Origin of the sequence: Streptomyces sp. CB02414 (assembly GCF_001905385.1) — a bacterium.
Taxonomy (GTDB): Bacteria; Actinomycetota; Actinomycetes; order Streptomycetales; family Streptomycetaceae; genus Streptomyces.
Genome location: NZ_LIPF01000006.1, coordinates 171,742 through 228,408, shown reverse-complemented (window position 1 = coordinate 228,408; position 56,667 = coordinate 171,742). Strand labels below are relative to the sequence as shown.

Annotated in this window: 51 protein-coding genes and 1 tRNA gene (2 of these 52 cut by a window edge); 31 read left to right on the top strand and 21 right to left on the bottom strand. The window is 72.4% G+C overall.

Annotated elements, in window-relative coordinates:
* Positions 1 to 1,137: the 5' portion of a M6 family metalloprotease domain-containing protein gene (locus AMK11_RS20875; protein WP_073729803.1), read on the bottom strand. The gene continues 162 nt to the left of window position 1, outside the view; the window shows 1,137 of its 1,299 coding nt (coding positions 1-1,137); it begins with the start codon at positions 1,135 to 1,137; its stop codon lies beyond the left edge, outside the window.
* A 290-nt stretch (positions 1,138 to 1,427) separates the two neighbouring features.
* Between AMK11_RS20875 and AMK11_RS20870 the strand changes: the two genes are divergently transcribed.
* Together AMK11_RS20870 and AMK11_RS20865 are read left to right on the top strand one after the other, a co-directional pair.
* Positions 1,428 to 2,081 (top strand): TetR/AcrR family transcriptional regulator, encoded by a 654-nt coding sequence (locus AMK11_RS20870; RefSeq protein WP_198941422.1) that lies wholly within the window; start codon positions 1,428 to 1,430, stop codon positions 2,079 to 2,081.
* Positions 2,082 to 2,236: 155 nt separating this feature from the next.
* Entirely contained in the window at positions 2,237 to 3,781 is a 1,545-nt protein-coding gene (locus tag AMK11_RS20865; RefSeq protein WP_073729428.1) for an MFS transporter, read from the top strand.
* A 103-nt stretch (positions 3,782 to 3,884) separates the two neighbouring features.
* Here AMK11_RS20865 and AMK11_RS20860 read toward each other — a convergent pair whose 3' ends face one another.
* Positions 3,885 to 4,400 (bottom strand): MarR family winged helix-turn-helix transcriptional regulator, encoded by a 516-nt coding sequence (locus AMK11_RS20860; protein ID WP_073729426.1) that lies wholly within the window; start codon positions 4,398 to 4,400, stop codon positions 3,885 to 3,887.
* A gap of 144 nt (positions 4,401 to 4,544) precedes the next feature.
* On the opposite strand from AMK11_RS20860, the gene AMK11_RS20855 reads away from it, so the two are divergent.
* The gene (locus AMK11_RS20855) at positions 4,545 to 5,306 is read left to right on the top strand and encodes a dioxygenase family protein (protein ID WP_073729802.1); all 762 of its coding nucleotides are present in this window, start codon (positions 4,545 to 4,547) and stop codon (positions 5,304 to 5,306) included.
* An 18-nt stretch (positions 5,307 to 5,324) separates the two neighbouring features.
* Here AMK11_RS20855 and AMK11_RS20850 read toward each other — a convergent pair whose 3' ends face one another.
* Positions 5,325 to 5,843 (bottom strand): GNAT family N-acetyltransferase, encoded by a 519-nt coding sequence (locus AMK11_RS20850; RefSeq protein ID WP_073729424.1) that lies wholly within the window; start codon positions 5,841 to 5,843, stop codon positions 5,325 to 5,327.
* 219 nt (positions 5,844 to 6,062) lie between these two features.
* On the opposite strand from AMK11_RS20850, the gene AMK11_RS20845 reads away from it, so the two are divergent.
* Both AMK11_RS20845 and AMK11_RS20840 read left to right on the top strand, forming a co-directional pair.
* Positions 6,063 to 7,061, top strand: coding sequence for a sigma-70 family RNA polymerase sigma factor (locus AMK11_RS20845; protein WP_073729422.1), 999 nt, complete (start codon positions 6,063 to 6,065; stop codon positions 7,059 to 7,061).
* A 411-nt stretch (positions 7,062 to 7,472) separates the two neighbouring features.
* Entirely contained in the window at positions 7,473 to 8,186 is a 714-nt protein-coding gene (locus tag AMK11_RS20840; RefSeq protein WP_073729420.1) for a TetR/AcrR family transcriptional regulator, read from the top strand.
* 36 nt (positions 8,187 to 8,222) lie between these two features.
* On the opposite strand, the gene AMK11_RS20835 is transcribed toward AMK11_RS20840, so the two are convergent.
* Entirely contained in the window at positions 8,223 to 9,191 is a 969-nt protein-coding gene (locus AMK11_RS20835; RefSeq protein WP_073729801.1) for a helix-turn-helix transcriptional regulator, read from the bottom strand.
* A gap of 63 nt (positions 9,192 to 9,254) precedes the next feature.
* Here AMK11_RS20835 and AMK11_RS20830 point away from each other — a divergent pair, with 63 nt between their 5' ends.
* The 5 genes from AMK11_RS20830 to AMK11_RS20810 all read left to right on the top strand — a co-directional run bounded on the left by AMK11_RS20830 (position 9,255) and on the right by AMK11_RS20810 (position 14,962).
* Complete coding sequence (locus tag AMK11_RS20830; protein WP_073729419.1) at positions 9,255 to 10,793, top strand: MFS transporter; 1,539 nt, start codon at positions 9,255 to 9,257, stop codon at positions 10,791 to 10,793.
* A gap of 155 nt (positions 10,794 to 10,948) precedes the next feature.
* The gene (locus tag AMK11_RS20825; protein ID WP_073729417.1) at positions 10,949 to 11,710 is read left to right on the top strand and encodes a DeoR/GlpR family DNA-binding transcription regulator; all 762 of its coding nucleotides are present in this window, start codon (positions 10,949 to 10,951) and stop codon (positions 11,708 to 11,710) included.
* Complete coding sequence (pfkB, locus tag AMK11_RS20820) at positions 11,707 to 12,654, top strand: 1-phosphofructokinase (RefSeq protein WP_073729415.1); 948 nt, start codon at positions 11,707 to 11,709, stop codon at positions 12,652 to 12,654. Before AMK11_RS20825 ends, pfkB begins: the two co-directional genes overlap by 4 nt.
* Positions 12,651 to 12,938, top strand: a complete 288-nt coding sequence (locus tag AMK11_RS20815) for a hypothetical protein (protein ID WP_073729413.1) — start codon at positions 12,651 to 12,653, stop codon at positions 12,936 to 12,938. Before pfkB ends, AMK11_RS20815 begins: the two co-directional genes overlap by 4 nt.
* The gene (locus AMK11_RS20810; protein WP_073729411.1) at positions 12,935 to 14,962 is read left to right on the top strand and encodes a PTS fructose transporter subunit IIABC; all 2,028 of its coding nucleotides are present in this window, start codon (positions 12,935 to 12,937) and stop codon (positions 14,960 to 14,962) included. The genes AMK11_RS20815 and AMK11_RS20810 overlap by 4 nt, the downstream gene beginning before the upstream one ends.
* Before the next feature lie 86 nt (positions 14,963 to 15,048).
* Here AMK11_RS20810 and AMK11_RS20805 read toward each other — a convergent pair whose 3' ends face one another.
* From AMK11_RS20805 to AMK11_RS20790, 4 genes are all read right to left on the bottom strand, one after another.
* Positions 15,049 to 15,795: a DUF6227 family protein gene (locus AMK11_RS20805; RefSeq protein WP_073729409.1), complete on the bottom strand. Its 747-nt coding sequence runs from the start codon at positions 15,793 to 15,795 to the stop codon at positions 15,049 to 15,051.
* 177 nt (positions 15,796 to 15,972) lie between these two features.
* Complete coding sequence (locus AMK11_RS20800; RefSeq protein WP_073729407.1) at positions 15,973 to 17,193, bottom strand: L,D-transpeptidase; 1,221 nt, start codon at positions 17,191 to 17,193, stop codon at positions 15,973 to 15,975.
* Positions 17,194 to 17,342: 149 nt separating this feature from the next.
* Positions 17,343 to 18,386, bottom strand: a complete 1,044-nt coding sequence (locus AMK11_RS20795) for a P1 family peptidase (RefSeq protein WP_073729405.1) — start codon at positions 18,384 to 18,386, stop codon at positions 17,343 to 17,345.
* 73 nt (positions 18,387 to 18,459) lie between these two features.
* Complete coding sequence (locus AMK11_RS20790; protein ID WP_073729403.1) at positions 18,460 to 19,692, bottom strand: low temperature requirement protein A; 1,233 nt, start codon at positions 19,690 to 19,692, stop codon at positions 18,460 to 18,462.
* 110 nt (positions 19,693 to 19,802) lie between these two features.
* On the opposite strand from AMK11_RS20790, the gene AMK11_RS20785 reads away from it, so the two are divergent.
* Positions 19,803 to 19,988, top strand: coding sequence for a hypothetical protein (locus AMK11_RS20785; RefSeq protein WP_073729401.1), 186 nt, complete (start codon positions 19,803 to 19,805; stop codon positions 19,986 to 19,988).
* A 21-nt stretch (positions 19,989 to 20,009) separates the two neighbouring features.
* On the opposite strand, the gene mscL is transcribed toward AMK11_RS20785, so the two are convergent.
* The 6 genes from mscL to AMK11_RS20755 all read right to left on the bottom strand — a co-directional run bounded on the left by mscL (position 20,010) and on the right by AMK11_RS20755 (position 25,782).
* On the bottom strand, positions 20,010 to 20,480 hold the full coding sequence (gene mscL, locus AMK11_RS20780; protein ID WP_073729399.1) for a large conductance mechanosensitive channel protein MscL: 471 nt from the start codon (positions 20,478 to 20,480) through the stop codon (positions 20,010 to 20,012).
* Between the two features lie 111 nt (positions 20,481 to 20,591).
* Entirely contained in the window at positions 20,592 to 21,164 is a 573-nt protein-coding gene (locus tag AMK11_RS20775; RefSeq protein ID WP_241847023.1) for a hypothetical protein, read from the bottom strand.
* 165 nt (positions 21,165 to 21,329) lie between these two features.
* Positions 21,330 to 22,172, bottom strand: a complete 843-nt coding sequence (locus AMK11_RS20770; protein WP_073729397.1) for an S-methyl-5'-thioadenosine phosphorylase — start codon at positions 22,170 to 22,172, stop codon at positions 21,330 to 21,332.
* A gap of 82 nt (positions 22,173 to 22,254) precedes the next feature.
* The gene (locus tag AMK11_RS20765) at positions 22,255 to 22,587 is read right to left on the bottom strand and encodes an FmdB family zinc ribbon protein (protein WP_073729395.1); all 333 of its coding nucleotides are present in this window, start codon (positions 22,585 to 22,587) and stop codon (positions 22,255 to 22,257) included.
* A gap of 68 nt (positions 22,588 to 22,655) precedes the next feature.
* A complete protein-coding gene (locus tag AMK11_RS20760) occupies positions 22,656 to 23,969 on the bottom strand; it encodes an MFS transporter (protein WP_073729393.1) in 1,314 nt (437 codons plus the stop codon).
* Between the two features lie 289 nt (positions 23,970 to 24,258).
* Entirely contained in the window at positions 24,259 to 25,782 is a 1,524-nt protein-coding gene (locus tag AMK11_RS20755; protein ID WP_383582025.1) for a potassium/proton antiporter, read from the bottom strand.
* Positions 25,783 to 26,057: 275 nt separating this feature from the next.
* On the opposite strand from AMK11_RS20755, the gene AMK11_RS20750 reads away from it, so the two are divergent.
* Positions 26,058 to 28,850 carry a penicillin acylase family protein gene (locus AMK11_RS20750; RefSeq protein ID WP_073729391.1) on the top strand — a complete coding sequence of 931 codons (2,793 nt, stop codon included), beginning with the start codon at positions 26,058 to 26,060 and terminating at the stop codon, positions 28,848 to 28,850.
* A gap of 81 nt (positions 28,851 to 28,931) precedes the next feature.
* Here the strand turns inward: AMK11_RS20750 and AMK11_RS20745 are convergent, their stop codons facing one another.
* A complete protein-coding gene (locus tag AMK11_RS20745) occupies positions 28,932 to 29,549 on the bottom strand; it encodes a 5-formyltetrahydrofolate cyclo-ligase (protein WP_073729390.1) in 618 nt (205 codons plus the stop codon).
* A 92-nt stretch (positions 29,550 to 29,641) separates the two neighbouring features.
* On the opposite strand from AMK11_RS20745, the gene galU reads away from it, so the two are divergent.
* The 8 genes from galU to AMK11_RS20705 all read left to right on the top strand — a co-directional run bounded on the left by galU (position 29,642) and on the right by AMK11_RS20705 (position 37,200).
* Positions 29,642 to 30,544 (top strand): UTP--glucose-1-phosphate uridylyltransferase GalU, encoded by a 903-nt coding sequence (gene galU / locus AMK11_RS20740; RefSeq protein ID WP_073729798.1) that lies wholly within the window; start codon positions 29,642 to 29,644, stop codon positions 30,542 to 30,544.
* A gap of 5 nt (positions 30,545 to 30,549) precedes the next feature.
* Positions 30,550 to 31,899, top strand: coding sequence for a molybdotransferase-like divisome protein Glp (gene glp / locus AMK11_RS20735; protein WP_073729388.1), 1,350 nt, complete (start codon positions 30,550 to 30,552; stop codon positions 31,897 to 31,899).
* A gap of 86 nt (positions 31,900 to 31,985) precedes the next feature.
* Positions 31,986 to 32,525, top strand: a complete 540-nt coding sequence (moaC, locus tag AMK11_RS20730; RefSeq protein ID WP_073729386.1) for a cyclic pyranopterin monophosphate synthase MoaC — start codon at positions 31,986 to 31,988, stop codon at positions 32,523 to 32,525.
* Positions 32,522 to 33,061, top strand: a complete 540-nt coding sequence (locus AMK11_RS20725; RefSeq protein WP_073729384.1) for a MogA/MoaB family molybdenum cofactor biosynthesis protein — start codon at positions 32,522 to 32,524, stop codon at positions 33,059 to 33,061. Before moaC ends, AMK11_RS20725 begins: the two co-directional genes overlap by 4 nt.
* Positions 33,062 to 33,087: 26 nt before the next feature.
* Positions 33,088 to 33,693, top strand: coding sequence for a GNAT family N-acetyltransferase (locus tag AMK11_RS20720; protein ID WP_107429722.1), 606 nt, complete (start codon positions 33,088 to 33,090; stop codon positions 33,691 to 33,693).
* Between the two features lie 185 nt (positions 33,694 to 33,878).
* Entirely contained in the window at positions 33,879 to 35,072 is a 1,194-nt protein-coding gene (gene sepX / locus AMK11_RS20715; protein WP_073729380.1) for a divisome protein SepX/GlpR, read from the top strand.
* 86 nt (positions 35,073 to 35,158) lie between these two features.
* A tRNA-Ala gene (locus AMK11_RS20710) sits at positions 35,159 to 35,232 on the top strand.
* A gap of 219 nt (positions 35,233 to 35,451) precedes the next feature.
* Positions 35,452 to 37,200 (top strand): hypothetical protein, encoded by a 1,749-nt coding sequence (locus tag AMK11_RS20705; protein WP_073729378.1) that lies wholly within the window; start codon positions 35,452 to 35,454, stop codon positions 37,198 to 37,200.
* Positions 37,201 to 37,216: 16 nt separating this feature from the next.
* Here the strand turns inward: AMK11_RS20705 and AMK11_RS20700 are convergent, their stop codons facing one another.
* Entirely contained in the window at positions 37,217 to 37,708 is a 492-nt protein-coding gene (locus tag AMK11_RS20700; protein WP_073729376.1) for a GNAT family N-acetyltransferase, read from the bottom strand.
* A 69-nt stretch (positions 37,709 to 37,777) separates the two neighbouring features.
* Between AMK11_RS20700 and AMK11_RS20695 the strand changes: the two genes are divergently transcribed.
* Positions 37,778 to 38,581, top strand: coding sequence for an exodeoxyribonuclease III (locus tag AMK11_RS20695; protein WP_073729374.1), 804 nt, complete (start codon positions 37,778 to 37,780; stop codon positions 38,579 to 38,581).
* Here the strand turns inward: AMK11_RS20695 and AMK11_RS20690 are convergent.
* Positions 38,578 to 39,246, bottom strand: coding sequence for a MerR family transcriptional regulator (locus AMK11_RS20690; RefSeq protein ID WP_073729372.1), 669 nt, complete (start codon positions 39,244 to 39,246; stop codon positions 38,578 to 38,580). The two genes, AMK11_RS20695 and AMK11_RS20690, sit on opposite strands and share 4 nt — an antisense overlap.
* A gap of 133 nt (positions 39,247 to 39,379) precedes the next feature.
* Here AMK11_RS20690 and AMK11_RS20685 point away from each other — a divergent pair, with 133 nt between their 5' ends.
* The 4 genes from AMK11_RS20685 to AMK11_RS20670 all read left to right on the top strand — a co-directional run bounded on the left by AMK11_RS20685 (position 39,380) and on the right by AMK11_RS20670 (position 43,032).
* Positions 39,380 to 40,912 carry a flavin-containing monooxygenase gene (locus AMK11_RS20685; protein ID WP_073729370.1) on the top strand — a complete coding sequence of 511 codons (1,533 nt, stop codon included), beginning with the start codon at positions 39,380 to 39,382 and terminating at the stop codon, positions 40,910 to 40,912.
* On the top strand, positions 40,909 to 41,853 hold the full coding sequence (locus AMK11_RS20680; RefSeq protein WP_073729368.1) for an alpha/beta fold hydrolase: 945 nt from the start codon (positions 40,909 to 40,911) through the stop codon (positions 41,851 to 41,853). The genes AMK11_RS20685 and AMK11_RS20680 overlap by 4 nt, the downstream gene beginning before the upstream one ends.
* Positions 41,850 to 42,743: an SDR family oxidoreductase gene (locus AMK11_RS20675; RefSeq protein ID WP_073729366.1), complete on the top strand. Its 894-nt coding sequence runs from the start codon at positions 41,850 to 41,852 to the stop codon at positions 42,741 to 42,743. Before AMK11_RS20680 ends, AMK11_RS20675 begins: the two co-directional genes overlap by 4 nt.
* A gap of 88 nt (positions 42,744 to 42,831) precedes the next feature.
* Positions 42,832 to 43,032: a hypothetical protein gene (locus tag AMK11_RS20670; RefSeq protein WP_073729364.1), complete on the top strand. Its 201-nt coding sequence runs from the start codon at positions 42,832 to 42,834 to the stop codon at positions 43,030 to 43,032.
* Between the two features lie 73 nt (positions 43,033 to 43,105).
* Here the strand turns inward: AMK11_RS20670 and AMK11_RS20665 are convergent, their stop codons facing one another.
* Positions 43,106 to 46,462, bottom strand: coding sequence for a S41 family peptidase (locus tag AMK11_RS20665; RefSeq protein WP_073729362.1), 3,357 nt, complete (start codon positions 46,460 to 46,462; stop codon positions 43,106 to 43,108).
* Positions 46,463 to 46,637: 175 nt separating this feature from the next.
* On the opposite strand from AMK11_RS20665, the gene AMK11_RS20660 reads away from it, so the two are divergent.
* From AMK11_RS20660 to AMK11_RS20640, 5 genes are all read left to right on the top strand, one after another.
* Positions 46,638 to 47,240, top strand: coding sequence for a TetR/AcrR family transcriptional regulator (locus AMK11_RS20660; RefSeq protein WP_073729797.1), 603 nt, complete (start codon positions 46,638 to 46,640; stop codon positions 47,238 to 47,240).
* A 113-nt stretch (positions 47,241 to 47,353) separates the two neighbouring features.
* Positions 47,354 to 49,594, top strand: coding sequence for an MMPL family transporter (locus AMK11_RS20655; protein WP_073729360.1), 2,241 nt, complete (start codon positions 47,354 to 47,356; stop codon positions 49,592 to 49,594).
* 158 nt (positions 49,595 to 49,752) lie between these two features.
* On the top strand, positions 49,753 to 50,265 hold the full coding sequence (locus AMK11_RS20650; protein ID WP_073729358.1) for a YbaK/EbsC family protein: 513 nt from the start codon (positions 49,753 to 49,755) through the stop codon (positions 50,263 to 50,265).
* The gene (locus AMK11_RS20645) at positions 50,262 to 51,107 is read left to right on the top strand and encodes a DMT family transporter (RefSeq protein WP_073729356.1); all 846 of its coding nucleotides are present in this window, start codon (positions 50,262 to 50,264) and stop codon (positions 51,105 to 51,107) included. The genes AMK11_RS20650 and AMK11_RS20645 overlap by 4 nt, the downstream gene beginning before the upstream one ends.
* A 68-nt stretch (positions 51,108 to 51,175) precedes the next feature.
* Complete coding sequence (locus AMK11_RS20640; protein WP_073729796.1) at positions 51,176 to 51,451, top strand: DUF1876 domain-containing protein; 276 nt, start codon at positions 51,176 to 51,178, stop codon at positions 51,449 to 51,451.
* 33 nt (positions 51,452 to 51,484) lie between these two features.
* Here the strand turns inward: AMK11_RS20640 and AMK11_RS20635 are convergent, their stop codons facing one another.
* Complete coding sequence (locus tag AMK11_RS20635) at positions 51,485 to 52,678, bottom strand: serine hydrolase domain-containing protein (RefSeq protein WP_073729795.1); 1,194 nt, start codon at positions 52,676 to 52,678, stop codon at positions 51,485 to 51,487.
* Between the two features lie 202 nt (positions 52,679 to 52,880).
* On the opposite strand from AMK11_RS20635, the gene AMK11_RS20630 reads away from it, so the two are divergent.
* A complete protein-coding gene (locus AMK11_RS20630; protein WP_073729354.1) occupies positions 52,881 to 53,258 on the top strand; it encodes an SsgA family sporulation/cell division regulator in 378 nt (125 codons plus the stop codon).
* A 33-nt stretch (positions 53,259 to 53,291) separates the two neighbouring features.
* Here the strand turns inward: AMK11_RS20630 and AMK11_RS20625 are convergent, their stop codons facing one another.
* Complete coding sequence (locus AMK11_RS20625) at positions 53,292 to 54,917, bottom strand: penicillin-binding transpeptidase domain-containing protein (RefSeq protein ID WP_073729352.1); 1,626 nt, start codon at positions 54,915 to 54,917, stop codon at positions 53,292 to 53,294.
* Between the two features lie 169 nt (positions 54,918 to 55,086).
* Positions 55,087 to 56,667: the 3' portion of a penicillin-binding transpeptidase domain-containing protein gene (locus tag AMK11_RS20620; RefSeq protein ID WP_073729350.1), read on the bottom strand. Its footprint extends 51 nt past the window's final position; the window shows 1,581 of its 1,632 coding nt (coding positions 52-1,632); the start codon falls outside the window, past its right edge; its stop codon occupies positions 55,087 to 55,089.

Sequence of the window (56,667 nt, the reverse complement as noted above, 5' to 3'; positions counted from 1 at the left end):
CTGCCGGGAGTCGTAGACGGTCACCGGGCCCATGCCCGTGTCCACGTCCGCGTCGACCTTGTAGATCAGGATGCCTGGCCGGCAGACCACCTCGTCGTTGCCTGCGCGGGTGCGCAGTTCGACCGCGTACCCGGACTCCGAGTCCAGTGGCACGACCACCAGTTTGTCGCCGCCCTTGCGGGCCAGCGGGGTCAGTGTGTACTCCGTCGTCCCCGGTGCCGACGCGCAGTGCACCTGGGTGCGGTCGAGCCAGCCCAGCTTCCACTTGTGCCAGCCGAGGAGGTCGTTGTTGGCGCCCCAGTCCTCGCTCATGATGTCCCAGTGCCCGACGGCACCGCCGCCCTCCTGGGTGTAGAGGTCGGGGAGGCCGAAGACGTGGCCGTTCTCGTGAGGCAGGACGCGGTAGCCGGTCTCGTCGTAGGAGCCGGAGCCGTCGTCCTGGCGGGAGTAGACGAAGGAGGCGTTGGCGACGGGGACGCCGTCGGCGACCGGTGCCTCCGCGTTGCCGGCGAAGGTGACGGACAGGACCGTGTCCAGGGCGGACGGGCCCGCGTTCGGGGTGACCAGGACGTTCACGAGGTCGTACGCGCGGAAGTCGACCTTCGCGTCGGCCTCCGCCACCATGTCCTCGACCAGTTCCCGGTAGCCGGGCTCGAACGGGGCGCCGCGCTCTATGCCGTACTCGGCGAACGACTTCGGCATGCGCAGCCAGTCCCGGATCGGGGTCTCGGGGCGGTAGTCGAGGCGGCCGTAGGAACTGGTGCGGAACCATTCCTCGGTCTGCGGGAAGAACTCCGCGTAGCGGTCCATCGCCTTGCCCTCGCCGGGGGCGTCGGAGAAGTCGATCATCAGGTTGAGGGCCCGGACGGTGCCCGTGGAGCGGGCGTAGCCGGCGGAGGTGGGGACGCCCTCGGACATCTGGATCTCGGGACCACCGCTGATCATGCAGGGGCCGTGCGCGGAGGAGCGGGAGAGGGCTGCCGGGCCGGGGCCCGCCGCCGTGGTGCCGGGGGCGAGCCGGCCGGTGCCGGCCGAGGTGCTGACCGCGAAGGTCACGGCGGTGACGGTCGCGATCGCGGCGAGCCTGCGCGGGCGTATCCGGCGGCTCGGCGGCTGCGCCGGCGGCTGCGGCTGCATGCGGACCTCCCGGACCACGGCAGCCGCCCGACTCCGGCTGCACCCTTGCGCTCACCCTGTGCCGAGGGGTGGGCGGGCGCGCGCTGGAGGAGCCGATCGTGGGTTTCTCGCCGGTAGCCGCCGACCGGGGGAGGGCGGGGCGAGTATCGGCTCCTGCGTGTGACTCAGGTCACGGGATGTTTCTCCGGGGGTGGGAAATAAGCGGGGATCGTTTCCCCGTTTAGCCATGTGTCCGAGCGAAACGGGGACTCCCTCCCCGGATCGCCCACCCGATGTCCGAGGAGTACGCCGTGCAGACCGCAGCCCCCGAGCGCCAGAAGGTGACCCGGCCCCGCGCCGACGCCCTGCGCAACCGGGAGCGGATCGTCACCGCCGCCCGGGAGATGTTCGTGGAGCACGGGCCCGACGTGCCGCTCGACGACGTCGCCCGCCGCGCCGGCGTCGGCAACGCCACGGTGTACCGCAACTTCCCCGACCGCGACGCCCTCGTCCGCGAGGTCGTCTGCTCGGTCATGGACCGTACGGCACGGGCGGCGGAGCTCGCGCTCGCGGAGACCGGGGACGCGTTCGAGGCGCTGGAGCGCTTCGTGCACGTCGCCGCCGACGAGCGGATCAGCGCCCTGTGCCCCATGGTGTCCAGCACGTTCGACCAGCACCACCCCGATCTGGAAGCGGCGCGTGAACGGGGCGAGCGGCTCGTCGCCGAGGTCATGGACCGGGCCAAGGCGGCCGGGCAGCTCCGTACCGATGTGGGCGTGGGGGATCTGATGATCGCCGCGGCCCAGCTCAGCCGGCCCCCGGCCGGTACGGGGTGCCTGAGCGCCGACCGGTTCGTCCACCGGCACCTGCAACTGTTCCTGGACGGGCTGCGGGCCCCGGCCCGCTCCGCCCTGCCGGGCGCGGTCGTGACCATGGAGGACCTGCGCCAGCCCTGCGACCAGTAGTTCCGCGCCACCAGTTCCGCGACCGCCGGGTCCGCGTCCAGTAGTTCCGCGTCCAGTAGTTCCGCGAAGGCCTCGCCGAGCTCACGTCCGGCCGCGTCTCAGCCGTCCCTTTACTCACCTTTTTTCCGTCACGAAGTCCCGAAGTGGGTATCCCCATGTCTCAAACAGCCGTCAAGGCCTCCGGCGTCACCGACGCCCCGGACGCCGGACGCTGGAAAGCGCTCGTCTTCATCGCGCTCGCCCAGCTGATGGTGGTCCTCGACGCCACCATCGTGAACATCGCCCTGCCCTCCGCGCAGCAGGACCTCGGCATCTCCGACGGCAACCGGCAGTGGGTCGTCACGGCCTACGCCCTCGCCTTCGGCGGCCTGCTGCTGTTCGGCGGCCGGATAGCCGACCTGTGGGGCCGCAAGCGCACCTTCGTCGTGGGCCTGGCCGGCTTCGCCGTCGCCTCGGCGCTCGGCGGTGCGGCCACCAACGAGGCCATGATGTTCGGCTCCCGCGCCCTCCAGGGCGTCTTCGGCGCCCTGCTCGCGCCCGCCGCGCTCTCCCTGCTCGCCGTGATGTTCACGGACGCCAAGGAGCGCGCCAAGGCGTTCGGCATCTACGGTGCGATCGCCGGTGGCGGCGGTGCCGTGGGTCTGATCCTCGGCGGTTTCCTCACCGAGTACCTGAACTGGCGCTGGACGTTCTTCGTCAACATCCCGTTCGCCGTGGTCGCCGCGGCCGGTGCGTACCTGGTCATCCGTGAGCCGAAGGGCGGCCGCAACCGCTCGCCGCTCGACGTCCCCGGCGTGATCCTGTCCACCCTGGGCCTGGTCGCGCTCGTCTACGGCTTCACCCGCGCCGAGTCCGACGGCTGGAGCGACGCGGTGACGGTCGGCATGTTCGTCGGCTCGGCCGTGCTGCTGCTGGCCTTCGTGATCGTCGAGTCCCGGGTCAAGGCCCCGCTGCTGCCGCTGCGCGTGATCACCGAGCGCAACCGGGGCGGGATCTACCTCTCGCTGGGCCTGGCGATCATCGCGATGTTCGGCCTGTTCCTCTTCCTGACCTACTACCTGCAGATCGTGAAGGGCTACTCGCCGGTCAAGACCGGCTTCGCCTTCCTGCCGATGATCGCGGGCATGATCACGGGCTCCACGCAGATCGGCACCCGCCTGATGACCCGGGTCGCCCCCCGGCTGCTGATGGGCCCCGGCTTCCTGGTCGCCGCCGTCGGCATGCTGCTGCTGACCCAGCTGGAGCTCGACACCTCGTACGCCGCGGTGCTGCTGCCCGGCATGCTGCTGCTCGGCCTCGGCATGGGTACGGCGTTCATGCCGGCGATGTCCATGGCCACCCAGGGCGTCGAGCCGCGGGACGCCGGTGTCGCCTCGGCGATGGTCAACACCTCGCAGCAGGTGGGCGGCGCGATCGGTACGGCGCTGCTGAACACCATCGCCGCCTCGGCCACCACGTCCTACATCGCCGACCACATCGGCGGTGCGGCCTCCCGGTCCCAGCAGCAGCTGGTCCAGCTGGAGGGTCAGGTGCAGGGCTACACCAGCGCGATCTGGTTCGCCGTCGGCATCCTGGTCGCGGCGGCCGTGATCGCCCTGACCTTCATCAACGCCGGTCGTCCGGGCGGTTCCGCCGTCACCGGGTCCGGTGCGGGCGACGCGGCCGAGGAGGAGCTGCCGGTGCCGGTCGTCGCCCACTGACGACGCCGGACGCGGTACACCCCCTCGGGCCCCCTGTTCCATCCGTGCGCGGGGGGAGGGGACGCCCGTCGCGCACGGTTCCCAGGACCTGCCCCGGCCGCGCTCAGCGCAGCCAGGGCAGGTCCGCACCCGCTTCGCGGGGCTGAAGTCCCTCGGCGACGATCCGCATGATCTCGCCGAGGGACTTCTGCTGTTCCGGCGTGAGACGGTCGAACACGGCCTGGCGCACGGCCTCCACGTGACCCGGCGCGGTCTGCCCCAGCACCGCGTACCCCTCCTCCGTGAGCACGGCGAACTGGCCCCGCTTGTCGGAGGGGCAGTCCTCGCGGCGCACCCAGCCGTTCTTCTCCAGGCGGGCGATCGCGTGCGAGAGGCGGGAACGGGTGATCTTGGCGTACCGGGCCAGCTCCGTCATCCGCAGCCGCCGCCGCGGTGACTCGGCGAGCTTGACCAGCAGTCCGTAGTAGACGTGCGGCATTCCCGCGTCGCGCTGGAGCTGGCGGTCGAGGTGGTCCTCCAGGAGGGTGGCCGCCTCGATGTAGGAACGCCAGACGCGCTGCTCCTCGGCGGTGAGCCAGCGGGGCTCGTCGGCGGAGGGCGGGATGGGTGCCGTGTTCATGTATCCATGGTACGAGTCCTTGAATTTTAAACAAGGAACCCTTAGATTTGCCTGCGAGCAAAAGCTTGAGAGTTCAAGTAGCTGAGTGAACCGAGTGACCTGAGCAACAGGAGCCGCCCCGTGTCCGCCACCGCCCAGGAGCGCATGCCCGCCCTCTACCTGAGCCACGGCGCGCCGCCCCTCGCCGACGACCCGGTCTGGCCCGGCGAGCTGGCCGCCTGGGCCGCCGCACTGCCCCGCCCCAAGGCGATCCTCGTCGTCTCCGCCCACTGGGAGGAGGCCCCGCTCGCCCTCGGCGCCACCCGGACCGTCCCCCTGGTCTACGACTTCTGGGGCTTCCCCGAGCACTACTACCGGGTGCGCTACGAGGCCCCCGGCGCCCCCGCGCTCGCCGAGTCCGTACGCAAGCTGCTGCGCGCCCCCGGTACGCCGGTGCAGGACGTGCCCGACCGCGGACTCGACCACGGCGCGTACGTGCCGCTGGTCGAGATGTACCCCGGCGCCGACATCCCCGTCCTCCAGGTCTCCATGCCGACCCTCGACCCGGAGCGGCTGATGGAGACCGGCCGCAGGCTCGCGCCGCTGCGCGACGAGGGCGTGCTGATCATCGGTTCCGGCTTCTTCACCCACAACCTGGCCGCGCTGCGCCAGGCCGGTGTCCCGTCCTGGTCGGCCGAGTTCGACGACTGGGGCCGGCGCGCGCTGGACGCCGGTGACGTGGACGCGCTGCTCGACTTCACCCGCAAGTCCCCGGCGGGCCTGCTCGCCCACCCGCGCACCGAGCACTTCGCCCCGCTGTTCGTGACCATGGGCGCGGCGGACGCGGCCGGTGAGCCGGCCCTGCGGGAGTCCGTGATCGACGGGTTCTGGATGGGGCTGGCCAAGCGGTCGGTGCAGTTCGGCTGAGCCGCGCGCCCCGAGGGGCTACAGCGGCTTCTCGTACCAGGCCACGTCCCAGTAGCGGCCGAACTTGCGGCCCACCTCGCGGTACGTGCCGACGTACCGGAAGCCGAAGCGCTCGTGCAGCCGGGCGGAGGCCTCGTTCGGCTGGGCGATGCCCGCGTAGGCGCGGTGCAGGTCCTCGCCGGCCAGGGCCTCGAAGAGGGACGTGTAGAGCAGGGTGCCGATGCCCCGGCCGCCGGCGCCAGGGGTGACGTAGACCGTGGTCTCCACCGAGGTGCCGTAGGCGGGCTTGGCGCGGTAAGGGCTCGATGTGGCGTACCCCAGGATTTCCTGTGACTCGGCCTCCGTGGCAACCCTCAGCCGGTGCGGGCCGTCTTCAGGGTGGGAGAGCAGCCAAGGACGGCGCTCTTCCGGGGTGAACGGCTCGGTGTCGAATGTGGTGGGCGTCTCACGTACGTAGTGGTTGTAGAGGTCGGTGAGGGCCTTGAGGTCGTCCTCGGTTCCCGCCCTGACCTGGACCTCCGTACGTCCCGCCGGCATCACGCCTCCTCGTGTGGCGGCACAGGGTACTGCATGATCAGAAAAATCGGGGGGCGGGTTGGGAATTCTGTCCGGATTCCAGTCGTTGTTTCCATCGGATGCAGGGCACCCGAGGAGAGTCCCGGGAGAGGCCGGAGCGCAGTTCCGGGACCGGAGACAACCTCAGACGCCGTACGTCCACCGGACCACCCGCTGAACCACCATCGCAAGGGAGCACGCATGGCAACCCGTGCCGTCGCCCGTCGTAAGTCCGCCACCGGCGAGACGGCCGACGCGGCAACCAGCGTCCGCGCAGGCAGCGGCGAGCTCGCCGACCGCGATCTGGTCGGCATGTACCTCGACGAGATCGCACGGACACCGCTGCTCGACGCCGCCAAGGAGGTCGAGCTGTCCCAGACCATCGAGGCGGGTGTGTTCGCGCGGCAGGTCCTCGAAGGCTACGAGGAGACCGGGGCGGACGCCACCCGGGAGGAGCTCCAGGCCCTGATCGACGAGAGCGAGCGGGCGAAGGACGTCTTCATCCGCTCCAACCTCCGGCTGGTCGTGGCGGTCGCCCGGCGCTACCCGCGCAGCGGCCTGCCGCTCCTCGACCTGATCCAGGAGGGCAACGCGGGCCTGGTCCGCGCGGTCGAGAAGTTCGACTACCGCAAGGGCTTCAAGTTCTCGACGTACGCCACCTGGTGGATCCGTCAGGCCATCACCCGTTCCATCGCGGACCAGTCGCGCACCATCCGGCTCCCCGTCCACCTGGTGGAGGAGCTGGGCCGCATCCGGCGCGTGCAGCGGGAGTTCAACCGGGAGCACGGCCGCGAGCCGGAGCCCGCGGAGATCGCCGCCGAGCTCGGCTCGACGCCGGAGCGCGTCACCGACGTCCTCGACTGGGCCCGCGACCCCGTCTCGCTGAACATGTCGGTGGACGACGAGGGCGAGACCCAGTTCGGCGACCTGCTGGAGGACACCTCCGCCGTGTCGCCCGAGCAGTCGGTGCTGACACTGCTGCGCAGCGAGGAGCTGGACGACCTCATCGGCCGCCTCGACCCGCGCACGGCCTCCATCATCAAGATGCGGTACGGCATCGACGACGGCCGGGAGCGTACGCTGACCGAGGTCGGCAAGGAGCACGGCCTCACCCGTGAGCGCATCCGGCAGATCGAGAAGCACGCGCTGCTGGAGCTGAAGAAGCTGGCCCGCGACACCGGCTTCGAGGCCGCGGCGTAGCGCGGACCCCGAGCGCGGCGTGGCGGGCAGGTGATCCGCCCGCCGTGATGAGGGGGCGTGACGTGACGCGTGGGGCGTACGCCGGTGGCCGAACCCCCGCGCAAACATGGCCGTACAACGCTGCTTTAACCGGCGGGAGCCGGGAACAAGAACACCGGGCCCAGTGGTCCGGCCCCGGGCACCCGCCCCGGACCGGGCCTCGCGCCCCTTCAGGACCACGTCCCGACGCACTCCCCCCGGCGCCGGGACTTTCCCGAGCCGGGCTCGGCGCCTCTCCCCCCGGGGCGCCGCAGCCCGGCTCCCTCCGTTTCCGGATGTTTCCGGACCGTCGCGCAGCGGGGCACCCCGGACCTGAACCCCGGGGTGACCCGCCGAATGGCAGATTCTGTCACAGCGGCATAGCCTGCCGAAGTGAGCAGCGCCATCCCGTCCTCTTCCGTATCCGAACCGTCCGATTCCGGTCTCGGTCCCGGAGGTCCCGGGCCCCTTTCCCTGACCGAGCGGCGCAAGGCCGCGACCCGGATGGAGATCGCCCGCGCGGCGGCCGGCCTCTTCGTGCGCCAGGGCCTGCGGGCGACCCGGGCGGAGGACATCGCCCGGGCCGCGGGAGTCGCCCCGCGCACCTTCTACCGCTACTTCGCGACCAAGGAAGAGGCCGTCGCCCCGCTCTACGCCCTCGGCGCCGAGCGCTGGGCCGCCGCGGTGCGCGCCGCCCCGCCGGAGCTGTCCGTGCCCGACGCCCTGGCACACGCCGTACGGCACACCCTGACGCCCGGCGCCGGGGTGTCGGCGCCGTCCTGGGAGTGGGCCCGCACGCTGATCCGCCTGGCCGAGACGAGCCCGGCGCTGCGGAAGGTGTGGGCGGAGGTGTGCATGATCGCCGAACGCGGGCTGGTGGGAGTGCTGGCGGCGCGGCTGTCCGACGGTGACGACAACGTTGCCGAGCGGCTGGCGGGCTCCCCGGAGCTGCGGTTCGCGGCCGCGGTGGCGGGCGCGGCGGTGCGGGTGGCGGTGGAGCACTGGGCGGACGGCACGGAGGGGGCCGGGAGCCCGGTCGAGCCGGCGCTGCGAAACCTGGCAGGGCTGCGGGCGTTCGCCTGGGAGGGCAGCGGGGCTGCTGGATAGCGGGCGGGGTGGGGCGGCCGGGTGCGTGAAGGGCGGTCACCCGCCCGCCGCGCCGAGCAGCCGCGTCCCCAGCTCCCGTACGCGCTCGACCAGTTCCGCCGGCTCCCGGACGCGGAAGTCGGGGCCCACCATCGCGAGCCGTACCGCCATCCAGTCCACCGGGTCGGAGACGGTCGCCCGCAGTACGCACGACGTGCCGTCGGCCGCCGGCTCCGGCGGCCCGAGCCACTGCGGCAGCCGTGTGGCGACCGCCTCGGGCGGCGCGGCGAAGGTGACCTCGATGTCGTACGAGTCGCCGTGCCGTTGCATCGAGCGCCGCAGGTACTCCGCCGCGCTCCCGGTCGGCAGTTCACGGGGAGCGAACCGTGCCCCGGTCGCGAACGGCTCGCTCACCCGGTCGACCCGGAACGTCCGCCAGTCCTCCCGGTCGAGGTCGTAGGCGACCAGGTACCAGCGGCGTCCCGTGGAGACCAGCCGGTACGGCTCCGTCACGCGCCGCGACTCGGTGCCGTCCGCCGCGCGGTAGGCGAACCGCAGCCGTTCCTGCCCCGCCACCGTGGAGGCCATCACGGTCAGCGTCTCGGTCGCGATACTCGGCCCGTCCCCACTGGTCAGCGGGGTCGTCGCGGCCTGGAGCGTGGCCACCCGGTGCCGCAGCCGCGACGGCAGCACCTGCTCCAGCTTGGCCAGCGCCCGCACCGACGCCTCGTCCACGCCCTCGACCGCGTGCCCGGCGCCGGCGCGCAGGCCGACCGCGATGGCCACCGCCTCCTCGTCGTCGAGCACCAGCGGCGGCATCGCCTTGCCCGCCACCAGTCGGTAACCGCCGTCGGCGCCCATGGTCGCCTGTACGGGATAGCCCAGCTCACGCAGCCGGTCGATGTCCCGCCGGACCGTGCGACGGGAGACGCCGAGCCGATCGGCGAGTTCGCCGCCGGGCCACTCGCGGGGTGTCTGGAGGAGGGAGAGGAGCGTCAGGAGCCGGGCGGGAGTGTCCGTCGTCATGTGTCCGAGCATGGCGCATGTATAGGACGCGACCTGTCCTACTACCGTCATAGCTTCACGGCCATGACCTCAACGCACACCCCGAGCCCCGTGCCGAGCACGCCCCCCGCGGGCGACCGCCGGCGCTGGTACGCCCTCGCGATCGTGATGACCGCGGCTTTCATGGACCTGGTCGACGTCACCATCGTCAACATCGCCATCCCGTCGATCCGGCAGGACGAGGGCGCCTCTTTCAGCCAGATCCAGTGGATCACCGCCGGTTACGCCCTCGCCTTCGCGGCCGGCCTGATCACCGGCGGGCGGCTCGGCGACATCCACGGCCGCAAGCGGGTCTTCCTCGTCGGCGTCGCCGGCTTCACTCTGGCGTCCGCGCTGTGCGGACTCGCCGTGAACCCCGAGATGCTGGTCGCCTCCCGCATCCTCCAGGGGGCGATGGCGGCGTTGATGGTGCCCCAGGTGCTGTCGATCGTGCACGCGACCTTCCCGGCGCACGAACGCGGCAAGGTGTTCGGACTGTTCGGCGCGATCGTCGGTCTGGGCGCGGTCTCCGGGCCGCTGCTGGGCGCCCTGCTCACCGAGTGGAACCTCTTCGGGCTCGAGTGGCGGCCCATCTTCCTCATCAACCTGCCGGTCGGTGTCGCCGCCCTCGTCCTCGGCGGGCGCTTCATCACCGAGTCCAAGGCGCCGCGCGCCCTGCGGCTGGACCTGGTCGGGGTCGCCCTGGTCACCCTCGGTCTGCTGATGCTGGTCTACCCGCTCACCCGGGGACGCGAGCTGGGCTGGCCGCTGTGGGGGCACCTGTCGATGGCCGGCGCGTTCGTCGTGCTCGCGGTGCTGGTGGCGTACGAGAGGCGGAAGAGCGCGCGGGACGGTTCGCCGCTGGTCGAGCTGTCGCTGTTCCGGGTGAAGAGTTTCGCCGCCGGTATCGCCGTGCAGACCGTCTTCGGGCTCGCGCTCGGCATCTTCTTCCTGGTGTGGACCCTGTACATGCAGGTGGGGCTCGGCTGGACGCCGCTGCGGGCCGGGCTGACCGGCGTGCCGTTCTCGGTCGCCGTCTCCGTGGCGGCGGGAGTGTCGGTGCAGAAGCTCGTGCCGCGCTTCGGGCGCAAGGTGCTGCAGGCGGGCGCGCTGGTGATGGCGGCGGGCGTACTGCTCTACCTCTGGGAGGCCGGGCACTACGGGCTCGGCATCACCTCCTGGCAGATGGCGCTGCCGCTCGTCGTCATGGGCGTCGGCATGGGACTGATCGTCGCGCCGCTGACGGACGCGGTGCTGTCCCAGGTGCCGCGCGAGCACGCCGGGTCGGCGTCCGGGCTCATCAACACCGTGCAGCAGATGGGCAACGCGCTCGGGCTCGGGCTGGTCTCCGTGGTCTTCTTCGGCACGATGAGCGACCACGTGGCGCCGTCCCGGATCGGTCCCGCCTACGCGGACGCCTTCCAGAACGCGCTGGGCTGGGTGGCGGCCGTACTCGGCGTCATCTTCCTGCTGATGTTCGCGCTGCCGAAGCGGCCGGCGCAGCACGTGGAAGGGGCTTCGGGGGGCGCTTCGGAGGTCGCTGCGGAGGTCGCTGTGGAGGAGAAGAAGGCCTCGCTGGTCTGAGGCCGTCGGCAGGGGTGCCCGCTCATGCCCACCTGTGCCCGATTGTATTTGAATGCGCCTGGTTACTTGTTTACATTCCGGAAAACCGGGCGTAGCCTCCGAGAGAAACCACAGGTTCGGGCACAGGTTTGGGCACAGGGCGGAGGCGAACGGTCATGTACGCACCGGAGCGGCAGCAGGAGATCCTCCGGCTGGCGCGGGACGGCGGCCGGGTGGACGTGGTGTCGCTGGCCGAGGAGTTCCAGGTGACGGCGGAGACCATCCGCCGCGACCTCAAGGCACTGGACCGCGCCGGTCTGCTGCGCCGGGTGCACGGCGGCGCGATCCCCGCCGGGCGGCTCGACTTCGAGCCGGACCTCGCCGAGCGCGAGTCGACGGCGGCCGACGAGAAGGACCGGATCGCCAAGGCGGCCCTGGCGGAACTGCCGGCCGACGGCACGCTGATCCTCGACGCCGGTTCCACGGTGGCCCTGCTGGCCGCCGCGATCCCGCGCGAGACCTCGCTCACCGTCGTCACCCACAGCCTGCCCATCGCCGCCCGCCTCGCCGACCATCCCGGCATCCAGCTCCACCTGGTCGGCGGGCGCGTGCGGCACCGTACGCGCGCCGCCGTCGACGCCTGGGCGCTGCGGGCGTACGGCGAGATCCGCGCCGACGTGGTGCTGGTCGCCGCCAACGGCTTCTCCGCCGAGCACGGGCTGACCACCCCCGATCTCGCGGAGGCCGCGGTCAAGCGGGCCGCCGTCTCCGCCGCCCGCCGTGTGGTGCTGCTCGCCGACTCCTCCAAGTACGGCCAGGAGCACTTCGCCCGCTTCGGCTCCCTGAGCGACGTGGACCTGCTGATCACCGACAGCGGGCTGAGCCCCGAAGACGCCACCGCCGTCGAGCGCGACGGCACGGAAGTAGTACGCGCATGATCCTCACCGTCACCCCCAACCCGTCCCTGGACCGCACCTACGAGGTGCCCTCCCTCGACCGCGGCGAGGTCGTCCGCGCCACGGGCGAGCGCGTGGACCCGGGCGGCAAGGGCGTGAACGTCTCCCGCGCGGTGACGGCGGCCGGCCGGCGCACCGTGGCGGTGCTGCCGCTCGGCGGTCCCTCCGGCGCCCTCGTCTCCGAACTGCTCGACGCGCAGGGCATCGAGGTCGCGCCCGTGCCGGTCGCCGGGGTCACCCGCGCCAACATCGCCCTCGCCGAGGCCGACGGCGTCCTGACGAAGATCAACGCACCCGGCCCCGAACTGACGGCGGCCGAACGGGAACTGCTGCTGGAGACCGTGAGGCGCCAGTCGCCCGGCGCCGACTGGATCGCCTGCTGCGGCAGCCTGCCCCGCGGACTCGCCCCCTCCTGGTACGCCGACCTGGTGGCCCGCGCGCACGCCGCCGGTGTCCGCATCGCCCTCGACACCTCCGGCCCCGCCCTGCTCCAGGCCCTGCGCGAGCGGCCCGACGTGGTCAAGCCGAACGCCGAGGAACTGGCCGAGGCCGTGGGGCGTCCCCTGCTCACGGTCGGCGACGCGGTGAAGGCCGCCGAGGAACTGCGGGAGCTGGGCGCCCGGTCCGTCCTCGCCAGCCTCGGCGCCGACGGACAGCTCCTCGTGGACGACGCGGGCACCTGGTTCGGCAGCGCCCGTGTGGACGTCGTACGCAGCAACGTCGGCGCCGGTGACGCCTCCCTCGCCGGGTTCCTCGTCGCCGGGGGCGCGGGGCCGGGCGCCCTGGCCTCCGCGGTGGCGCACGGCGCCGCGGCCGTCCGGCTGCCCGGCAGCGTGATGCCGACGCCGGCCGACCTGGACCCGGGCGCGGTGACGGTCACGGCCCAGGTGCCGGCGGACCGCGCACTGAAGGAACCGGCGTCATGACCGCCACCGACCGAGCCACGGGCCCGTTCCCCAGGGGCGGTTGCGGCCGGGACGTCCCCGGCGGGTTCCTGTCGGCCGTGCTCGGTTTCGGCCGTGGTGTCTCCGGTGGCTCCCCGGCCGCCGTCGCCGATCCGGACCGCGACGCCCCCGTCCCCTTCCGCTACGTCCCCGGCCCGCTCGCCGGGGCCGTCCCCGACCCCCACCGCAGTGCCCCCGTCCCCCTCCCCGTTTCCGCCCACCACCCCACGTTCCGGGCGATACGCGAGCTAAGGAGCCCGCGATGAGCGAGATGATCACCGCGGACCTGGTCGACCTCGACCTGTCCGCCGACACCAAGGAAGCGGCGGCGCGCGCCCTCGCCGAGCGGATGGTGGCCCTGGGCCGGGTGACCGACCTGGACGCCTTCCTCGCCGACGTGGCCGCCCGCGAGGCGCAGATGCCGACCGGCCTCGACGGCGGCATCGGCATCCCGCACTGCCGCAGCGCGCACGTCACCGAGCCGACGCTCGCCTTCGGGCGCAGCGCGGCCGGCATCGACTTCGGGGCGGCGGACGGCCCGGCCGACCTGATCTTCCTCATCGCCGCTCCGGCGGGCGCCGACGACGCCCACCTGACGATCCTGTCCTCCCTGGCCCGGCAGCTGATGAACGCCGAGTTCACCGACGCGCTGCGGTCGGCGGGCGACGCGACGGCCGCGGCGGCGCTGATCCGCGGGGAGGAGCCGGACGGCACCCAGGACTCCGTGGCGGTCCCGGCGGCGGCCTCCGCCGGGACCGCCACGGGCAGCCCCGACGAGGATCGCGGCGAACCCGAACGCCCCTTCCGCGTGGTCGCCGTCACCTCCTGCCCCACCGGCATCGCGCACACCTACATGGCGGCCGAGTCGCTGGAGAACGCCGGTCGCGAGGCGGGCGTCGAGGTCGTCGTCGAGACGCAGGGCTCGGCCGGGTTCACCCGGCTCGACCCGGCGGTGATCGAGGCGGCGGACGGCGTGATCTTCGCCCACGACGTGCCCGTACGCGACAAGGAGCGCTTCGCGGGCAAGCCCACCGTCGACACCGGCGTGAAGGCGGCCATCAACCGGCCCGGCGAGCTGATCGGCGAGGTCCGCGAGAAGGCGGCCCGCGGTGAGGTCACGGCGGCCTCGCCCGCCCGTACGACGCCCGTCGAGCGTGGCGGGGGCTCCGGTGAGGGGTACGGGACGAAGCTGCGCGTCTGGCTGATGTCCGGCGTCAGTTACATGGTGCCGTTCGTCGCCGCGGGCGGTCTGCTCATCGCCCTGGGCTTCGCGATCGGCGGCTACGAGATCAACGAGGCACCGTCGGTGATGGACCACTTCGCGTGGTCGCAGGCGGACAGCTGGGCGGCGCTGCTGTTCCAGATCGGCGGCGTGGCCTTCGCCTTCCTCGTCCCGGTGCTGGCCGGTTACATCGCCTACGGCATGGCCGACCGCCCGGGACTCGTCCCCGGATTCGTCGGCGGCTCGATCGCGCTGACCATCAACGCCGGTTTCCTCGGCGGCCTGGCGGCGGGTCTGATCTCCGGTGCCGTAGTGATGGCGATCCAGCGGATACGCATCCCGGCGGCGCTGCGCGGCATCATGCCGGTGGTGGTGATCCCGCTGATCTCCTCGGCGGTCGTCGGATTCCTGATGTTCGTGGTGATCGGCAAGCCCATCGCGTCCGCGCAGAAGGCGATGACCGACTGGCTGAGCGGCCTGTCCGGCGCCAACGCGGTCCTGCTCGGCGCCCTGCTCGGCCTGATGATGTGCTTCGACCTGGGCGGACCGGTCAACAAGGTCGCGTACGCCTTCGCCACGGCAGGCATCGCGGTCGCCGACCCCAGCGACTCGGCGATGAAGATCATGGCGGCGGTCATGGCGGCCGGTATGGTCCCGCCGCTGGCCATGGCCCTGGCCACGACCGTGCGGAGCAAGCTCTTCAACGCGGCCGAACGCGAGAACGGCAAGGCCGCCTGGGTGCTGGGCGCCTCCTTCATCTCCGAGGGCGCGATCCCGTTCGCCGCGGCCGACCCGCTGCGGGTCATCCCGGCGTCGATGGCGGGCGGCGCGGTCACCGGCGCCCTGTCGATGGCCTTCGGCGCCACGCTGCGCGCCCCGCACGGCGGCATCTTCGTGGTGCCGCTGATCGGCAACCCGCTGCTCTACCTGGTCGCCATCGCGGCGGGCGTCTGCGTCACCACGGCCCTGGTGATCGTCCTCAAGGGCGTGCGCAAGCCGGCGCCGGGGGCGGTGGCCGCGGGCCCGTCGGCCCCGTCGTCGGGGGCGAAGCAGCCGGTGGCCGCGTGAGGGGCGGCACGCGCCGGTGATGTCCGGGCCGGGTTCCGTACGGGACCCGGCCCGGACGTCACCGGCTCAGGAACCCGTCGCCGCGCTCAGGAGACCTGTGCCGCCCTGCGCTCCATCGCCCGGCGGGCGGTGTCCTCGCCGGCGTACACCTCGCACATGTGCCGCCCGTCGGGCGTGGCCGTGTGCTCGACCTCCCAGAGGGAGACCTCCGTGCCGTCGCGGAGCAGGAACGCGTGCTCGTAGAGCGAGAAGCCGATCCGGGCGCGGCGCGCGCGGCCGGGGCCGCCGAAGGCCTGGGTGATCTGGTGCGCGGACGCCGTCGCCAGCCGGGCGGCGAGCTCGGCGCCGGGCCGGTCCGGGTTCTCCGCGCGGCGCAGCAGCCGGCGGGCGTGGTCCGCCGAGGCGTCGGGGGCGTAGCTGTGCCGGGGGGTGGGGACCGGGGACAGCTGCACCTGCACCGGCAGTTCGAAGTCGGGGGTGTCCGGCGGCAGCGCCAGCCGGGCGGTGGCGGCGCGCAGCTCCTCCTCGTCGACGTACACCTCGTGCTGCGGTTCGCCGCCCGGGGTGGTGTTGTGGACGAGCTCCCAGAGCGTGACCGCCGCGCCGTCGGCGAGCAGCCAGGTGTGCCGGTACGTCTCGCGGTGCAGCCCAGCGCTGTGGTGCGCGGAGTGCAGCGAACCGTCGTGCGCCAGCGCGCAGTCCAGCTGCCGTAACGTCTCGTCGGGCAGCTCGAACGAGTTCAGTGCCCGACCGAGCAGTCGCATGAGGTGCTCCTCCGGAGACTCGGGCGACTCGGGTGGTTCGTACGCTGCCGTCTCGTACGGAACGCTCAAGGTTTCTCCCGGCGTTGCTGCATGTCACCTTGTGGGTGCATACCGTAGCCCCTCGGTCGGACATCATGTCCGGGAACCGGGAAAACGTACGCACGAAAAACGCGCGGGCCGCGCGAGAAGTTCCCGCGCGACCCGACGAACCGTCAAAGAACGCTGGTCAAGAGGCTGGTCGCCCGGTCAGGTGGCGCTCCCGGCGACCCACTCGCTCCACGCCATGTTCCAGCCGTTGAGGCCGTTGTCCGGCGCGATCGTGCCGTCCGGGGAGTTCTTGACGACCACGACGTCCCCGACGAGCGAGTTGTCGAAGAACCACTTGCCGTCCGTGGCACCCTGCCCGCCCTGCACGTCCCGCAGCCCGACACAGCCGTGACTGGTCCCCTGCGCACCGAAGGGCGGATTGCCCTTGTTGTACCAGTAGTTGCCGTGGAGGAAGGTGCCGGACCGGCTCAGCCGCATCGCGTGCGGCACGTCCGGGATGTCGTACGTGAACCCGACCGTGGAGCCGTCCATGCGCATCTCCTCCGACTTCGACGAGATCACCATCTGCCCGTTGTACGTCGGGTTCTCGGCGCTGCCCGCCGAGATGGGGACCGACTTGAGCGTCTCACCGTCCCGCACGACGGTCATGGTCTGGGTGTTCGCGTCGACCGTGGAGACCTGGGCGCGGCCCACGGTGAAGGTGACGGTCTTCTTCTGCACGCCGTGGACGCCGTTCGCGCCCTCCACGCCGTCCAGGTCGATCTTCATCGTGACCTTCGAGCCGGCCTTCCAGTACTCCTCGGGCCGGAAGTCGAGCCGCTGGTCGCCGAACCAGTGTCCGACCACCTCCTGCCCGCTGCTGGAGGTGACCGAGATGTGCGACTGCACGCTCTTCTTCTCGCTGATCGCCTTGTCGAACTTGAACGACACCGGCATCCCCACGCCCACCGTGGTGCCGCCGTCCGGGGTGTAGGTGCCGATGAAGCTGTTGGCCGCGGAGACCGTGGTGAAGGCCGAGTCGGCGGCCGACGTACGGCCGTCGGCGTCCTTCGCGGTCGCGTGGATCCGGTACTTGGTACCCCGCTCCAGCTGCTCCTTCGGCTTCCAGCTGCCGCCGTCGGCGGAGAGCGCGCCCGGCACGGCCGCCCCCGTCTCCGCGACGGTCATCCGCACCTCGGTCAGCCGCCCGTCGCTGACCTTCACGCCGGTCGTGTTGATCGAGGCACCGGTCGAACCGTCCTCGGCCGAGATCACGACCTTCGGGGCCGAGGCCTTCGCGGAGTCCGCGCCACCGCCCCCGCCGTCCTTCTTGTCGTCGGCGCTGGCACTGCCGCCGCAGGCGGTGAGGGTGAGGGCGCCGACCACCAGGGCGGCACAGGCCCCCAGTACGCGCCGCGATGCTATGACCGGCCTTGTCACGGGCTGCTCCAGGATGAGGTGTTGTGCGGTGTTACCTTCAATCCTGTAGAGGCGGGCGGGGCCGACCGGGTTCCCGCCGGCCGCCCGTGACGCCCACGCGTGACAGAACCGGGACAATCGCCCGCACCCGCGGCTCAACCGCCCCCGGCTCAACCGGCCTCCGGCTCACGCCCGTACAGCTCCGCGTACGACGGCCACGCGCCGTCCGGCCCGTCCACCGGACCGGCGGCCCGTACGGCGCGCACGATCGCCCGCGTCACCACATCCGCGCCCGCCGCCAGCACCTCGTTCAGCGCGAGCGGCTGCCCCGCGTCGAGCGGACGCGCCCCCGTCGCCAGGGCGAACACCGTGTCCCCGTCGCTCAGCAGATGCACCGGCCGTACGGCACGCGCGATGCCGTCGTGCGCCGTGCCGGCCAGCTTCTGCGCCTGGGCCTTGGACAGATCCGCGTCGGTGGCGACCACGGCGAGGGTGGTGTTCAGCGGTGGCGGCGCGTTCCTCGCCGCGACCTCGGCGAGCCGGCGCCCGGCCGCCTCGTGCACCTCCGGCGCCGGGTACCGCACCCGTCCGCCCCGCAACAACTCCCCGTACAGCACCCCCGTCTCCGGGTCGGTCACCGACCCCGCCGCGTTCGCCACCACCAGCGCCGCCACCGTGATCCCCGAGTCCAGCACGGTGCTCGCGGTGCCCACCCCGCCCTTCAGCGTGCCGACCACCGCTCCGGTGCCGGCCCCGACACATCCCTCGGCCACCTCCCCGCCCGGCGTGCTCGCATGCGCCGCCTCCACCGCCGCCCGGCCGGTGCCCGCGTCCGGCCTGGCCCGGAAGTCACCGCCGCGCCCCAGGTCGAAGACGCAGGCGGCGGGCACCACCGGCACAACATGAGCGGGGTCCGGGCCGACCCGCACCCCACGGCCCTGCTCCTCCAGCCAGGCCATCACCCCCGAAGCCGCGTCGAGCCCGTACGCGCTGCCGCCGGTCAGCACCAGCGCCTGGACCCGCTGCACCAGGTTGCGCGGATCGAGCGCGTCGGTCTCCTTGGTGCCGGGCCCGCCGCCCCGCACGTCCACGGCGGCGACCGCCCCGGCCTCCGGTGCGAGGACCACCGTCGTGCCCGTGAGCCACCCGTCGCCCCTGCGGGTCGCGTGCCCCACCAGCAGGCCGGCGACATCGGTCAATGCGTCAACTGTCATGCCGTCAGTCTGGTCCAGGCACGGACCCTCCCGGAGGAACGCGGTGCCGGTGGGGGAGTGCGGGACCGGACTGTCAGCCGGTGGGCGCCGCCGGGCCGCGTTCCGGCACGCCCCGCCGCGCGGTCAGGATCACCCCGGTCGCCACGGCCGCCGCGAGGACGAGCCCCGCCGCGAGCACCGCCAGGCCGCCGGCGAAGGTGGAGCAGAGGACCAGCAGCGCGGCCGTCGGCAGCACCGACTGCTCGGCGACGCCCACCTTGAAGTGCCGTGCGTGCAGTGCCCACACCGTGAGCAGGAACAGCGCCGTCGGCAGGGTCACCGCGGCGGACGCCGCGAGCGTCGAGATGTGCGCCTCGCCCACCGCCTGCTCCACGGCCACCTCCAGACCCGCCCCGATCGCCGCCGCCGACGCGAACACCACATAGTGGCCGTAGCCCCACAGGAACGACTGCCTGTTGGACCGCAGGTGGCCGTGGACCGGCACCATGAAGTAGACCCACCACGCGGCGAAGACGATCAGCAGTCCGCCCGCCGCGATCGGCAGCAACTCGCCCAGCGCGTCGTTCTCGTCGATGCCCGACTTCACCGCGACCGTGGCCGCCGCGATGGTCTCCCCGAGCACGATGATCGTGAGCAGCCCGTACCGCTCGGCGATGTGGTGGGGGTGCCAGGACGACTGGTGCTTCCGCTCGGCGAACGCCGGCACGCTCAGCTCCAGCACCACCATGACCAGGAACAGCCAGCCGCGGCCGCTCTCCGGCAGCAGCAACAGCCCCAGCCAGCCGACCTGGCAGACCAGCACGCCACCGGCGTACCTCAGGGCCATGGCGCGTTCCGCGGGCGCGGCGGAACGGGCCGCTCTGAGCCACTGCGCCGACATGGCCACACGCATGATCACGTAGCCGATGACGACGGCCGTCCAGTCGTGGTCCTCGAAGGCCCGGGAGACGCCGGCCGCGAGGACCAGCACACCGGCGATCTGCACCAGGGTGACGATCCGGTACAGCGCGTCGTCGTTGTCGTAGGCCGAGGCGAACCAGGAGAAGTTCATCCAGGCCCACCAGATGGCGAAAAAAACCATCGCGTAGTTGAGGACGCCCTCGCCGGCATGGCTCTCGGCGACGGAGTGCACCAGCTGGACGCCCGCCTGGGCGATGGCCACTACGAAGCACAGGTCGAAGAAGAGCTCCAGCGGAGTGGCCGCACGATGCGACTCGTGCCGGCCGCGGGCCGTCAGCCTGCGCAGTGGCGGCTGGACGCCGGGCGGACCGGAGGACGCTGCTGCGGGCGTCGGGCTGGACGTCATGGCTCCCAGCACAGCAGAGGCGGCGCTGGACCGCCTGCGGACGACCCCGCCCGCCGGGCCGGGCCGGTCGGACGGAGTACCGCCCGCCGGGCGGGCCGTACTCTGGAGGAATGAGCAGCGCTCCCGAACCCTCCGCCCCCGAGCCCCGCGCGCCCAGGCCCGCGCTGGTCTTCGACGACCCGCTGGACCAGCAGAGCTCGGACGACACCGACCGCGGCTGGGGCGGGCGGCCCGAGGGCGACAGCGCGGCCGACCTGAAGCGCTTCCTCGACGAGAAGCCGCCCCACCACCTGTGAGCCGCGGGGGGCGCGGAGCCCCTACGGGCGGTCGTGCCCCGAGCCGCGCTGGGCGACCAGCGCGTCGCGGATCTCCTTGAGCACCTCCAGCTCGGAGACCTCGATGACCTCCTCCGCGCCTTCCTTCGCCTTGCGGCGGGCCTCCTGCCGGGCCAGGTACTTCGACATGGGCAGGACCATCAGGAAGTAGACGACGGCCGCAGTGATCAGGAACGTGAGCGTGGCGCCCAGCACCGAGCCCCAGAGGATGCGCACGCCCGTCGCACTGTCGCCGGTACCGGTGCACGGGCCCTTGAGGCAGGAGCTGTAGCTGTCCAGGCTCTTGGTGCCGAACGCGCCGACCAGGGGGTTGATGACCCCCTTCACCACCGAATTGACGATGTTGGTGAAGGCGGCGCCGATGACGACCGCCACCGCCAGGTCGATGACGTTGCCGCGCATCAGGAAGGCCTTGAAGCCCTCGAAGACGCTCGGCTCCTTCTTCTCGCTCACCTCGGGGGCACTCCTTGACTGAACCGGGTGTGGAACAAAACGCTCCGCAACCTACGTCAGCGTTGGGCCACCCTGTCCAATCCGGTCCCTCGAACGAGGGACTTGACGGGCTCAGCACAGCGTCACCGCCAGCCGTTCCGTGGCCGCCGCGCCGGCCAGCCGGTGGGCGGTCGCGCGTGGCACCGACACCACGACCAGTGCACCACCCGCAGCCGTCCCGTCCACAGCGGCCCCGCCCCCAGCCGTTCCGTCCAGAGGCTCCGGCACCTTCGTCACCCGCGCCCCGCGCGCGAGTACGGTCGCGTCGCCCGCGCCGTCGTCCCCGGCCGCGATGACGTCGACCCGGTCGCCGGGCCTGAGCAGGCGCACCGTGGCGGCGTCGGCGATCCGCACCGGCGCCGACACCGGCTGCGCGCCGCGCCGCTCACGCACCGGCTCGGTCACCGGGTGTCCGCGGGCCCGCTGGGCGTCCGGGGCGCCGGCTCCCGGATGCGGGCCCGCCGCCACCAGCGCCGCGGCGGTGACCGCGAGCCCGGCGGCGACGGCGCGGCGCCGGTGGCGCAGGAGCCGGTGCAGCTGGTGCCGACCGCCGCCGACCCGCACCGGGGCGAAGTGCGGCACCTCGCACGTGGGAGGGGCGTCGGTGCCGAGCGGCAGCGGGGAGGCCAGTACGGAAGGGGACATGGGGACGGGCACGGTCACCACCACCTGTGACGAGGGATCGGGCTTGCGTGACCACGATGAGGCTTTTCGCCGATGCCCGCCGGAGCCCGTGGGCTACCGGCCGGTTGTGGACAACTCCGCCACCCGAACGTGCCGTTCCGCCCAGCAGACACACGGTCCGGGGCTCTACGGCAGCGCGATCCCCGGATCCATCCCGCCCAGTGCCGTCGCGCACAGGCAGTCCCGGTCGCCGGTCACCGGCAGGGCGGCCACCGCGTCGAACAGGACCCCCCGCAGCCGGTCCACGTTCGCCGCGAAGACCCGCAGGACCTCCTCGTGGGACACGCCCTCACCGCTCTCCGCGCCGGCGTCGAGATCCGTGACGAGGGTCAGCGAGGTGTAGCAGAGCTCCAGTTCACGAGCGAGCGCGGCCTCGGGGTGGCCGGTCATGCCCACCACCGACCAGCCCTGTGCCCGGTGCCACAGGGACTCCGCCCGGGTGCCGAAACGGGGTCCCTCGACCACGACCAGCGTGCCGCCGTCCACCGGCTCCCAGTCCCGCCCCCGGGCCGCCTTCAGCGCGGCCGCCCGCCCGGTGGGGCAGTACGGGTCGGCCAGCGAGACGTGCACCACGTTGGGCACCGTGCCGTCGGGCGTCGGCAGTCCGTCGAAGTAGGTCGAGGGCCGGGACCGCGTGCGGTCGACGAACTGGTCCGGCACCAGCAGCGTGCCCGGCCCGTACTCGGGGCGCAGGCCGCCGACCGCGCACGGGCCGAGGACCTGGCGGACACCGGCCGAGCGCAGCGCCCACAGGTTGGCCCGGTAGTTGATCCGGTGCGGCGGCAGATGGTGGCCGCGCCCGTGCCGGGGGAGGAAGACGACCCGCCGGCCGGCGACCTCGCCGAAGAAGAGGGAGTCGCTGGGCGGCCCGTAGGGGGTGTCCACCTCGACCTCGGTCACGTCGTCGAGGAACGAGTAGAAACCGGAGCCGCCGATCACGCCGATCTCGGCATTCACCTTGTTCGCCATGCCCGCACCCTAGCCGTCCGGCCTACGCCGAAGACCCTGCCGTCGGACGACGACAGGGTCCCGTAAGCAGTTGCCGGGCGCCTTACGCGGCGGTGGTGCTGGAGGAGCTGTCGGAGCTCGACGACGAGCCCGAGCCCGACGACGAAGAGCCCGACGACGAGGACGATCCCGAGTCCGAGGAGGACGCCGAAGACGACGACTTGGACGACGACGCCGCCGGCGAGCTGCTGGACGAGCTGCCGCGGCTGTCGTTGCGGTAGAACCCGGAGCCCTTGAAGACAATGCCGACCGCCGAGAACACCTTCTTCAGGCGACCCTGGCAGTTGGGGCACTCGGTCAGGGCGTCGTCGGTGAACTTCTGCACCGCCTCGAGGCCCTCGCCGCACTCGGTGCACTGGTACTGGTACGTCGGCACTTGTCTTCCTCCTGGCACTCTCACTCGATGAGTGCTAACGACGGTCCATAGTGACGCATTCCCCGGGATCAGTCCACTGCGGCGTGCTCGCGGTGACCGACGCCACGTGCGACCGTACGTCCCCGGGGCGGGGCCGTCAGGTGTGAACGCAGCGCCAGCAGCGTCGCCAGCGCGAGCACCGTGCCGGCCATCGGCATCAGGAACCCGGCGCCGTCCCAGAACCGGTCCTCGAGCTGGCCGGAGACGGTGACGGCCGCCGCCTGGCCGAGCGCCACCGCGCCGGTCAGCCAGGTGAACGCCTCGGTGCGGGCGCCCGCCGGGACCAGGTCCTCGACCAGCGTGTAGCCGGTGACGAGGGCCGGCGCGATGCACATGCCGACCAGCAGACCGAGGCCGGCCAGCACGAGCACCGAGTGGGCGGCCCACAGGCCGGACGCGGTAACGGCGAGGGCGGTGTAGCCGACCAGGAGGCGCCGCTGCGGGGCCACCTTCCAGGCGATGGCGCCGCAGGCCAGGCCGGAGAGCATGTTGCCCGCGGCGAAGACGCCGTACAGGACGCCGTTCAGTCCGGGCTCGCCGATCGACTCGGTGAACGCGGCCAGCGAGACCTGCATGCCGCCGAAGACGGAACCGATGCCCAGGAAGGCCACGATCAGCACGCGCACTCCGGGGACGCGCAGCGCCGAGACGTGCTCCACGCGCGCGTGCCCGTCGGCGGCGTCGCCGACCGTCGGCTGGGTGCTCTTCTGCGCCGCGAACAGCAGACCGCCGACCAGGGTGAGCGCGGCCTCCGTGACCAGGCCCGCGGCCGGGTCCACGGCCGTGCACAGGGCGGTCGCCAGCAGCGGGCCGAGGACGAAGGTCAGCTCGTCGGTGACGGACTCGAAGGCCGCGGCCGTGCTCATCAGCGGGGTGCCCTTGAGCTTGACGCCCCAGCGGGCCCGCACCATGGGGCCGATCTGCGGCACCGAGGCGCCGGTGGGCACCGCCGCGACGAACAGCGCCCACAGGGGTGCGTCCGCCAGCGCGAGGGCGGTCAGCGTCAGACCGGCCGCAGCGTGCACGAGCACGCCGGGGAGGAGGACGGCCCGCTGGCCGTAGCGGTCGGCGAGCCGGCCGCTGTAGGGGGCGAACAGGGCCATGGAGACGCCGGTGACGGCCGCGACGGCGCCCGCGACGCCGTAGGAGCCGGTGGTGTGCTGCACCAGCAGCACGATGGAGAGCGTCAGCATGGCGAAGGGCTGGCGTGCCGCGAAGCCGGGCAGCAGGAACGTCCAGGCGCCGCGGGTGCGCAGCAGCTGCCCGTATCCGGGGCGGTCGGAGCTGGACGCGGTCCGCGTCCCGTCCGGCGACTTCTTCGACGGGGTGACCGTGGATGCCACGGCCCGTGCCTTTCTGCCGCCTGGTAGCGCGGTCCGCCTCGCGGCTGTCGCCGTGCGGGAGCGCCGAGAGCTGTCCTCTTGCGCGGACTGCGGTAGATGCCGGAGCCCGAACGGGGAGGGGGCGTGCCGGCCGCCATACGGTCGCGCCAGCTCTGCTTCAGGCAGAGTTGGTTCGATCAGGTGCCGCGTTCATCGTACAGGGACGAAGACGGGCGCAACCTGTGAAAGCGCGCACCCCCGCCCGTCCCTCGCCCGTCCCTCGCCCGTCCCTCGACCGTCCCTCGTCCGCTCACCGAGGGCTGCCGCCCGTGCCCAGCCAGCCGGCCAGCTTGCCGCCGTGGCCGACCGCGCGCAGCCGCGCCTCGGCGGCGTCCCGGACCGGGTCGGTGGCGACCACGAGGAGTTCGTCCCCGCGCCGCAGCCCCGTCGTCGGCAGCGGGACGAACGACTTGCCGTCGCGGACGACCAGGGTGACCGCGGACCCGGCGGGCAGCCGCAGCTCGCTGACCTCCACGCCGTGCATCCGCGAACCCTCGGGGATCGTGACGGACAGCAGGTGTCCGCGCAGCCGCTCCAGGGGCGCCGACTCGATGCCCAGGTCGGCGGCCTCGTCCCCCTTGCCCAGGCGCAGCTTGCGGGCCAGCCAGGGCAGCGTCGGACCCTGGACCAGGGTGTAGACGACGACCAGGACGAAGACGATGTTGAAGATCCGGCGGCTGCCGTCGACGCCCTCCACCATGGGGATGGTCGCCAGGATGATGGGCACGGCGCCGCGCAGCCCGGCCCAGGACATCAGGGTCTTCTCCTGCCACGGCACCCGGAACGGCAGCAGGCACAGCACGACGCTCAGCGGACGCGCCACCATGGTCAGCACCAGCCCGATGATCAGGGCGGGCAGGATGTCGTCGCCCAGCTCGTGCGGGGTGACCAGCAGGCCGAGCAGCACGAACATGCCGATCTGGGCGAGCCAGCCCAGCCCGTCGGCGAAGCCGCGGGTGGCGGGCCAGTGCGGCAGCCGGGCGTTGCCCATGACCATCGACGCGAGGTAGACGGCCAGGAAGCCGCTGCCGTGGGCCATGGCGCCGGCCGCGTAGGCGGTGACGGCGATCGACATCACGGCGATCGGGTAGAGGCCGGAGGCGGGCAGCGCCACGTGCCTCAGCCCCAGGGACCCGAGCCAGCCGACCGCGAGTCCGACGGCGGCCCCGATGGCCAGCTCCAGGGCGATCTCGCCCAGCAGCACGTACCAGTGCTCGATCGGGCCGGCCGTGGAGAAGGCGACGACCAGGATGACCACGGGGGCGTCGTTGAAGCCGGACTCGGCTTCCAGGGTGCCCGTTATCCGCGCGGGCAGCGGAATTCTGCGCAGCACCGAGAACACGGCCGCCGCGTCCGTGGAGGACACCACCGCTCCGACGATCAGCGCCTGCCGCCACTCCAGCCCGGTCAGGTAGTGCGCGCCCGCCGCGGTCACACCTACGCTCACCCCGACGCCGACCAGGGAGAGGACGGCGGCCGACGGCAGGACCGGTTTGACCTCCGTCCACTTCGTGCCGAGACCGCCCTCGGCCAGGATCACGACCAGGGCCGCGTATCCGATGACCTGGGTCAGTTCGGCGTTGTCGAAGTGGATGTCGCCGATGCCGTCCTGGCCCATGGCGACGCCGATCGCCAGGTAGACGAGCAGGCTGGGGAGCCCGCTGCGCGAGGAGATCCGGACCGCCGCGACGGCGATGAGCAGGACGAGCGAGCAGACGAGCAGGAGCTGGTTGAGGTGGTGGACAGTCAGCGGCCGTTCCCTTCCCTGACGCACAGCACGGATCGCACGGAGACCTGGGGACCCCACGGGGCGTGTACCGAGACGTACACGAAACCGCAGTGCTCTGCGGACAACTACTTCGTTACCTTACCTAACTCTTGACGAGTTCTTGACGTTCACCTTGGCAGGATCGAACGTCCGTGCGCGCCAGTACCCGACTCCGAGTCAAGGGGGAGCCGGGCCTGCGCCTACAGTTGCTCCAGCGCTCGGTCGCTCAGTACGAAGCACAGCCCGCCCCTGCCGCTCGTGTTAGGACAGCAAGGACAGCGATGCCCCCCACCACCACCGCCTCCACGGGTCAGCAGCCCGGCACGTCCGGCAGGAAGAAGGGGAAGAAGGGGCGCAAAGGCCGCCTGATCGTCCTCGTGCTGGTCCTGGCCGTCATCGGCGGCCTCGTGTACGGCGGGTACTGGTCCGTCAGCACGGTCCGCGCGTCCTTCCCGCAGACCACGGGCTCGATCACGCTCAAGGGCCTGTCCGGCCCGGTCGACGTCAAGCGTGACGGTTACGGCATCCCGCAGATCTACGCGTCCTCCGAGGAGGACCTGTTCATGGCGCAGGGCTACGTCCAGGCGCAGGACAGGTTCTACGAGATGGACGTGCGCCGTCACATGACCGCCGGGCGCCTGTCCGAGATGTTCGGCAAGAGCCAGGTGGACAACGACGAGTTCCTGCGCACGCTGGGCTGGCACCGGGTGGCGAAGAAGGAGTACGACGAGAAGCTGTCGGACTCCACCAAGAAGTACCTCCAGGCCTACTCCAAGGGCGTCAACGCCTACCTGGACGGCAAGGACGGCGAGGAGATCTCCCTGGAGTACGCCGCCCTCGGCTTCACCAACGACTACAAGCCCCAGGAGTGGACCCCGGTCGACTCGGTGGCCTGGCTGAAGGCGATGGCCTGGGACCTGCGCGGCAACATGCAGGACGAGGTCGACCGCGCCCTGATGACCAGCCGCCTGGGCCCCAAGCAGATCGCCGACCTGTACCCGGAGTACCCCTACGACCGGAACAAGGCGATCGTCCAGGAGGGCCAGTACGACGAGCTCTCCGAGACGTTCGAGGGCGGCGGCACGTCCGGCGACGAAGGCACGGGCGCAGGCACCGGAAGTGGCACCGGCACGGGTGCGGGGACGGGCACCGGCGTAGGAACGGGTACCGGCAACGCCCTCCAGAGCCAGCTCTCCGGCCTCCAGGACGTCCTGGACGACCTGCCCACCGCCGTCGGCGTGAACGGCAACGGCATCGGCTCGAACTCCTGGGTCGTCTCCGGCAAGCACACCATCACCGGCAAGCCCCTGCTGGCCAACGACCCGCACCTGTCGCCGTCGCTGCCGTCCGTCTGGTACCAGATGGGCCTGCACTGCCGCACCGTCTCCGACAAGTGCCGCTACGACGTCGCCGGTTATACCTTCGCCGGCATGCCCGGTGTGATCATCGGCCACAACCAGGAGATCGCCTGGGGCCTGACCAACTCCGGCGTCGACGTCACCGACCTCTACCTGGAGAAGATCACCGGCGACGGCTACCAGTACGACGGCAAGGTGGTCCCCTTCGAGACCCGCGAGGAGACCATCAAGGTCGCCGGCGGCGAGTCCAAGAAGATCGTGGTCCGCGAGACCAACAACGGCCCCCTGCTCTCCGACCGCGACGACGATCTGGTGAAGGTCGGCAAGAAGGCCACCGTCGAGACCGCCGCCCCCGACCGCGGTGACGGCTACGGCGTAGCCCTGCGGTGGACGGCGCTGGAGGCGGGCACCACCATGGACGCCGTCTTCGCGATGGACCGGGCGCAGAACTGGGACGACTTCCGCGAGGCCGCCGCCCTGTTCGACGTCCCCTCGCAGAACCTGGTCTACGCCGACAGCGAGCACATCGGCTACACCCTGCCCGGCAGGATCCCGGTGCGCGCCGAGGACCACGACGGCTCGGTCCCCGCGCCCGGCTGGGACCCCGACTACCGCTGGACCGGCGAGTACATCGACGACGACGAGCTGCCGTACGAGTACGACCCGGAGCGCGGCTACATCGTGACCGCCAACCAGGCCGTCGTCGACGAGGACTACCCGTACACGCTGACCACGGACTGGGGCTACGGCACCCGCAGCCAGCGGATCACCTCCCTGATCGAGCAGAAGATCAAGGACGGCGGCAAGATCTCGACCGACGACATGCGCCAGATGCAGCTGGACAACAGCAGCGAGATCGCCAAGCTGCTCGTGCCCCAGCTGCTGAAGATCGACGTCGGGGACAAGGACGTACGCGAGGCGCAGAAGCTGCTGGAGGGCTGGGACTACACCCAGGACGCCGACTCGGCGGCCGCCGCCTACTTCAACGCCGTGTGGCGCAACATCCTCAAGCTCGCCTTCGGTAACAAGCTGCCCAAGGAGCTGCGCGTCGAGGGCCAGTGCCTGTGGGTCGACCCGGTCAACACCACGGGCCCGGCGGACGAGACCAACAAGGTCCGCGAGTGCGGTCAGCGCGATGCCGACCAGGCGCAGCCGGACGGCGGCGACCGCTGGTTCGAGGTCGTGCGGCAGCTGATGGACAAGCCGAAGAGCGACTGGTGGACGACGCCCGCCAACGGCACCCGCAAGGGCGCCGACCACAACCGCGACGACCTGTTCAAGCGCGCCATGGTCGACGCCCGCTGGGAGCTGACCGCCAAGCTCGGCAAGGACATCGACACCTGGAACTGGGGCCGGCTGCACCGCCTGTTCCTGAAGAACCAGACCCTGGGCACCGAGGGCCCCGGCTTCCTGAAGTACGCCCTCAACCGCGGCCCGTGGAAGCTCAGCGGCGGCGAGGCCGCGGTCAACGCCGCCGGCTGGAACGCGGCGGGCGGCTACGGGGTGGTGTGGGTGCCGTCCATGCGGATGGTGGTCAACCTCGGCGACCTCGACAAGTCGCGCTGGATCAACCTGACCGGCGCCTCCGGCCACGCCTACAGCGCGCACTACACCGACCAGACGGACAAGTGGGCCGACGGCGAGCTGCTGCCGTGGGCCTTCACCGAGAAGGCGGTCGAGGAGAGCACGAGCGACACGCTGGTGCTCGAGCCGTAGCCCACCGGTTGACGTGAACGGCCGCCACGCGCGCGTGGCGGCCGTTCACGTGTCCGCACCCGCGGTCGACCGCACGCGCGGTCAGCGGAAGCGGCGCACCCCCGCCGGCGTCACCACCGCGTCCACCGGCCGGTCGTGCGGTTCCTCGGGGAGGTGCTGCCGCGCGACCTCCGCGTCGTACAGCAGCACCAGCAGTGCGGGACGCGCGCCCGCCCGTTCCAGGCGTGCCAGGACCCGGTCGTACGACCCGCCGCCGCGTCCCAGCCGCATGCCGCGCCCGTCGACCGCCAGCCCCGGCAGCAGCACCACGTCCGCCTCCGTGACGGCGTCCGGCCCCAGGCGCTCACCGGCGGGCTCGGACAGGGTCATCCGCCCACCGTGCCGCACGCGCGTGAGAGATCCCTCACCGGTGTACTCGCCCCAGTCCAGGTCGTTGTCGGGGAGCAGGGCGGGCAGTAGGACGCGCGCGCCCCGCGCGCGCAGCGCGTCCAGCAGCGCGAGGGTCCCCGGCTCGGCGCCCACCGAGACGTACGCCGCGACGGCGCGCGCCCGCGCGACCTCCGGCATCGCGAGCGCCTGCCCGGCCAGGGCGTCCGCCGCTTCCCGCACGTCGTCCGCCGTCAGCGCGTCCCGTGCCGCGAGGAAGCCCCGCCGCAGGCTCCGCTTGCCGGGCTCGGCCGGGGGCGCGTGGTGACTCATGGACCGCTCCTGTAACGTCTAGGATGCTCATATGAGCATCCGGTATCCGGAGTGACAGATTCTCCCCATAGGTACCGGATATGGTGGCGCGCATGACTCAGTCCCACCCCAGGATCAGCAAGGCTGTCATCCCAGCCGCCGGACTCGGCACCCGGTTCCTGCCGGCCACCAAAGCCACTCCCAAGGAGATGCTGCCGGTCGTCGACAAGCCGGCGATCCAGTACGTGGTCGAGGAGGCCGTGTCCGCCGGCCTCGGTGACGTCCTCATGGTCACGGGCCGCAACAAGCGCCCCCTGGAGGACCACTTCGACCGCAACTACGAGCTCGAGTCCGCCCTCCAGAAGAAGGGCGACGCGAGCCGGCTGGCGAAGGTCCAGGAATCCAGCGACCTCGCCATGATCCACTACGTCCGCCAGGGCGACCCCAAGGGTCTCGGCCACGCCGTGCTGTGCGCCGCGCCGCACGTCGGCGACGAGCCCTTCGCGGTCCTGCTCGGCGACGACCTGATCGACCCGCGCGACCCCCTGCTCCAGCGCATGATCGACGTCCAGGAGCAGCACGGCGGCAGCGTCATCGCCCTCATGGAGGTCGCCCCCGAGCAGATCCACCTCTACGGCTGCGCGGCCGTAGAGGCCACCGGGGACGACGACGTCGTCAAGGTGAGCGGACTGGTCGAGAAGCCCGACCCGGCCGACGCCCCCTCCAACTACGCCATCATCGGCCGTTACGTCCTCGACCCGCACGTCTTCGACATACTCCGCAAGACCGAGCCCGGCCGCGGCGGCGAGATCCAGCTGACCGACGCCCTCCAGCAGCTCGCCGAGGACGAGAAGGTCGGCGGTCCGGTCCACGGCGTCGTCTTCAAGGGCCGCCGCTATGACACCGGCGACCGCGGCGACTATCTGCGTGCCATTGTCCGACTCGCGTGCGAACGTGAAGACCTGGGCCCGGACTTCCGGACCTGGCTTCGCAGTTACGTAGCCGAGGAGATGTAAGGACGTTGAGCAGCGCCGCGCACCGTGACACCGGCCACGACCACGCCACCGCGGACTTCGGTCCGGACCGGCTGTGGTCGGTGCAGGACCACCTGGACGACATCCTCGCGACCGTCCGGCCCCTGGAGCCCATCGAGCTGAACCTGCTCGACGCCCAGGGCTGCGTCCTGGTCGACGACATCACGGTGCCGCTCTCCCTGCCGCCGTTCGACAACAGCTCCATGGACGGTTACGCGGTGCGGGTCGCCGACGTCGCGGGCGCGAGCGAGGAGTTCCCCGCCGTCCTGGAGGTCGTCGGGGACGTCGCCGCCGGCCAGGCCGACCCGCCGGCCGTGGGCCCCGGCCGGGCCGCCCGCATCATGACCGGCGCCCCGCTCCCGCCCGGCGCCGAGACGGTCGTCCCCGTCGAGTGGACCGACGGGGGGCTCGGCGAAGGCGCGGTGGCCGGGATGCGCGCCCGCAGCCTGTCCCCGGAGGGCGCCGAGGGCCAGGTGCACGTGTACCGCCCGGCCGCGGAGCGCGCGCACGTCAGGGCCAAGGGCAGCGACGTCGCCGCCGGTGACCGCGCCCTGGAGGCCGGCACGGTCCTCGGCCCGCCGCAGATCGCCCTGCTCGCCGCGATCGGCCGCGGCAGGGTCCGGGTACGCCCGCGCCCGCGCGTGGTGGTGCTCTCCACCGGCAGCGAACTCGTCCAGCCCGACGAGGAACTGGCGCCCGGTCAGATCTACGACTCCAACAGCTTCGCCCTCACCGCCGCCGCCCGCGACGCCGGCGCCATCGCCTACCGCGTGGGCGCCGTCGCCGACGACGCGGAGACCCTGCGGTCCACCATCGAGGACCAGTTGGTGCGCGCCGACCTCATGGTCACCACCGGTGGCGTGAGCGTCGGGGCGTACGACGTCGTCAAGGAGGCGCTGGCGCACGTCGCCGACGAGGACGAGCCGGGCAGCGGCGTGGACTTCCGCAAGCTCGCCATGCAGCCCGGCAAGCCCCAGGGCTTCGGCTCCATCGGCCCCGACCACACCCCGCTGCTCGCCCTGCCGGGTAACCCGGTGTCGTCGTACGTCTCCTTCGAGCTGTTCGTCCGCCCCGCGATCCGCACCCTCATGGGGCTCGCCGACCTCCACCGCCCGACGGTGACCGCGTCCCTGGCCGCGGACAAGACGCTGACCTCGCCGAAGGGCCGACGCCAGTTCCTGCGCGCCACGTACGCCGACGGCGGCGTCACCCCGGTGGGCGGGTCGGGCTCCCATCTCGTGGCCGCCCTCGCGCACGCCGACGCGCTGATCGTCGTCCCCGAGGACACCGAGTCGGTCGAGCCCGGCGCCGAGGTCGACGTGGTCCTGCTCGGCTGACCACCCCTCGTTGGCGGTACCGTGTCGCGCACAGCAGGCCCGCGCGCCGCACCGCGCCGGGCCCGGACCGGGAGCGCCACACGAGCATGAGTACGCAGGACCGACCCCCGCACGAAGGCCAGGCAGCCCACGGCGGCCAGGCAGCGCAGGCCCCGCAGGACCGGCTGACGCACATCGACGAGGCGGGCGCCGCCCGCATGGTCGACGTGTCCGCCAAGGACGTGACCGCCCGCACCGCCCGCGCCAGCGGCCGTGTCCTCGTCGCCCCCCGCGTGGTCGAGCTGCTGCGCGGCGAGGGAGTCCCCAAGGGCGACGCCCTCGCCACCGCACGCATCGCGGGCATCATGGGCGCCAAACGCACCCCGGACCTGATCCCGCTGTGCCACCCGCTGTCGGTCTCCGGTGTGAAACTGGACCTGTCGGTCGCGGACGACGCCGTGGAGATCACCGCCACGGTGAGGACGACCGACCGCACGGGCGTCGAGATGGAGGCGCTCACCGCGGTCTCCGTCGCCGCGCTCACCGTGGTCGACATGGTGAAGGCGGTCGACAAGGGAGCGGTCATCACGGACGTACGGGTGGAGGAGAAGACGGGCGGCAAGTCGGGCGACTGGAGCCGGTCATGACGCCGGACGGACCGGCCGGCGGCACCCTCCCGGCCCCGTACCGAGCCCTGGTCGTCACGGCCTCGAACCGGGCCGCCGCCGGGGTCTACGAGGACAAGGGCGGCCCGCTGATCGCCGAGGGCCTGCGCCGCTTCGGCTTCGCCGTGGACGGCCCGCAGGTCGTCCCCGACGGCGACCCGGTGGAGGCGGCCCTGCGCGCGGGCGCCGAGGCGGGCTACGACGTGGTCGTCACGACCGGCGGCACCGGGATCTCACCCACCGACCGCACCCCCGAGGCCACGCGGGCGGTGATCGACTACGAGGTGCCGGGCATCGCGGAGGCGGTCCGGGCGTACGGCCGGGACAAGGTGCCGACCGCGGTGCTCTCCCGGGGTCTGGCCGGGGTGGCGGGCCGCACGCTGATCGTCAACCTGCCGGGCTCCTCCGGAGGCGTGAAGGACGGCCTGGCCGTGCTGGAGCCGCTGCTGACCCACGCCGTGGACCAGCTCCGCGGCGGGGACCATCCCAGACCCGCCAGTGGTGGGGGTGCGAGCTGAACAGCCCATCCTGGCCCGTGGAGCTGGTGGACGGCGACATCGTCCTCAGGCCGATAAGGCTGCGCGACCAGCGGGCCTGGCGCGAGGTCAACCGGCGCAACCGCGACTGGCTGCGGCCCTGGGAGGCGACCATCCCGCCGCCCACCCCCGCCGGCCCGCTCACGCACCGGCCGACCTACCGCCAGATGGTGCGGCACCTGCGCTCCGAGGCCAACGCGGGCCGGATGATGCCGTTCGTCATCGAGTACCAGGGGCGGCTGGCCGGGCAGCTGACGGTGGCCGGCATCACCTGGGGCTCGATGTGCTCAGGGCACGTCGGCTACTGGGTGGACGAGTCGGTGGCGGGCCGGGGGGTGATGCCGACGGCCGTGGCGATGGCGGTGGACCACTGTTTCCGCACCGTCGGACTGCACCGCGTCGAGGTCTGCATTCGCCCCGAGAACGCGCCCAGCCGCCGGGTCGTGGAGAAACTCGGATTCCGGGAGGAGGGCCTGAGACCGCGTTATCTCCACATCGACGGAGCATGGCGCGACCACCTGGTCTTCGCGCTCACCGCGGAAGAGGCCCCCGAAGGCCTGCTGCGACGCTGGCACCGGTCACGGGACCGGTCCACGCGGAACACCGGGAATTGAATAAACGTTCGAAATTGATCGATCTGTGATCGTGCCTGCGACCGTACCGAAACGGGAAAATGCGCGACCGTGGCAGTGTGTTGATCGCATCGATCACAAGAAAAGTTCGAAATATCAGCCAGATCGTGCGACACACCGGCTCAATTGGCGGATGGCCCCACGCAAACCCCTCTACCGTGTGAGGCGTGAGCAGCAGCGGCCTCATCTACGCAGTCATTGTCGGGGCCTGGGCCGCCTACTTGGTGCCGATGTGGCTCCGTAGGCAGGACGAGCTGAACGAGGCCCGTCCGACGGAACGCTTCAGCACCGCCATCCGGCTGCTGTCCGGACGGGCGGGCATGGAGCGCCGGTACGCCAAGGACCTGCGGTCGCGCTCCGCCGACGAGGCCGGGCCCGACGCCGACGCCCCGGGCGCCGTCACCGACTCGGTGGACGTCCGGGCCTTCGCCGTGTCCAGAACCCGACGGCACACCCGGCCTGTGGCCGACGAACACGCACCCGGCCCCGGACGCGGGCAGGCCGCGGAAACCGGACCGTCTCCCGAAGCGGCGCGAGTCCCGCAGGCCCGCCGCGCTCCCGTCTCCCCCAGCGCCGCGGCTCGCGCCCGGCGCAGCAAGGTACTCGCGCGCCGCCGGCGTACGACCGTGGTCCTCTTCCTGGCCTTCACGCTCGGCGCGGTCGTCGCCGCCGTCGGCGGACTCGCCTTCCTGTGGGCACCCGGAGTCCCCGCGGTGCTGCTCAGCGCCTACATCGCCTACCTGCGTACGCAGGAACGCCGCCGGTTCGCCTTCCAGATGGACCGCCGCCAGGCCGAGGTCGCCGCGCAGCGGCTGCGGGACCGCGACCGCCGCCCGCGCAGGCGCACCCCCGCCGATCCCGCCGGCGCCGTCGGCGACCCCGACGCCGAGGAGCCCGACGAGGGCCCTGAGACGGAGCCCGACTCCGGCCTGTCGGCCCTCGCCGCGGACCGGCGCGCCCTGGTCGAGCAGACCGACCACGCCGAGTGGGTCGACCAGCAGCGCGAACGCCGACGGCGGCCGCAGGGCGACAGCTGGGACCCCGTGCCGGTACCCCTGCCGACCTATGTGACCGCGCCCGTCGCCCCCCGCGCCACCCCCGACGTGGACCTCGGGTCGCCGGACGCCTGGAGCTCGGCACGCTCCAGCGCCGTCGATCCCCACCGGGAGGACGCGGCGGCCGCCCCGGCACCGGACCGCCCCGCCGACCGCGCGGAGGGCCGGGCGGAGGACCGCCCGGAGGCTCCCGCCCGCAGCGGCGCCCGCCGCGCCGCCTCCGCCCGCCGCGCCCGCGAACGTGGCCGGACCCCGCTCTTCGACCAGTACGAGGACGGCGACCGCCCCCGCGCGGCCAACGAGTAGCCCCCGCCGCGGCCCGGCCCGCCCGGGTGTCCCGGAAGCGATTTTTGAGCAGGCCGGTCGGGGTGCTAAAGTTTCACTCGTTGCAAGGGCCTGTGGCGCAGTCCGGTAGCGCACCTCGTTCGCATCGAGGGGGCCAGGGGTTCAAATCCCCTCAGGTCCACGCACATTGACGAAGGTCCCGTTCGATCATCACGATCGAACGGGACCTTCGCCGTTTCCTTGGCTGCCGTTTCCTTGGCTCGCACCGCACGGGGACGGCCTGTAAGGCCGAGATAAATCCGTGACCGGACAGCGCGCAACCTTCACCGTTACCGACGGGTCACCTGTGCGCGGCGTCACAGCAGTGACGCCTGATTGTCGTCTGGGAACGGAAGAGAACATGAGAGACAGCTCCCTGCGCTCGCCGTGGAGACGCGCGGCCGTGGCCGGGGTGGCCGCCGCCGGACTCGCCACGGCCTCGCTGACCGGTGTCGCCCAAGCCGAGGAGGGCCAGGCCGCCCCCCTTCCGGTCACCATCACCGGACCGGACAAGGTGGACCTGGCGCTGGACGGGGCCGAGGACGAGCCCGGAGAGCCGCAGATCTACCTCGGCCTCACCGGCCCCGGCGAGTACGACCCGGACAGCGGCAAGGACCCTGAGCCGGTCCCCAACGACGGCTACACCGTCACCATCGACGCCACCGCCCTCAAGGGCTTCGCCGACGTCGAGCTGCCGCGGTCCTGCGAGGCGGAGGGTCTGACCGCGGTCTGCCACGAGAGCAGCCTCTACCCGGGCGACGTGTACAACCCGAGCTGGAGCGTCCGCCTCGACCTGAAGGACACCGCCGGGGCCGGCGACTTCGGGAAGATCAAGGTCACGGGCGAGGGTGCCGGCCTGGAGTTCAACGAGCACACCGTCGACGTTCTGGTCGGCGGGCCGGAGCTGCTGAAGAAGAAGCTCCCCGCCGAACCCGAGGGCTTCGCCGCCGGCGACACCTACAACGCCCCGCTCGGCTTCCGCAACGTCGGCAGCATGTCCGCCGACGGCGTCGTCCTGCGCTTCGGCGGCTCGCGCGGCCTGTCCTTCCCCGACACGTACGACAACTGCTCGTACGCGGAGGAGAACAAGGACGACCTGATCCGCTACCAGAAGGTCGCCCTGTGCACCTTCGAGGGCGAGTTCCTGCCCGGCACGTCCTACGAGCTGAGCGAGCCGGTCAAGGTGAAGACCGCCGGCTTCGCGCTCAACGACGTCTTCCACTACGGCTTCGACGCGGTCGGCGCCAAGGAGACCGGCGCACTGCGCGCCGGCGCCGCCTACCGGCAGGGCACCGGCGAGAGGCTCACCCTGAAGCCGGTCGACGGCGGCGGCAGCGGCGACTACGCGAAGTACGCCGAGATCGACCTGCCGACGCGGAACACCTTCGACCTCGACCTCACCGGCGCGCGGGTCGCGGGCGAGCAGGGGGAGACCGTCAAGGTCGACATCGCCCTGAGCAACCACGGGCCCGCCTGGATCGGCGCCCTGCGCTCCGGCGGTGAGCCGCTGAGCTTCACCGTGCAGATCCCGGAGGGCGCGAGCGTCGTCGACAGCCCCAGCCTCTGCCAGCCGGTGAACGACGCCACCCCGTCCGAGTACGTCTGCTTCGCCGACACGCCCTTCCTGGAGGACGACCGGCGCACCTACGGCTTCCAGCTGCGGATCGACGAGGTCGTCGAGGGCGCCAAGGGCGAGATCGCCCTGCCCGAGTACGAGAACCCCCGGGAGGGCGACCCGTCCAACGACGCCGGCTGGATCGTGCTGAACGGCACCGGCGACGAGGAGACCCCCGGTGACACCGGAGGCGCCACGGGCGGCACCGGCACTACCGGCGGCTCGGACACCACGGGCGGAACCGGTACGAGCGGCGGCTCGGGCGGCGCCGGTTCGGACGGCGGCACCTCCACCGGAGCCACCGGCTCCACCGGGTCCACCGGCGGCTCGGACGGCGGCGAGGCCCCCCAGGGCGACCGTGACGACGACGGCGGCCTGCTGGCCTCGACCGGCTCCACGGCCCTGTTCGCCTCGGCCGGCGCCGCGCTGGCGCTCGCGGCGGGCGGCGTGCTGTTCGCCGTCTCGCGACGGCGCCGGAGCGAAGGCGCCGCCTGAGGGCCGTCCGCGCGGCCTACGGGGCCGGAGCCTGGAGAGCCTTCGCGTAGCAGAGGCTCTCCTCGTGGAACCGGTAGTAGCCGAACTTCCCGCACGGCTCGTAGCCGCTCGACGTGTACAGGGCCACGGCCTCCGGCTGCTTGGTGCCGGTCTCCAGCACCATGCGGGCCCGGCCCGCCGCACGGGCGTCCTCCTCCAGGGCCGCCAGGATGCGGCGGGCCAGCCCGCGGCCACGCACCTGCTCGATGACGAACATCCGCTTGAGCTCGGCGTCCCCGTCGAGGTTGCCCTCGTCGTTGGCGTCCTGGCTGCGCCAGCCGCCGGAGGCGACCGGGACGTCGTTCTCGTCGTACGCGATCAGGTAGAGGCCGTTCGGCGGCGCGAAGTCCGACGCGGCCAGCTCGGTGGCGTCCCCGCCGTCGCCGTAGCGGACGTCGTACTCGGCCTGGACCTCGTCGTTGAGCTTCAGGGCGTCGGGGTGGTCGAAGGGCACCCGGCGTATGTTCATGCTACCTACCGTATATCGATGCGGGCTCCGGGATCGGGGCACCGTCCAGTGTGCCGGTATCGTGCCCTGGTGCTCACCGTGACCTCCGTGAATGTGAACGGTCTGCGTGCCGCCGCGAAGAAGGGCTTCGTGGAATGGCTCGCGGACACCTCCGCCGACGTGCTGTGCCTCCAGGAGGTACGGGCCGAGCCCCAGCAGCTGCCCGAGCACGTCCGCACCCCCGACGGCTGGCACGTCACGCACGCCCCCGCCGCCGCCAAGGGCCGCGCCGGCGTCTCCCTCTACACCCGCCGCGAGCCCGACCGCGTCCAGGTCGGCTTCGGCTCGACGGAGTTCGACACCAGCGGCCGCTACGTCGAGGCCGACCTGCCCGGTGTGACGGTCGCCTCCCTCTACCTCCCCTCCGGCGAGGTCGGCACCGAGCGCCAGGACGAGAAGGTCCGTTTCATGGGCGAGTTCCTCGCCTACCTCAAGGAACTGCGCGAGCGTGCCGCCGCCGACGGCCGCGAGGTCGTCGTCTGCGGCGACTGGAACATCGCCCATCGCGAGGCCGACCTGAAGAACTGGCGCGCCAACAAGAAGAACTCCGGGTTCCTGCCGGAGGAGCGGGAGTGGCTGGGGCGGGTCCTGGACCCGGCCGAGGGCGGGTACGTGGATGTCGTGCGCGCTCTGCACCCGGACGTCGAGGGGCCGTACTCGTGGTGGTCGTACCGGGGGCGGGCCTTCGACAATGATTCAGGTTGGAGGATCGACTACCACCTGGCCACCCAGGGTTTGGCGGCCGGGGCGGTCAAGGGGTACGTCGAGCGGGCCGCCACACACGCCGAGCGGTGGTCGGACCACGCGCCCGTGACGGTCGTCTACGACCGCTAGCCCACGGGCGGTCCTTCGTCGCCGGTCTTCTTCCGTATCCGCCGGTCCATCGCCAGCGACAGTTCCGCCTCCACCACGCTGCGGGCGAGCGGGCGCAGGCGGTCGAGTTGTTCCTCGGGGGCGTGGCGGAGGATCAGTTCGGCGAAGAGGTCGGCGAGGGCGTCGGCGTGTTCGCGGACGCGGGCGCCGGCCTGGAGGACCTCGCCGAGGGGGATGCCCTCGCGGACCAGGGCGGAGGAGACCTCCAGCAGGCGGTGGCTTATGTGGACGATCTCGTCGCCGTCGGTGCCGACATAGCCGAGGTCCATGGCGGCGGCCAGGTTCTCCGGGGTGACCTCGCCGTCGAAGCGGGCGGCGAGTTCCTCGGGAGTGAGGCGGACCGGGGTCTCCTCGGTGGGTTCGCCGTAGCCGAGCAGGTCGCCGACGTCGCGGCCGTGGTCGAAGGCGTCGGCGAGTTCCGCGATGCCGCTGAGGGTGTGGCCGCGTTCCAGGAGGGCGGCGATGGTGCGGAGGCGGGCCAGGTGGTGGTCGTCGTACCAGGCGATGCGGCCCTCGCGGCGGGGCGGCGGGATCAGTTTGCGTTCGCGGTAGAAGCGCAGGGTGCGCACCGTGATGCCGGCCAGCCGGGCCAGTTCCTCCATGCGGTATTCGCGCTTCTCGGTCACGGCGTCGAGCCTACGGCGTACCGTCGGTAACTTTCCTCGCGTACCCCCTACCCATCAGTACGGTGCTGCTCTACTCTCCCCATTGCGCCAGTGTTCACTGGCAGAGTTCTAGGCGACGCGTGGAGGCTTCGGGATGGCCGAGCACGAGCAGGTTCAAGAACACGTGCGGGTGGCGGTGGTCGGCTCCGGCTTCGGCGGGCTGGGGGCCGCCGTGCGGCTGCGGCGCGAGGGGATCACCGACTTCGTCGTCCTGGAGCGGGCGGGGAGCGTCGGCGGGACCTGGCGCGACAACAGCTATCCCGGGTGCGCCTGCGACGTGCCGTCCCACCTGTACTCGTTCTCCTTCGCGCCCAATCCCGACTGGCCGCGCACCTTCTCCGGGCAGGAGCACATCCGCGCCTACCTGGAGCACGTGACCGACACCTTCGGGCTGCGCCCGCACATCCGCTTCGACTCGGAGGTGAAGCGGATGGCGTGGAACGGCGAGCACATGCGGTGGGAGATCGAGACGGCGAGCGGGAACCTCACCGCCGACGTCGTCGTGTCCGCGAGCGGGCCGCTGTCCGACCCGAAGGTGCCCGACATCCCGGGCCTGGACTCCTTCCCCGGCAAGGTCTTCCACTCCGCCCGCTGGGACCACGAGTACGACCTCACCGGCAAGCGCGTCGCCATGATCGGCACCGGCGCCTCCGCCATCCAGATCGTGCCGTCCATCCAGCCGAAGGCCGGTCACCTCACCCTCTTCCAGCGCACCCCGGCCTGGGTGATGCCCCGCATGGACCGGGAGATCAGCGGCGCCGAGCGCGCCCTGCACCGGGCGCTGCCCGTCACCACCAAGCTGCGGCGCGGGCTGCTGTGGGGCATCCGCGAGCTTCAGGTGCAGGCGTTCACCAAGCATCCGGGCGAGCTGGGCTTCGTCGAGCAGATCGCCAAGCGCAACATGGCGTCCGCCATCAAGGACCCGGCCCTGCGCGCCAAGCTCACCCCGGACTACCGCATCGGCTGCAAGCGGATCCTGCTGTCGAGTACCTACTATCCGGCGCTCGCCCAGCCGAACGTCGATGTCGTCGCCGGCGGGCTGAGCGAGGTGCGCGGCTCCACCCTCGTCGCCGCCGACGGCACCGAGACCGAGGCCGACGTGATCATCTTTGGCACCGGTTTCCACGTCACCGACATGCCCATCGCGGAGCGGGTCGTGGGCGCCGACGGGCGGACCCTCGCCGAGACCTGGAAGGGCGGCATGGAGGCGCTGCGCGGCGCCTCGGCGGCCGGCTTCCCCAACTGGATGACGATCATCGGGCCCAACACCGGCCTGGGGAATTCGTCGATGATCCTGATGATCGAGTCGCAGCTCAACTACATGGCGGACTACCTGCGCCAGCTGAACGTCCTCGGCGGCCGGGTCGCCCTCGACGCCCGCCCCGCCGCCGTACGGAACTGGAACCACCGGGTGCAGGAGCGCATGAAGCGCACCGTGTGGAACACCGGCGGCTGCACCAGCTGGTACCTGGACGCCAGTGGCCGCAACACCACCGTGTGGCCCGGCACGACCGCCGAGTTCCGGCGTGCGACCAGGCGCGTGGACCTGGGGGAGTACGAGGTGCTGCGCCCGGCCGTCGCCAAGGCGGCCCCCGGCGCGGACGCGAACGCGGAGGTGAGCGCGTGAGCCGTCTCATGCACGTCTCCGCCGGGCCGTACGCCCCGCCCGTCCCCGCCCGCGAGCTGACCGTGACCGCCGCCGACGGCGCCCGCATACACGTCGAGGTGCACGGCCCCGAGGACGCGCCCGCGGTCGTCCTCTCGCACGGCTGGTGCTGCTCGACCGCCTTCTGGGCGGCGCAGATCCGCGCGCTCGCCGCCGACCACCGGGTCATCGCCTACGACCAGCGCGGCCACGGCCGCAGCCCGGCCAACCCGGCCTGCGGCACCGAGCCCCTCGCCGACGACCTCGAGGCCGTCCTGGAGGCCACGCTCGCGCCGGGGGAACGGGCCGTGATCGCCGGGCACTCCATGGGCGGCATGACCGTGATGGCCGCGGCGACCCGGACCAAGGTGCGCGAGCACGCGGCGGCGGTCCTGCTGTGCAGCACCGGCAGTTCGCGGCTGGTGGAGTCCGCGACCGTCCTGCCGTTCGGCGCGGGGCGGGTGCGGACCTGGCTGACCCGGCGGGTCCTCGGCTCGCGGGCGCCGCTCGGGCCGGTCACACCGCTGGCGCGCCGCATCCTCAAGTACGGGACGATGGGCGCCGGTTCGGCACCGGAGATGGTCGAGGCGTGTGCCCGGATCGTGCACGCCTGCCCGAGCCGGGTGCGCCGCGCCTGGTCCGAGGTGCTGGACCTGCTCGATCTCGACCACGGGGTGCGGGATTTGAGGATGCCGGTCGAGATAGTCGTCGGCACCGCCGACCGGCTGACCCCGCCCGTGCACGCCCGCTCGCTGGCCGCCGCGCTGCCCGACTGCGTGGGCCTGACGGAGCTTCCGGGTCTCGGCCACATGACGCCGGTGGAGGCGCCGGACCTGGTCACCGGGAAGATACGCGCCCTCGTCGGCACCTATGTGTCCGCCGACCGCACCGAATCCGCCGTACACGCCGAGGAGATCGCATGAGCAGGGTGAGCCTGGAAGGGCGCGTCGCCGTCGTCACGGGAGCCGCGCGGGGCGTCGGGGAGCTGCTGGCCCGCAAGCTGTCCGCGCGCGGGGTGAAGGTGGCCCTGGTGGGGCTGGAGCCGGACGCGCTGAAGCAGGTGTCGGCCCGGCTGCACAGCGAGAGCGACCACTGGCACGCCGACGTCACCGACCACGTGGCGATGGCCGAGGTGGCTGCGCGGGTGAAGGAACGGTTCGGCCGGGTCGACGTCGTCGTCGCCAACGCCGGTGTCGCCACCGGCGGTCCGTTCGTCGAGTCCGACCCGGAGTCCTGGCGGCGGGTGATCGAGGTCAACCTGATCGGCTCGGCGGTGACGGCCCGCGCCTTCCTGCCCGCGCTGCTGGAGAGCCGCGGCTACCTGCTCCAGGTCGCGTCCCTCGCCGCGATCACGCCGGCGCCGATGATGTCGGCCTACTGCGCCTCCAAGTCCGGTGTGGAGGCGTACGCGCACAGTCTGCGCGGGGAGGTCGGGCACCGGGGCGTGAAGGTCGGCGTCGGCTATCTGTCGTGGACCGACACGGACATGGTGCGCGGCGCCGACCAGGACGACGTGATGCGCGAGCTGCGGCAGCGGCTGCCCTGGCCGTCGAACAAGACGTACCCCCTGGGCCCGGCGGTGGACCGGCTGGTGGAGGGCATCGAGCGCCGCTCGGCCCACGTCTACGGGCAGTGGTGGCTGCGCGGCATGCAGGGCGTGCGCGGGTACCTGCCGACCCTCATCGGCACCGTCGGACAGCGCGAGATGCGGCGCTTCGGGGACCGGCTGGACGGGCTGCGGGTCGGGCTGGTCGGGGCCGGCGGAGCCGCCGACGAACAGCAACGATCGGGCCCGGCTACGGTCCGTAAGTGATCGACATGCGCACGGTCACCGCCCGTGTGAATCTGATCGAGCGCCCGGCCGATCCGGTCGGGCCCGATCACCACAGGAGTGAACCCACATGGGTATCAAGGACCAGTTCCAGGACAAGGCCCAGCGCATGCAGCAGCAGGGCAAGCAGCGTGCCGACCAGGCCAGGGAGCAGTTCCCGAACCGTGAGGACCGCGACCGCGACCGCCGCCGCGACGAGGACGAGATGGACCCGGCCTCGCGCCGCCGCCGCGACGAGGACGAGCGCTTCGAGAGCAGCTACGACGCCTGACGCGCTGCCGCTGAGCTGAGCTGAAGGGGCGCCCCCCGCTGGGAGGGCGCCCCTTTCGTGTGGCCCGGCGGGGTCAGGTCCTGGGCGGCAGCGGCGGACGGGAACGGTCGGGTACGGCGTCGTAACCGGGCGGTGTGGCGGGCGGGTTGGTCTCCAGCAGCTCCAGCGCCAGCCGGACCGCCTCGTCCAGCACCGGATAGCGGCCCTCGGCCCAGTCCAGCGGGGTGCGCAGCGCCTCGACGTCGGGATCGACGCCGTAGTTCTCCACGGACCAGCCGTACGCGTCGAACCAGGCCGCGTTCATCGGCACCGTGATCACCGTGCCGTCGCCGAGGCGGTGCCGGCCGGTCATGCCGACCACGCCGCCCCAGGTGCGCTGCCCGACGACCGGGCCGAGCCGCAGCAGCCTGAACGCGGCCGTGATCATGTCGCCGTCGGAGGAGGTCGCCTCGTCCGCGACCGCCACGACCGGCCCGCGCGGGGCGTTGGAGGTGTACGACACCGGCTGGGCGTCGCGGGTGAGGTCCCAGCCCAGGATGGTGCGGGTCAGCTTCTCGATGACCAGCTCGCTGATGTGTCCGCCCGCGTTGCCCCGCACGTCCACGATGAGGGCGGGCCGGGACACCTCCATCCGCAGGTCCCGGTTGAACTGCGCCCAGCCGGAGCCGCCCATGTCGGGGATGTGCAGGTAGCCGCACCGTCCGCCGCTCAACTCCCGGACCACTTCGCGCCGTTTGGCCACCCAGTCCTGGTAGCGCAGGGGGCGCTCGTCGATCAGCGGGACGACGGCGACCCGGCGGGAGGGTCCCGGACCGCCCTCGGCCGGCGCGAAGGTCAGCTCCACCGTCGTAGCGCCCGCACCGGCCAGCAGAGGGTACGGCCCCGTCACCGGGTCGACCGGCCGGCCGTCCACGTGGGTCAGCACCGCTCCCTCGCGGATGCCCGTACCGGCCAGCGGGGAGCGGGCCCTGGAGTCGGAGGAGTCGCCGGGCAGGATGCGCTTGACCACCCAGTGGCCGTCCCGGCACGCGAAGTTGGCGCCGAGCAGGCCCTGCCAGCGCTGGTAGTGCGCGGGGCCCTCGTTGCGGCGGGCGGCGGCGACGTAGGCGTGCGAGGTGCCGAGCTCGCCGAGCACCTCGCGCAGCAGGTCGGCGAACTCGTCCGGGGAGGCGACCCGTTCGACCAGCGGACGGTACTGGTCCAGCACCGCGTCCCAGTCGATGCCGCACATGCCGGGATCCCAGAAGTAGGCGCGGATCAGCCGGCCGGCCTCGTCGTAGGCCTGGCGCCACTCGGCGGCCGGGTCGACCTCGTGCAGGATGCGGCGCAGGTCGATCCAGACGGTCGAGTCGCTGTCGCCCGCCTCGGTGGCCGGTACGGCGCGCAGGTCGCCCTCGTCGAGCACGACCAGGCGGCTGCCGTCGCCGCTGACCCGGAACCAGTCCAGGTGGTCGACCAGTTCGGACTTCCGCGCCTTGGCGAGGTTGAAGTGCTCCAGGGTGGGCCGCTCGCTCGGGTCGGCCGGGTTGGCGAAGGTCTCGCCGAGCGCGCCCGAGATCGGCCAGCGCAGCCAGACCAGTCCGCCGCCCGCGACCGGGCACAGCGCCGAGTACTTGGAGGCGGTGACGGGGAACGGGGTCACCCGGGACTCAAGTCCCTCGACCTCGACGGTCACCGCGCCGCCCTCACCGGATTCGTCGTCCAGCGGGTCCAGGCCTCCGGCGGCGGGGCGGCCCTCCGGGTTCAGCGCGAAGGGGGAGGGGGTCGCGGACGACAGCGGGACGAGGTAGGGGCGGCAGCCCAGCGGGAAGGAGAGGTCGCCGGTGTGCACGTCGTACACCGGGTCGAAGCCGCGCCAGGAGAGGAAGGCGAGGTAGCGGCCGTCCCGGGTGAAGACCGGGTTCTCGTCCTCGAAGCGTCCGTCGGTGACGTCGACGACGAGCGGGCCCTCCTGCCCGTTCCTGCCGTCGCTCCTCCCGTCGATGCGGGCCATCTTGATCTGCCGCAGGGAGCGCCCGATGCCAGGGTGGGACCAGGTGAGCCAGCTGCCGTCCGGGGAGAAGGCGAGGTCGCGGACGGGGCCGTTGAGGGAGCGGATCAGCTCGGTCACCCCGCCGGGCCGGCCGACGGGGGCTTCGGCGTCCGTCTCCTCCGTCCCCTCCGCCCCCGCGAGCGCCTCGGCGGCCTCCGCGTCCTCCTCCGGCAGGTCGAGGAGCAGCAGCCGTCCGTCGTGCGAGGCGATGGCCAGCCGCTCGCCCGCCGGGTCGGAGACCAGCTCCAGCACCCTGCCCAGTTCCCCGGAGGCCAGCCTCCGCAGCGCGCGGATGCCGGTCGCCCGGGGCAGGTGGCCGATTTCGACGGCGTCCTCGCCCTCCGCGTCCGTCACGTACGCGATCCGGCCGCTCGCCCCGAGCATCTCCGGCAGCCGGACCCGTACGCCCGGTGTGTCGGCGAGGGTGCGGGCCGGGCCGTCGCGGTGGGTGAGCCAGTACAGGCTGCCGCGTACGACGACGGCGCTCGCGCGGCCCGTCTCGTCGACGGAGACGCCGCCGACGTGCTGGGCGGCGGGCACCTGGTACGTGCGCCGTCCCGCGCGCGGGCCGCTCAGCCGGACGTCGAGCCGGCGCGGCCCGGAGCCCGGCGACAGGTCCTCGACGATCCACAGGTCGCCCGCGCACTGGTACACCACGCGGGTGCCGTCGCTCGCCGCGTGCCGGGCGTAGCAGGCGTCGTGGTCGGTGTGGCGGCGCAGGTCGGAGCCGTCGTGGGCGCAGGAGTAGAGGTTGCCGACGCCCTCGTGGTCGGAGAGGAAGGCGATCCGGCCGCCGACGAACATGGGGGAGTGCAGATGCCCGTGGAGGTCGGGCAGCAGCCGTTCGCCGTGCAGCCAGAGCCGGCCCGTGGCGCCGCCCCGGTAGCGCTTCCAGGAGGCCGGTTCGTGCGGCGGGGTGCCGGTGAGCAGGAGGGTCTTGCGCTCGCCGTCGAGGTCGGCGGCCTGGATGTCGGTGACCGGGCCCCAGGGGAGCTTGCGGCCGGGGTCGCCGTCCGGGGTGATCTTGTAGGCCCAGGTGAGGTGGGAGAAGGGCTCGCCGTGCGAGGCGACGGCGAGGATCGCGGTCGTCCCGTCGGGATCGGGGGGCGACCAGCCGCAGACCCGGGTGTCGAGTCCGCCCCAGTGGGTGAGCCGGCGCCCGGGACCGCCGTCCACCGGCACGAGGTGGACCTCCGGGACCAGGCTCCGCCAGCTGGTGTAGGCGATGTGGCGGCCGTCGGGGGAGAAACGGGGGTGGCCGGTCTTGGTGCGGTCGACGGTGAGCCGCCAGGCGCGGCCGGGTCCGTCGAGGGACGCGAGCCAGAGGTCGTCCTCGGCCACGAAGCACAGCTGGTCGCCGCTGAGGTGCGGAAGGCGCAGATAACTCACCCACCCCATGCTTTGCCGCTGACGGTGGACCGGCAACTTATGGGTAACCGACAATCGTGACCCACACCACGAACGAAACCGTTTCGTTTCGCTAGGGATGGGGGTACATTGGTCCTGTACGAAACGGTGTCGTTCCTGAGCGGAGCGACCGGAGAACGACCGGAGAAGGAGAGGAGTGAGCGAGATGACGGAGGTTGCCACCGCGCGCCGCAGTCGGATCACTCCCGAGCGCGAGGCAGAGCTGTACGAGGCCGTGCTCGACCTGCTCCGGGAAGTCGGCTACGACGCCCTCACCATGGACGCCGTGGCCGCCCGCACCCGGTCCAGCAAGGCGACGCTCTACCGCCAGTGGGGCGGCAAGCCCGAGCTGGTCGTCAAGGCCATCCGGCACAGCAAGCCCGGCGAGATCGGCGACGTCGACACCGGCTCCCTCCGCGGCGACCTGCACGCCCTGCTGGCCCGCGAGGACGACTGCACCATGGCGCAGAACTCCGCGCTGATGCGGGGCGTCGCCATGGCGCTGCACCAGAACCCGGACCTGCGCCAGGCCTTCCGGGACCAGCTCATCGAACCGGAGATGGCGGAGCTCCGGCGCCTGCTGCAACGCGCCGTCGACCGGGGCGAGATCAGACCGGACTGCCCGGCGCTGGACTTCCTCGTTCCCATGCTCGTCGGCGGCTTCGCCACCCGCACGCTGCTCGACGACCAGCCGCCGACCCGGGCCTTCCTCACCTCGTACATCGACGCCGTGATCCTCCCCGCCCTCGGCGCCGGCACCACAGCCTGACCCGAATCCCCACTGAGCCCCACCTGAGCCCCACCTGACGTCACCGCTCACGTCGTCGTCGGGCTGATCCCCCCTGCCCTGAAGACCCACGACCTGACCGGGAGTACGCCCCCGTGGCCACGTTCCTCTACAAACTCGGCCGGCTCGCCTTCCGCCGACGGCACTTCGTCGCCCTGATATGGGTGGCCCTGCTGACGCTCGCCGGCGTCGGCGCGGCCAGTGCCCCGCCCGCCGGCACCACCTCCTTCTCCATCCCCGGCACCGAGGCCCAGAAGGCCTTCGACCTGCTGGAGGAACGCTTCCCCGGCGCCGCCGCCGACGGGGCGACCGCACGCGTCGTCTTCAAGGCACCGGACGGCGAGAAGATGACGGACCCCGACAACAAGGCGGCCGTCGAGAAGACCGTCTCCGACCTGGCCGACGGCTCCGAGGTCGCCTCGGTCGCCGACCCGTACCGGGGGAACGCGGTCAGCCAGGACGGGACGATCGCCTACGCCTCGGTGAAGTACGACGTCTCCGGCATGGAGCTGGAGGAGTCCACCAAGGACGCCCTCGAGGACGCCGCCCAGCAGGCGCGCGACGCCGGGCTGACCGTGGAGGTCGGCGGTGACGCGCTCCAGGCCGTCCCGCACACCGGCGCCACGGAGATCATCGGCATCGCGGTCGCCGCCGTCGTCCTGGTCATCACCTTCGGCTCGCTGGTCGCGGCCGGCCTGCCCCTGCTCACGGCCCTCATCGGCGTCGGCATCGGCGTCTCCTCGATCACCGCCCTGGCCAGCGCCCTCGAACTGGGCTCCACCACCTCCATCCTGGCGATGATGATCGGCCTCGCGGTCGGCATCGACTACGCCCTGTTCATCGTCTCCCGCTACCGCGCGGAACTCGCCGAGGGACGCGAGCGCGAGGAGGCCGCCGGCCGGGCCGTCGGCACCGCGGGCTCGGCGGTCGTCTTCGCCGGCCTCACCGTCGTCATCGCCCTGGTCGGCCTCGCGGTCGTCAACATCCCGATGCTCACCAAGATGGGCATCGCGGCCGCCGGCACCGTCGCCATCGCGGTCGTGATCGCCCTGACCATGGTCCCCGCGCTGCTCGGCTACGCCGGCCGCCGGGTCAAGCCGGCCGGCGCGAAGGGCAAGCTCCTGGGCCGCGGCCGCAAGAGCGCCGACCAGGCCACGGAGAAGACCGAGGACGCTCCGCCCAAGGCCAACCTCGGCACCCGCTGGGCCCGCTTCGTCGTCCGCCGTCCGCTGGCCGTGCTCCTGCTGGGCGTCGTCGGCCTCGGCGCGGCGGCCGTCCCCGCGGCCTCTCTGGAACTGGGCCTGCCCGACGACGGCTCCCAGCCGACGTCCACGACCCAGCGCCGCGCCTACGACCTGCTCTCGGAGGGCTTCGGCCCCGGCTTCAACGGCCCGCTGATGGTCGTCGTCGACGCCAAGGGCAGCGACGCGCCGCAGCAGGTGTTCACCGACGTCTCCGACGAGATCAAGGGCCTCAAGGACGTCGTGGCGGTGACCCCGCCCCAGCCCAACAAGGGCGGCGACACCGCGACCATCACCGTGATCCCGGACTCCAAGCCGTCCTCCGTCGCGACCGAGGACCTGGTGCACGCCATCCGCGACGCGGGCGCCGACATCAAGGCGGACACCGGCGCCGAGACCCTGGTCACCGGCTCGACGGCGATGAACATCGACGTCAGCCAGAAGCTCAACGACGCGCTGCTGCCCTACCTGGTCCTGGTCGTCGGCCTGGCCTTCCTCCTGCTGATCGTGGTCTTCCGCTCGATCCTGGTCCCGCTCAAGGCGGCCCTCGGCTTCCTGCTCTCCGTCATGGCGGCGCTGGGCGCGGTCGTCGCGGTCTTCCAGTGGGGCTGGCTGTCCGGCCTGATGGGCGTCGAGGAGACCGGCCCGGTCATGTCGATGATGCCGATCTTCATGGTCGGCGTGGTCTTCGGTCTCGCGATGGACTACGAGGTCTTCCTGGTCACCCGCATGCGGGAGGCGTACGTCCACGGCGAGCAGCCCAGCCAGGCCGTCGTCACCGGCTTCAAGCACGGCGCCCGGGTCGTCACGGCCGCGGCGGTCATCATGATGGCGGTCTTCGCCGGCTTCATCGGCTCCAGCGAGTCGATGGTCAAGATGATCGGCTTCGGCCTCGCGATCGCCGTCTTCTTCGACGCGTTCGTCGTCCGCATGGCCATCGTCCCGGCCGTCCTCGCCCTGCTCGGCAAGAAGGCCTGGTGGCTGCCGAAGTGGCTGGACCGCGCACTGCCCAACGTGGACGTCGAGGGCGAGGGCCTGCGGACCCTCGGCGACGACGGCAAGGACGAGGACCGGGAACTGGTACGCACCACCTGACCCGCCACCTCTGAACACCTCTGACAGGAGGACGCCAGACCAGCCGGTGAGGGCTCCGTGGGGACGGGGCTGCCCTCACCGGCTTCCTCCTTCCCGGGCGTCCCGCACGCCCCGCAACCCGTTCGCATGCGGACTACACGTACCGCTACGGTGCCGCCATGACGACCACCGACGACACCTCCGGCGCCTCCGCCGTCCACCCCCGCTTCGCCGAGGCCCTGCGCGCGCTCGGCCTCGGAGACCTGACCGCCGAGGTCCGGCGCTTCCCGGAGGCCACCCGCACCGCCACCGAGGCCGCCGCCGCGATCGGCTGCGAGCTGAGCCAGATCTGCAAGTCGCTGATCTTCGCCGCCGACGGGGTGCCCGTGCTGGTGCTCATGGACGGCGCCTCCCGCGTCGACCTGGAGCGGGTCCGCGAGGAACTCGGCGCCCAGAAGGTCACGCGGGCCAAGGCCGACGTCGTACGGGAGACGACCGGGTACGCCATCGGGGGCGTGCCGCCCTTCGGGCACCGGGAGCGCACCCGGGTGCTCGCCGACCGCTCCCTGCTCGCCCACCAGGTCGTCTGGGCCGCCGCCGGCACCCCGTACTCCGTCTTCCCGATGGAACCCAAGGAGCTCGTCGCCACCGCCGGCGCGACCCTCGTGGACGTGCGCGAGCGCTCCGAGTGACGCCACTGGTCACCGGCGCCGTCCTGCTGGCCGCCGTCACGCACGCCGCCTGGAACGCCATCGCCCACCGGATCACCGACAAGCTGACCGGCTTCGCGCTGATCTCCGGCGGCGGCATGCTCATCGGGCTGGCGCTGCTGCCGTTCACGGCGTTCCCGGCGGCCGGCGCGTGGCCGTACCTGCTCCTCTCCGCCGCGATCCACATCGCGTACTACGCGCTGCTCATGCGGTCCTTCCGGCTCGGCGACTTCGGGCAGGCGTACCCGATCGCCCGCGGCAGCGCGCCACTGCTGGTGACCGTCCTCGCCGCCGCCTTCGCCCACGAGGTGCCCGACGGCTGGGCCGCGGCCGGCGTCGTGGTGTCCTGCGCGGGCCTGACCGGCGTCGCCCTGTGGGGGCTGCGCGGGCGCCGGCCCGACTGGGCGGCGATCGGCGCGGCCCTGGCGACCGGCGCGACCATCGCCGTGTACACCGTCGTCGACGGGCTCGGCGTACGCGCCTCCGGTTCCTCCCTCGGCTACATCGCCTGGCTGATGGCCGTGCAGGGGACGGTTCTCCCGGCGTACTTCCTGTACCGCCACCGCGCCGGTGCCTGGACGCTGCTGCGCCCGCACGTGCGGCTCGGGCTGCTCGGCGCGGTGCTGTCCGTCGCCGCGTACGCGCTGGTCCTGTGGGCGCAGACCCGCGCCGCACTCGCCCCGATCGCCGCCCTGCGCGAGTCCTCCATCCTGGTCGGCGCCGCGATCGGCGCCCTCTTCTTCAAGGAGCGGTTCGGCGCGCCCCGGATCGCGGCGGCGGGCCTGCTCGTCGTCGGGATCGGGCTGATGCTGCACACGGGGTGAACGGACGGGTGATGCGTGCGGCGTCCGCGAGGAGCACCCTGGAAGGAGGACTTCCGGAGGTGATCGTCATGATGCACACCGCAGTGGGATGGCATGTCGAGCTGGAGTTCATGGAGGACGACCAGCACACGCGGGCGGTCGCGATGGTGCGGCTCCCCGACGGCACCGAGGTCCGCGCGCACGGCCACGCCAGCCGCCACCGCGTGGACGCCCAGCAGCCGAGGGTCGGCGAAGAGGTCGCCGGCGCACGCGCGTTGAACGAGCTGGCGATGCAACTGCTCACCAAGGCGCACGACGAGATCGACGCCGCGTCGGGCAGGACGTCCCACCCGATCCACGTGTGACCCGTACGCCGCGTACGGCTCGGGACGGGACCGTCAGCCGTCCGTGCCGAGCGACGTCCGCAGCGCCCGCACGAGTGCCTGCGCCCGCGGGTCCGCCGTCACGGTCTTGCGGAAGCCGTTGGTGACGTAGCCGAAGGCGACGCCGGCCTCCGGGTCGGCGAAGCCGAGCGCGCCGCCGCGGCCCGGGTGGCCGAAGGAGCCGGGGGACAGGAACGGCGACGCGCTGCCGTGCAGCATGTAGCCGAGGCCGAAGCGGGTGGAGACGACCAGGACGCGGTCGGGGCCGGACGACTCCTCGGCGCGGGCCAGTTCCGTCGTCGCCGGGTCGAACAGCCGCGCCCGCCGGGTCACGCCGTCGACCTCGCCGATCAGCGCCGCGTAGAAGCGGGCCAGCGCGTCCGCCGTCGCGATGCCGTTGGTCGCCGGGAGGGCCGCCGCACGGTAGGCGGGGTCGTTCTGGTCGGGGAACGGGGTGACGGCGGCGAAGGCGCGCCGGGTGAGGGAGTCCGGGTCCGCGTAGGCCTCGGTGACGGCCCGCTTGGGACGCAGGCGCGGGCCGCCGCCGCCCGACGGTTCGGCCTCTTCGAGGCGCCCGACCCGGCCCGCCCGGCCCGCCGCCTCCTCGGCGGCCGGCAGCCCGATCCACAGGTCCAGGCCCAGCGGACCGGCGACCTCGTCCGCGAGCCACTCACCGGTGCCCCGCCCGCCCGTCACCCTGCGCACCAGCTCGTCGAGGAGCCAGCCGTAGGTGAGCGCGTGGTAGCCGTGGTCGGTGCCCGGCTCCCAGACGGGCGCCTGCGCGGCGACCGCCTCCGGCCCCCGCAGCGGGTCCAGGGCCTCGGCCGGGGTGAGCGGCCGATCGAGGACGGGCAGGCCCGTCCGGTGGTTCAGGACGTGCCGGACCAGCACCCGCTCCTTGCCGTGCGCCTTGAACTCGGGCCAGTACTCGGCCACCGGCGCGTCCAGGTCCAGTTGCCCGCGCTGGTGCAGCAGCAGCGGTACGGCGGCGGCGACGCCCTTCGTCGCCGAGCGCACCACCTGCGCGGTGCCCCGGCGCCACGGCTCGGTGCCGTCCACGTCCCGCGTGCCGCCCCACAGGTCGACGACCTTGCGCCCGTCCCGGTAGACGGCGACCGCCGCGCCCCGGTCCCCGAGCGCCGCGAAGTTCCGTGCGAACGCGTCCCTGACCGGCTCGAACCCCTCGGCCACCGTGCCCCGCACGTCCACGTCCGCGCTCACTTCCCCACCCGTCCCTTCGGATCACCTGCGACAGAGGGTGCAACCGTCGTCGGGTGCCTGCGATTCCGGGAGGGAGCTGATCTCACATGTGATATTCGGCCCGAAGGGCGTGAGCCGGGAAATGTGGGACATTGGAATGGGGGCGGACGTACAACTTCCGCAAAGGTCACAGAGCGCAAGGGGCGATCCGATGTCGGTGGTCGAACAGCACGCACGAGCCCACATCCTGACCGACGCGGACCTCCCCGACTGGGACGACGGCGGAGCGATACCCGTCGTACTGCGCTACGACCCCGACCACGACCCGCGGTCGGTGTGCGTGGCCCTGCCGGCCCGGGGGCGCGCTCCCGCCTCCCGCGAATGGACCTTCCCCCGCGCCCTGCTGGAGCAGGGGCTGCGCGCGCCCGCCGGGACCGGCGACGTGCGGGTGTGGCCGTGCGGGCGGGTGCAGGCCGTGGTCGAGTTCCACTCCCCGCAGGGCTGCTCGGTGGTCCAGTTCGAGACCAAGGCCGTCATGCGGTTCCTGCGCCGCACGTACACGGCGGTGGCGGAGCCGGTGGCCCACTGAGCCACCGGCCGCGCGCCTTCTCCCGGCTGCCGGTCAGCCCGCGTTCTTGAGGAGCGCCGCGACGATCGGCCCCGCGCTCTCGCTGCCGTGGCCGCCCTGCTGGACCACGCCCGCCGCGGCCAGGTCGCCCTTGTACGCGGTGAACCAGCCGTTGGGCTTCTCCTGGTTGTCGACCTCCGCCGAGCCGGTCTTCGCCCCGGCGTCACCGCCGACCCCGGCCATCGCCCCCGCCGCGGTACCGGCGGCCGCCGTGTAGGACATCATCTCGCGCAGCTGCGCCAGCGTGGACGCCGACATCGTGCGGGAGGCGGTGGCGAGCTTCCGCCCGTCGACCGACGGGGGGACCAGGTACGGCTGGTGGAAGGAGCCGGACTTCACGGTCGCCGCCACGGACGCCATGTTCAGCGGGTTCATCCGGACCCCGCCCTGGCCGATGAGGGAGGCGGCCATCGGCGCGGCGCTCTGCACCGGCACCGAGCCGTCGAAGGTGGGCACGCCGACGGTCCAGTTGTTCATGGAGAGGCCGAACACCTCCTTCGCCTGCTTGGTCAGGTCGTCGTTCTCCAGCTCGGGGGCCTGGCTGATGAAGGCGGTGTTGCAGGAGCGGGCGAAGCTCGCCTTGAAGGTGCCGTCCTTGATCTCGAACTCGTCGTCGTTCTGGAACTTCCAGCCGCCGTAGCTGAAGTACTTCGGGCACGGGTGCTTCTCGTCCATCGACGCCAGGTTCTTCTCGATCAGCATCGAGGCGGTGACGACCTTCATCGTGGAGCCGGGCGCCAGCGAGCCCTGGAAGGCGGTGTTGAAGCCGTGGCCGCCGTTGGCGACGGCGAGGATCTCGCCCGTGGAGGCGCGCATCAGCACCACCGACGCCCGCGCCTTGCCGGACACCTGCTGTTCGGCGGCGGCCTGCAGCGCCGGGTCCAGGGTGGTCTTCACCGTGCCGGGCGTGCCCTCGCTCAGCTCCAGCAGGGTCTTGTCGGAGGCCTTCGCCGCCTTGGACTCCTTGCCGCGGACCACGCGCAGTTCGATGCCCGGGGTGCCGCCGGCCTTCTCGCCGTACTTCTCGCGCAGGCCGTCCAGGACGGTGCCGAGGGAGGGGTACTCGGCGGCGGTGAGCTTGCCGCCGTCCCGGTCCAGCGCCTCGACCGGCGGGTCCCCGGCCTCCCCGGTGACCAGCTTGTCGCCGTCCTTCAGCTCCGGGTGGACGACGGCGGCGTGCCAGTCGACCAGGGGCTCGCCGTCGCCGGGTCCGCGCACGACGGTCAGCGCGCTGTCGTACGTCAGCGGCTTGCTCGTCTCCCCGTGGGCGACGGTGGCCTTCACGGAGAACGGGACCTTGTCCCCGGCCGGGGTGCCCGGGGTGAGGGTGACGTCCTTGACGCGGGCGTCCTTGGTGTAGCCGGTGAGCAGGGCCTTCGCGGCCTCGGCGTCGTCGGTGCCGGCGGCCGCCCCGGCGACGTCGCCGTTCTGCCAGGCGGTCAGGAACCGCTGGGCCGTGGCGGTGACCTCGGCCGCCGTGAGCGGCCCGGACTTCACCTTCTCCCCGGCCGCGGCGGACGTGGTCCGGCCGCCGTCCTCTCCGTCGGCGCCGCCGCCGTACATCGCGTAGGCGCCGAATCCGGCGCCGGCCACGACCACGGCGGCGACGCTGCCGATCACGGCGGGTCTCGTACTGCGCCGCCCGGCGGCGGCCCTTCTGCTGCCCACTGCGTCCCGTTCTTCCCTCGCGCTGCCCTGTCGGTGGTCCCCGCCGTCGGTGTCGCGCTGCCGCGCGCCCACCCCGACGGCGACCACCCTAGGGTGTCCGGGCGGGTCCTACCCGTCCGGTTCAGCCACCGGCGCGCAGCACGTCCGCGACGATCGGGCCGGCCGCGTCACCGCCGTGGCCGGCCCCCTCGGCCATGGCCGCCGCCGCGACGTCGTCGCGGAAGCCGGTGAACCAGCTGTCGGACGTGGTCTGCCCGTCGACCTCCGCCGACCCGGTCTTGGCGCCGATGTCGCCGCCGAGCCCGGACATGGCCGCGGCGCCGGTGCCCTGCGTCGCGGTGAGCCGCATCATCTGCTTGAGCTGGTCGGCGGTGCTCTGCGGCAGGCCCTTGGCGGTGGCCAGCTGCCGCCCGTCCAGGTCGGGGGAGACGAGGTAGGGCTGGCGGAACTCGCCGGTGATGGCGGTCGCCGTCACCGAGGCCATGTTCAGGGGGTTCATCTGGACCTTGCCCTGGCCGATGGCGTTGGCGGCGCGGTCCGGTCCGCTCACCGCGGGGACGCTGCCGTCGAAGGAGACGACGCCCGTCTGCCAGTTGTCCCGGCCCAGCCCGAAGCGCTCCTCGGCCTCCGTCGTCAGCGAGGCGTCGGTGAGCGGCTTCTCGTCGATGAGCTTGATGAAGCCCGTGTTGCAGGAGCGCATGAAGGTGTTGGCGAGGGTGGCGCCCTCGTTGGGCTCCATGCCGGTGAGGTTCTTGAAGGTCTGGCCCTGCCACATCGCCGAGTCCGTGCAGGGCGCCGGGCCGTTCATCGAGGTCACGCCGTTGTCGATGAGCATGGCCGCGGTGATGATCTTCATGGTGGAGCCGGGGGCGACCCGTCCCTGGAACGCCGCGTTGAAGCCGTCCGCCCGGTTGTTCGCCACGGCCAGCACCTCGCCGGTGCTCGGCTTGACCGCGACCACGGACGACTCGCCGAACCGCTTCACGGCCTTCTCGGCCGCCGCCTGGACGCTCGCGCTGAGCGTCGTCTCCAGCTTGCCGGGCTCACCCTCGGCGAGGGTCAGCAGCGGAGTGTCGGGGGCGTCGGCGGCAGTGTGCCGCACTACCAGCTCGACGCCGGGGGTGCCGCCCGCCTTGGCGCCGTACTTTTCCCGCAGGGTGGCCAGCACCGGACCGAGCGAGGGGTACTTCTCCTTCGTCAGCACGGTCCCGTTGCGGCCGACCGCCTGGATCTGCGGGGTCTCCGACTCCGCCGTGACCAGGGTGTCGCCGTCCTTCAGCGCTGGATGGACGACCGACGGCTTCCAGTCCACCAGCGCCCGCCCGGTGGTCTCCCCGCGCACCACGGTCAGCTCACTCTTGTACGACAGCGGCTTGGCCGTACCCTCGTACGCCACCTTCGCCTTCACCGTGAACGGCACGCTCGTGCCGGTCGCCGTGCCGGGCGTGATCTCCACGTCGGTGATGTGGGCCGCCTCGCCGTACGCCGTGAGCAGCGTCCCGGCCACCGAGGCGTTGTTCGTGTACGACGCCGCCGTGGCCGCGTCGCCCTTCTCCCAGGCCGTGAAGAACTTCTCGGTCGTCTCCCCGACCTCGTCACCGTCGGGCGGCCCGCTCTTCTTCGCCGTACCGGCGCTCCCCGAGCCGCCCCCGCCGTCCAGCGCCGACACGATGTTGTAGGCGCCGTACCCGGCCCCGCCCAC

Coding starts and splice junctions, on each gene's coding strand:
- AMK11_RS20815 (WP_073729413.1), top strand. CDS start 12,651: ATGACCGCCACCGACCGAGCCACGGGCCCGTTCCCCAGGGGCGGTTGC.
- AMK11_RS20845 (WP_073729422.1), top strand. CDS start 6,063: ATGGCAACCCGTGCCGTCGCCCGTCGTAAGTCCGCCACCGGCGAGACG.
- AMK11_RS20675 (WP_073729366.1), top strand. CDS start 41,850: ATGAGCAGGGTGAGCCTGGAAGGGCGCGTCGCCGTCGTCACGGGAGCC.
- AMK11_RS20775 (WP_241847023.1), bottom strand. CDS start 21,164: ATGTCCCCTTCCGTACTGGCCTCCCCGCTGCCGCTCGGCACCGACGCC.
- AMK11_RS20630 (WP_073729354.1), top strand. CDS start 52,881: ATGTCGGTGGTCGAACAGCACGCACGAGCCCACATCCTGACCGACGCG.
- AMK11_RS20665 (WP_073729362.1), bottom strand. CDS start 46,462: ATGGGGTGGGTGAGTTATCTGCGCCTTCCGCACCTCAGCGGCGACCAG.
- galU (WP_073729798.1), top strand. CDS start 29,642: ATGACTCAGTCCCACCCCAGGATCAGCAAGGCTGTCATCCCAGCCGCC.
- AMK11_RS20785 (WP_073729401.1), top strand. CDS start 19,803: ATGAGCAGCGCTCCCGAACCCTCCGCCCCCGAGCCCCGCGCGCCCAGG.
- AMK11_RS20860 (WP_073729426.1), bottom strand. CDS start 4,400: ATGAACACGGCACCCATCCCGCCCTCCGCCGACGAGCCCCGCTGGCTC.
- AMK11_RS20640 (WP_073729796.1), top strand. CDS start 51,176: ATGATGCACACCGCAGTGGGATGGCATGTCGAGCTGGAGTTCATGGAG.
- AMK11_RS20650 (WP_073729358.1), top strand. CDS start 49,753: ATGACGACCACCGACGACACCTCCGGCGCCTCCGCCGTCCACCCCCGC.
- AMK11_RS20700 (WP_073729376.1), bottom strand. CDS start 37,708: ATGAACATACGCCGGGTGCCCTTCGACCACCCCGACGCCCTGAAGCTC.
- AMK11_RS20810 (WP_073729411.1), top strand. CDS start 12,935: ATGAGCGAGATGATCACCGCGGACCTGGTCGACCTCGACCTGTCCGCC.
- AMK11_RS20835 (WP_073729801.1), bottom strand. CDS start 9,191: ATGACGACGGACACTCCCGCCCGGCTCCTGACGCTCCTCTCCCTCCTC.
- AMK11_RS20745 (WP_073729390.1), bottom strand. CDS start 29,549: ATGAGTCACCACGCGCCCCCGGCCGAGCCCGGCAAGCGGAGCCTGCGG.
- AMK11_RS20705 (WP_073729378.1), top strand. CDS start 35,452: ATGAGAGACAGCTCCCTGCGCTCGCCGTGGAGACGCGCGGCCGTGGCC.
- AMK11_RS20830 (WP_073729419.1), top strand. CDS start 9,255: ATGACCTCAACGCACACCCCGAGCCCCGTGCCGAGCACGCCCCCCGCG.
- AMK11_RS20795 (WP_073729405.1), bottom strand. CDS start 18,386: ATGACAGTTGACGCATTGACCGATGTCGCCGGCCTGCTGGTGGGGCAC.
- AMK11_RS20865 (WP_073729428.1), top strand. CDS start 2,237: ATGTCTCAAACAGCCGTCAAGGCCTCCGGCGTCACCGACGCCCCGGAC.
- AMK11_RS20770 (WP_073729397.1), bottom strand. CDS start 22,172: ATGGCGAACAAGGTGAATGCCGAGATCGGCGTGATCGGCGGCTCCGGT.
- AMK11_RS20825 (WP_073729417.1), top strand. CDS start 10,949: ATGTACGCACCGGAGCGGCAGCAGGAGATCCTCCGGCTGGCGCGGGAC.
- AMK11_RS20790 (WP_073729403.1), bottom strand. CDS start 19,692: ATGACGTCCAGCCCGACGCCCGCAGCAGCGTCCTCCGGTCCGCCCGGC.
- AMK11_RS20850 (WP_073729424.1), bottom strand. CDS start 5,843: ATGCCGGCGGGACGTACGGAGGTCCAGGTCAGGGCGGGAACCGAGGAC.
- AMK11_RS20660 (WP_073729797.1), top strand. CDS start 46,638: ATGACGGAGGTTGCCACCGCGCGCCGCAGTCGGATCACTCCCGAGCGC.
- moaC (WP_073729386.1), top strand. CDS start 31,986: ATGAGTACGCAGGACCGACCCCCGCACGAAGGCCAGGCAGCCCACGGC.
- AMK11_RS20685 (WP_073729370.1), top strand. CDS start 39,380: ATGGCCGAGCACGAGCAGGTTCAAGAACACGTGCGGGTGGCGGTGGTC.
- AMK11_RS20750 (WP_073729391.1), top strand. CDS start 26,058: ATGCCCCCCACCACCACCGCCTCCACGGGTCAGCAGCCCGGCACGTCC.
- AMK11_RS20725 (WP_073729384.1), top strand. CDS start 32,522: ATGACGCCGGACGGACCGGCCGGCGGCACCCTCCCGGCCCCGTACCGA.
- AMK11_RS20670 (WP_073729364.1), top strand. CDS start 42,832: ATGGGTATCAAGGACCAGTTCCAGGACAAGGCCCAGCGCATGCAGCAG.
- pfkB (WP_073729415.1), top strand. CDS start 11,707: ATGATCCTCACCGTCACCCCCAACCCGTCCCTGGACCGCACCTACGAG.
- AMK11_RS20855 (WP_073729802.1), top strand. CDS start 4,545: ATGCCCGCCCTCTACCTGAGCCACGGCGCGCCGCCCCTCGCCGACGAC.